Raw genomic sequence first — 55,647 nt, forward strand, 5'->3', positions numbered from 1 at the left:
GGCGAGACGATGTCGATGCTGTGCTCGTCGGCGACGCCGACGACATGCTCGACAAGCGCGCGGGCCGCCGCGCCGCCCCAGTCGAGCATGTCGATATCGCTATGCCAGCCGAGCTGATTCGAGCGGGTGACGCCGGCGGGATGGCTGGCGCGGCGGGCGCGGATCGCCGAGAGCAACCCGGCATTCAGCGCCGCAGCGTCGGGCAGCGAATCGACGATGACCGGCGTCTCGAACAGGGCTTCGATCACCGGGCCCATCAGGCGACCAATCCGGTCACAAGGTTGATCGCGATCGATATCCGCGTGCCGGGCCCCTCGAACGGGCGCACGCTATGCGACAGCCAGGAGGGAAAGATCACGATCCGCCCCTCGGCGGGCCGCATCCAGACCTCGTGATGATCGCCGCTGCCGTCGGGACGTCGGTAGCGCAGGTCGGGCGTGCGCATCCGCACCATCGGAAAGCGCGGGTCGAGGAAGACGAGCTGGCCGCCGAGCGCGGGATCGTCGGACCCTCCATAGCCGTCGTCGACATAATAGACCGCCGACCAATAGGCGCCCGGATGGCTGTGGGTCTGGTTCGACGCGCCCCGCTCGGAGACGTTGGCCCACATCTCGGCTGACCAGGCGAAGCGGCGCGCGGGGCCGGTCTGCCCCTTGTCGAAGGTGATCCCGTCGGCGCGGCGGGTGACATAGTCGCTCAGCGCACGGGCCGCATCGCCGCCCCAGCGGGTCATATCGTTGCCAGACTGCCACCCCAATATGTTCGACAGCGATACGCCAGGATCGCTGGCGCGGCGCTCGACGATGGCGGCGCGCAGCGCCTGGTTGAAGCGGGCGGCCTCCGGCCATGACTCGGCGATCACCGGCGTCGCGAACAGCCCGACGGCTCGCGATGTCGAGGCCGCCGGCATCTGTTTCAGGCCTCCAGCGCCTTGACCCCTGGCAGCTCGCGGCCCTCCATCCATTCCAGGAAGGCGCCGCCCGCGGTCGAGACGAAGCTGAAGTCGGCGGCGGCGGCGGCATGGTTGAGCGCCGCGACGGTATCGCCTCCGCCCGCGACCGAGACCAGCGAACCGCCCTTGGTGAGCGCCGCGGCGGTCCGCGCGAGCGCGACGGTGGCGGTGTCGAAGGGCGGTATCTCGAACGCGCCCATCGGACCGTTCCAGACCAGCGTCTTGCAGGTCTTCAGCGCATCGCCAAGTGCCTCGACCGCGGCCGGCCCGACATCGAGGATCATCTCGTCGGCGGCGACATCGTGGACGTTGACGGTGCGGGTTGGCGGATTGGCCTTGAACTCCTTCGCCACCACCACGTCATAGGGTAGGTGGACGGTGCAGTCGGCCTTGTCGGCGGCGTCGAGGATCTCGAGCACGGTATCCTTCAGATCATGCTCGCACAGCGACTTGCCGACATCGACGCCGCGCGCGGCGAGGAAGGTGTTGGCCATGCCGCCGCCGATGATCAGGTGATCGACGCGCGCGACGAGATGCTTGAGCACGTCGAGCTTGGTCGACACCTTGGCGCCGCCGACCACCGCTGCGACCGGGTGCTCGGGCTTGCCGAGTGCCTTTTCGAGCGCCTCCAGCTCGGCCTGCATCGAACGGCCGGCATAAGCGGGCAGCAGATGGGCGAGGGCCTCGGTCGAGACATGGGCGCGGTGCGCCGCCGAGAAGGCGTCGTTCACATAGAGGTCGCCGAGCTTCGCCATCGCCGTGGCGAGTGCGGGGTCATTCTTCTCCTCGCCCTTGTGGAACCGGGTGTTCTCGAGCAGCGCGATGGTGCCGGGTTCGAGCTGCGCGACCGCCGCCTCGGCCTGTTCGCCGCAGCAGTCGCCGATGAAGCGCACGTCGCGGCCGAGCACGGCGCGGAAGGCGTTGGTGACGAGCGCAAGGCTCATATCCGGATTGCGCTCGCCCTTCGGCCGGCCGAAATGCGCGAGCACCAGCACGATCGCGCCCTTGTCCGCGAGTTCCGCCACGGTCGGTGCCGCCGAGCGGAGCCGGGTGTCGTCGGTGACCCGGCCATCCTCCATCGGCACGTTCAGATCCTCGCGGACCAGCACGCGCTTGCCGCGCACATCGCCTATGTCGTCGAGCGTCCTGAAAGCCATGTTACCGTCCCATCATCTGTTTGTTCGGTCGCATCGAAGCACGAAACCAAGTCGCCGAGCGCGATATCGCCGCCCTCGATCACCCGCGCCGTCCGGCCTCCGCGCCAGTCCGGCATCAGCGCCAGCAACAGGCCGTCCGCCACCGCATCCATCCGCCGGCACGGATCACATTCGCCGGTGATTTCCACCAGCACCTTCCCCACCTTCAGGCGCGTGCCGGGTTCGCGCGGCAGGATGATGCCCTCGATCAGAAGATTGGCGCGCCGCTGTTCCCACGACACCGGCTCGCCCAGTTCCGCCAGCGCCGCCATCCAGTCCTCGGCGGCCATGATCGTGATCTGCCGCCGGTTGATCTTGCCGGGCCGCATCGCGCCGCGATAGTCGCCGGCTATGCCGGTCTCGATCCCGACCATGGCATGATCGAGCGTCTCCATCTCCCCGCGCGGACGCCCCTTGCGAGCGATACCGATCAGGCGGCCCGGCATCAGCGCGCGGCGCTCGTCGCGCCGGCAGAGGCCGGCGCCTCGCGAGGCGAGGATGTGTCCTTGCCTCCTGAGACCCCGGCCTCCGCCGGGGTGACGATCAGACCGGCGCGCTTCACTTACAGCAATTTGGCCATCGCGCCGGCGGTGTCGACCATGCGGTTCGAGAAGCCCCATTCATTGTCATACCAGCTCAGCACGCGGACCAGCTTGCCGTCGATCACCGCTGTCTCCAGGCTGTCGATCGTCGACGAATGCGCGTCATGGTTGAAGTCGATCGAGACCAATGGCTCGTCGGTATAGCCGAGCACACCCTTGAGCGGGCCGTCCGCCGCCGCCTTGAGCAGCGCGTTGACCTCTTCCCTGCTGGTGTCGCGCTTCGGCGTGAAGGTCAGGTCGACGACCGATACGTTCGGGGTCGGCACGCGGATCGCCGAGCCATCGAGCTTGCCCTTGAGCTCGGGCAGCACCTCGCCGACGGCGCGCGCGGCGCCGGTGGTGGTCGGTATCATCGACATCGCGGCGGCGCGGGCGCGGCGCGGATCCTCGTGGATCTGGTCGAGGATCTTCTGGTCGTTGGTGTAGGCGTGGATCGTGGTCATCAGCCCACGCTCGATGCCGATCGCATCGTTCAGCACCTTGGCGAAAGGCGCGAGGCAGTTGGTGGTGCAGGAGGCGTTCGAGACGATGATGTGATCTGCGGTCAGCTTGTCCTGATTGACGCCGAACACAACGGTCAGGTCGACCTCCTTGCCGGGCGCCGAGATCAGAACGCGCTTGGCGCCTGCATCGATATGCGCCTGGCCGCCCTTACGATTGGTGAAGAAGCCGGTGCACTCTAGCGCGATGTCGACGCCCTGCGCCGCGTGCGGCAGCTTGGCCGGGTCGCGCTCGGCGGTCACGTGGATGCGCTTGCCGTTGATGATCAGGTCATTGCCATCGACTTCGACCGAGCCGCTGAAGGCGCCATGGACCGAATCGCGCTTGAACAGCAGGGCGTTCGCTTTTGCGTCGGCGAGATCGTTGATCGAGACCAGCTCGAGATCATGATCCGTCCGTTCGAGGATGGCGCGCGCGACATTGCGCCCAATGCGCCCGAACCCGTTGATCGCAACCTTAACCGCCATGCCGAAATACTCCTTCTTAGTGTGCGAGCGCCCCGAGGATCTGCGGGGCGAGCTTGTCGGCCGTCAGGCCGAAATGATCGTAGAGTGCCTTCACCGGCGCGGACGCACCGAAGCTGTCGAGGCCGAAGCGCAGGCCCTTGCGGCCGACATAGCGCTCCCATCCGATGGTTGTTCCAGCCTCGATCGAGACCAGCAGCACGCCATCGGGCAGGATCTCGTCGCGGTAGCTTTCGGGCTGCGCGTCGAAGCGCTCCCAGCTCGGCATCGAGACGACATCGACGCCATGGCCGGCTTCCTCGATCTTCTTCGCGGTGGCGAGCGCGATCTCGACCTCCGAGCCGCTGGCGATCAGCACCGCCTTGCGCGGGGCCTCGGCCGCCTTGAGGCGATAGGCGCCCTTGGCCGAGAAATTCTGGCTGATGTCGGTGCGGAGCTGCGGCAGCCCCTCGCGCGACAGGGCGAGCAGCGACGGGCCATCGGCCTTTTCGAGGCTCAACGCCCAGCATTCGGCGGTTTCGATCACGTCGCAGGGCCGATAGACATCGAGGTTCGGCATCACCCGCAGGCTCATCAGATGCTCGATCGGCTGGTGGGTCGGGCCGTCCTCGCCGAGGCCGATCGAATCATGGGTCATCACATAGACGACGCGCTGCTGCTGGAGCGCCGACAGCCGGATCGCGCCGCGGCAATAATCGGAGAAGACCAGGAAGGTGCCGCCATAAGGGATGACGCCGCCATGCAGCGCCATGCCGTTCATGGCACAGGCCATGCCGAATTCGCGGATGCCGTAATAGACATAGCGGCCGGCATAGTCGCCGGCGGTCAGCGGCGCCTGATCCTTGGTCTTGGTGTTGTTCGATCCGGTCAGGTCGGCCGAGCCGCCGATCGTCTCGGACAGCTGCTGGTTGATCGGCGCCAGCACCATCTCGGACGCCTTGCGGGTCGCCACCTTCTGCGGGTTGGCGATCAGGTCCTGGAGATAGGGCTGGAGCGAGAAATTCTCCGGCAGCTTGCCGGCCATGCGGCGCTCGAATTCGGCGCGGTTGTTCGAGGCGACGAGCCGGGCTTCCCAGCCGCTGCGCGCCGCCGCGCCGCGATGGCCGGCTTCGAGCCAGGCGGCCTTGATATCCTCCGGGATGACGAAGGGCTCGGCGGTCCAGCCGAGCTCAGCGCGCGTCGCGGCGACTTCGTCGGTGCCGAGCGCTGCGCCGTGGGTCGCCGAGGTGCCCTGCTTGTTGGGTGCGCCATAGCCAATGATCGTCGTGCAGCGGACGATCGATGGGCGCGGATCGAACTTCGCGGCCTCGAGCGCGGCGTTGATGCTGTCCGGATCATGGCCGTCGCAGCTGACGGTATGCCAGCCGGTCGCGGCATAGCGGGCGAGAACGTCTTCCGACGAGCTGAGCGAGACCGCGCCGTCGATGGTGATTCGGTTGTCGTCCCACAACACGATCATCCGGCCGAGCTGCAGATGCCCGGCGAGTCCGATCGCCTCATGGTTGATGCCTTCCATCAGGCAGCCGTCGCCGGCCAGCACCCAGGTGCGGTGATCGACAAGCTCGTCGCCGAACACGGCGTTCAGGTGCCGCTCGGCGATCGCCATGCCGACCGCTGTGGCCAGGCCCGAGCCGAGCGGACCCGTGGTCGCCTCGACGCCAGCCAGCTCGAAATTCTCGGGGTGGCCGGCGCACGGGCTGTGCAACTGGCGGAAATTGGCGATATCCTCGATGGTCGGGCGCGCATAACCTGTGAGGTGAAGCAGCGAGTAGATCAGCATCGAGCCATGGCCGGCCGACAGCACGAAGCGATCGCGGTCGGCCCATTTGGGTTGCGACGGATCGAACTTCAGGTGCTTGGTGAACAACTCGGTGGCGACGTCGGCCATGCCCATCGGCATGCCGGGATGCCCCGAGTTCGCAGCCTGCACGGCATCCATCGACAGCGCGCGAATGGCATTGGCGAGCTGCTTCGATGCAATCGTCATGGAATAACCTTCTGCAGACCGGCGGGATCGGCGAACAGGCGGATTTGCTGCTCGCGCGGACCCTTTGTCGTGCTGAGGCGCTATCGTCAACTCCAGGGTCGGTTTCAGCAAAGCATCCGTGCGAGCTGGCCGATCGCAACGCTGCGCTTGCGGGCCGTAACGAGGCTGCTATTCCTTTGAATCCATGACCGACCGTCGTCTCATATTGGCCCTTGGCCGCCTCGAACGCGCACTTGCCCGCATTGAGGCGGGAATCGAGGCGGGTCCGCAATCGCTCTCGTCAGCGCCGCCCTTCGGGCATGACGAAAGCGAGGCGCTGTTCCGCCTTGCCGAGCGCCACCGTACGCTGCGCGAGGCTACCGAATCGGCGATCGAGCGGATCGACCGGCTGCTGGGAGCGAACTGATGGCCGATGTCGAGGTTGCTGTCGCCGGGCGCCGCTACAAGCTGAGCTGCCGCGACGGCGAGGAGGATCATCTTCGCGCGCTCGTCCGGATGGTCGATCTCAAGGCCGAGGAGATCACCGGCACGCTCGGTGAGATGACCGAAACCAGGACGCTGCTGCTTTCCGCCTTGCTGATCGCCGACGAACTCAACGACCTGCGCGGCGCGGCGGCGGTCGCGCGCAACGAGTCGCCGGCCGATGTCGAACCCGATCCCGCCTATGCTGTGGCGATCGAGCGCATCGCCGAGCGGGTCGAACGGCTGGCGTCGCAGTTCGAGCGGCCGAGGGAGTAGATTGCCAGTCGCCCCTCGTTTCACGAGGGAAGCTCCCCTGTCGTCACCATCCTCTTGAGCTCAGCCGCCCCGCGCCCTACATATGGCCATGGCGGGTACTGCCCGGCACGAGCTGCGCGAACATCCCTGAGGCGATTCAATTCCTATGGGGGCTGTCTCTGTCCGGACCCTGGTCCGATGCATATGGCTCCCACCTGATGCTTTCGGCGTCAGAGGATATTCCAGAAACGACCATGGCGGTCCCGCCACCCCATGAAGCGAGCCGGCCCCGATGATTGAGCCATCCAAGCCGGCGCTGCGCGCCGGGCTGCGCGCCGCCCGCGACGGATTCGTGCTGGATCTCGCGGAGGGGCAGCGTGCGCGGCTCGAGGCGCGCGCCGCGGCGAATCTGATGCCGCTCATCACGGGCGCGAAATGCGTCGCCTTCTATCATGGGCTGGGCAGCGAGCTCGGCTGCGGCCCCGCGATCGCCGCGGCGGCGATCCAGGGCGTCAGCATCGCACTGCCGCATGTGGCAGGCCGCGCCCAGCCCATGCGCTTTCTCGCATGGGCACCAGGCGATCCGCTCGAGCCCGGCTGGCGCGGACTGCAGCAGCCGCTTGGCGATGCGCCCGAGCTTGTCCCGGACATCATCGTCACCCCGCTGCTGGGTTTCGACTCGACCCTGGCGCGACTCGGCCAGGGCGCCGGCTTTTACGATCGCGTCTTTGCCGAACGGCCGGGGGGGGCGAAGATCGGTTTCGGCTGGTCGGTACAGCGCGTTCCGGTCATAGCGTGCGATCCTTGGGATGTGCGGCTCGATGCCGTCGTCACGGAAGCGGGCATGATCGGGAAAAGCGAGCAGCAATGACACAACCCAGCTGGCGCAAGCCGTTCGGCATCTTTTTGATCTTGCTCATCATATTTGTGTGGGCCGTGATCGTGGCGAGCGCTTCGCCCTGGATCGGGCAGCAGCATATGCTCGTGCAGGCGGCGATCTACATCGTCGCGGGCATCATATGGATATTGCCGCTCAAGCCGCTGCTGGCATGGATGGAAACCGGCCGCTGGCGACCCTGACTGCGTAGAAACACGTGGTCGCATTAACCGGATGTATCGAATCTCGCGCTATCTCCCTGCACTGAGATTAGGGGTGTGACGGTGCGCGAAGAAAGAATAGCCGCGAAATCAGCAGAGCGTGACGAATGGCGCAGGCTGTACGACATGATCGGCAAGCTGCTGTTCGATCACGGACTCGAGCCATCCCCGGCTAATTTCGACCTGTGCCACCGCTATCTGTCGGGCCGCGACGGCGAGCTCACCGCGATGGTCGATCGCGCCATCGCCAAGGACGGCAATCTCAGCGAAGCCGTGACTGCGGCAATCTCGGCCAAGCTCGACTCGGGGCTGTCGACCGACGAACTGTCGCGCATCGCCGTCGACGCGCAGGGCTATCTGGAGCAGATGTCCGCCATTCTCGCCCGCTCGGGCGACGATGCCCGCGACTATGGCGTCGCCCTCGAGAATGAGGCGGCGGGGCTCGTGAAGAGCAAGTCCCCGGTCGTGTCGGTAGAGACATTGGTCGAACTGACCCGCTCGATGATCGACAAGGCGCAGGCCGCCGAAGAGGATCTGCGCCGCACCGAGATGCAGATGAGCGCGATGCGCAAGGACCTGGCCGTCGCACACCACAAGGCCAACAGCGATCCGCTTACCGGCCTGCCGAATCGTCGTGCGCTCGACAATCACCTGCGCACCGCCTTCGAAAATGCCCGCCGCGCCGATTCGCCGCTGGCGCTGGCGATCTGCGACATCGATCATTTCAAGATCTTCAACGACACCCATGGCCACCAGATCGGCGACGAGGTGATCAAGTTCGTGGGATCGTCGCTCGGCCGCTCGGCCAATGGCGACATCTTCGTCGCGCGCTATGGCGGCGAGGAGTTCGTGATGGTGTTCGAGCGCGGTGCCGCCGCTCAGTCGATGGGGATCCTCGACAAGGTCCGCGCCGCGATTGCCGCGCGCGAACTCAAGGTCACCCACACCGGCCAGTCGCTGGGGCGGCTGAGCTTCTCCGGCGGTGTCGCGACGCTCGATGCCAAGGATTCGCCGGGTTCGCTGCTGAAGCGCGCCGACGCCGCGCTGTACAAGGCCAAGCAGGACGGCCGCAACCGGATCAACGCAGCGGAGTAATTGGCTCAGGCCAAGGCCCTCTCCTTGTCATGCTGAACTTGTTTCAGCATCCACCTCGCCGCTCGGGGATGGTCAGCTGGACATGGGCGATTCCAATCCGTGCTGATAGATGCGGGCCATCGGGTTCGACATCACGCCGACATGATTGCGGCCGCTCGCAAGCCTATAAACGCCTGGTCGACGGGTCGACTACGCCCCCATGGCATCCCTGCGTCTCGGGGTGGATGCTGAAACAAGTTCAGCATGACGCGGTTTATCCGTATGCGATTAGCCCAATCGCCCTTCATCCTTTACTGGGCGGAACGACAGCAGTTTGCGAGAGCCTCAATGCCCGGTGCCGTTCCCTTCCGTTCGATACATGGCCATGGCCTGGTGCGCCTTGGTGCCGGCACGCCCCTGGCGAGCGCGGGCGATGTCGCGGCCAATGCCGCCGGGATCGTCGCGCTGGCGCGGCAGGCCGATGGCGAAGGGGTCGACCTGCTCGTCCTGCCGGAGCTCGCCTTGTCGTCCTACGCGATCGACGATCTCCATCTCCAGGATGCGCTGCTCGACCGGGTCGAGGCCGAACTTGCCGGGATCGTTGCTGCCAGTGCCGACCTGGCGCCAGTGCTGCTGGTCGGCGCCCCGATCCGGCGCAATGGCCGGCTGTATAACTGCGCGGTGGTCGTCTCGCGCGGGCAAATCCTGGGGGTGGTGCCCAAGAGCTTCCTGCCGAATTACCGCGAATATTATGAGAAGCGCTGGTTTGCGCCGGGCTATGGGCTGCGCGGCCTCGACATCGCCCTGTGCGGCCAGGCCGCGCCGTTCGGCCCGGACCTGATCTTTGCCGCCGACGATCTCGCCGACTTCATCTTCCATGTCGAGATCTGCGAGGATTATTGGGCGCCGCTGCCGCCGTCCACGCTCGGCGCGATGGCCGGGGCGCTGATCCTGTGCAACCTGTCGGCATCGAACATCATCATAGGCAAGGCCCGCGACCGGGCGGTGCTCGCCGCGTCGCAATCGATGCGCGCCATCGCCGCTTATTGCTATTCGGCCAGTGGGCCGGGCGAGAGCACCACCGACCTTGCCTGGGACGGCCAGGCGATGATCCACGAACTCGGCGTGATGATGGCGGAGTCGAGCCGCTTCGGGGACGATCCGGAGCTGATCATGGCCGATGTCGACGTCTCCCGCCTGCGCCTCGAGCGGCTGCGGATGGGGACGTTCAACGACTGCGCCGCCGCCAGCGGCCACCCGGAGAAGGCTTTCCGGCGCATTGCCTTCGCCCACAAGCCCAGCTTCGCCGATGTCGGCCTCAAGCGGCAGGTGGCGCGCTTTCCGTTCGTGCCGGCCGATCCGCTGCAGCTCGATGCCGACTGCTACGAGGCATTCAACATCCAGGTCGAAGGCCTGGCCAAGCGCTTCACCTCAACCTCGGGCCGCACGATGGTGATTGGCGTCTCGGGCGGGCTCGACTCGACCCATGCGCTGATCGTCGCCGCCAAGGCGTGCGATCGCCTCGGCCTGCCGCGCAAGGCGATCCTCGGCTATACCATGCCCGGCTTCGCGACGGGCGACGCCACCAAGTCCAACGCCTGGGCGCTGATGCGGGCGCTCGGCATCACCGCGGCCGAGATCGACATCCGTCCCGCCGCCCGGCAGATGCTGGCCGACATGGACCATCCCTTCGCCAAGGGCGAACCGGTCTACGACATCGCGTTCGAGAATGTTCAGGCCGGCTTGAGGACCGATTATCTGTTCCGCCTCGCCAACCAGCATGGCGGCTTCGTGATCGGCACCGGCGACCTGAGCGAGCTGGCGCTCGGCTGGTGCACCTATGGCGTCGGCGACCAGATGAGCCATTATGGCGTCAATTCCGGCGTTCCCAAGACCCTGATCCAATATCTGATCCGCTGGTGCGTGCGCACCGGCCAGTTCGACGCTGCGACCGATGCGATCCTGACATCGATCCTGGGCACCGAGATTTCACCCGAACTTGTCCCCGCCGATGCCAGCGGCGCGATCCAGAGCACCGAGTCCAAGGTCGGGCCCTATGAGCTGAACGACTTCTTCCTCCACCATGTCATCCGGCTCGGGCTCAAGCCGTCGAAGATCGCCTTCCTCGCCTGGCATGCCTGGAAGGACGCCGATGCGGGGCTGTGGCCGGCGGGCTTCCCGGACGAATTGCGCAACAGCTACGATCTCGCGACGATCCGCCGCTGGCTCGAGAATTTCCTGTTCCGCTTCTTCACGATCAGCCAGTTCAAGCGCTCGGCGATGCCCAACGGCCCCAAGGTGTCGGGTGGCGGCGCGCTGTCCCCCCGCGGCGACTGGCGCGCGCCTTCGGACGGTAATGCCAAGCTCTGGCTCGACGAGTTGGCGGCGGCGCTCGACGGCGTCGAGGACTGACCTCAGCGCGCCTCTTTCCTTCGTACCAGCGCCGCGATGCACGACGCGCGGTCGATGTCCTCGCCGGTCGGCAGGCGCGCGTCGACATGGGTGACCAGCGGTTCGCGGCCCGGGCCCGGCGGGTAGAGATAGGCGTCGAGCACGCAGACGCCGCTGGCATATTGGAGCTTGCGGGCGGGCTCCTCGCGGACATCCTGGTTGGGCGTGCCGAACAGCGCGATCAGTGCACGGGCGTCCTGGCCCAGCACCCGGTCCAGTCCGGCTTCGACCCGCACCGGCGGGGGCGGCGCGACCACCAGCGGCGGCTGGGTGGGGCCGCAGCCGGCGAGGATCGCGAGCGGCGCGAGCGGGGTCAGGCGCAGGATATTCATGCTGTCCCGAGAGCATCATCCTCGGCGTGATGCAAGCCGGCGTCGTCGAGCGGCTTTGCGGCCACGGCGGATTTCGCTACGCCTGCTATGACCAAATCGATCCGCTCATCCTGAGGAGCCACTGAGCCTGGCGAAGTGGCGTCTCGAAGGATCGTCCTTCGATGCGGTCTTCGCCAAGCTCAGCCCTTACTCAGGATGTGCGGAAGAGTGACCGAATCCAATAGCCGGGCACCCGAAGGGGTGGCGATGGCTTCCCTCCGCTATGATGTCCTCGCGATCGGCAATGCGCTGGTCGACGTGCTTACCCATAAGGATGATGCGTTCGTCGCGGCGCAGGGGCTCGATCGCGGGATGATGCAGCCGATCGCGCCCGATCGCGCGGTGTTGCTGCACCAGGCGATGGGCGACTGCCAGGAAGTGTGCGGCGGTTCGGCGGCCAACACGATGGCGGCGCTGGCGCGGCTCGGCCTGCGGCTCGCCTTTGTCGGGCAGGTCGGCGACGACCGGCTGGGGCGGATGTTCGCCGGCGACATGGCGGCGAGCGGCATCGACTTCCCGCTGCCGCCTATCGCGGCCCCGACCGGGCGCTGCCTGATCATCGTCGGCCCTGACGGCCATCGCACGATGAACACGGCGATCGGCGCGTCCGAATATCTGCCCGCCGCCGCCTTCGATGCGGCAATCGCGGCGGAAGCGGCGATCCTCTATGTCGAAGGCTATATGTGGCGCACCGCGGAGCCGCGCGCGGCATCGCGTGCTGCGCTGGCAGTTGCCCGCGCGCATGGCCGTCGCACCGCCTTCACGCTCTCCTCGGAGTTTTGCGTGCGACAGCATCATGATGAGTTCGTCGGGCTGCTCGACGAGGGGCTGGTCGACATGCTGTTCGCCAACGAGGGCGAACTTGCCGCCTTGAGCGGGCTGGCCGATGTCGAGGCCGCCGTCGCCTGGGCGGCGGAGCGGGTGCCGCTGCTGATCGCGACCCGCGGCGCCGATGGGGCGATCGGCATCGAGAAGGGACAGCGCACCGAAATAGCGGCGGAGCCGTGCGGGCCGATCGTGGATACGACCGGTGCGGGCGATCTGTTCGCGGCCGGCGTTCTGGCCGGGCTGGCGCAGGGCCGCGATTTGGCTGTCGCCTTGCGGATGGGATCGATCGCGGCGGGCCGGATCATCGGCATTATCGGCCCTCGCCTGCCCGAGGGCGAGGATCTTGGCGCCCTGATCGAAGCGCGGCTGGGCGGTTAGCGCCGAACATATTTCCGTCATGCTGAACTTGTTTCAGCATCCACCGTGCAACAGGAGAACGGCCCCCAGCGGGAGAGTGGATCCTGAAACAAGTTCAGGATGACGGTGCGCCCAAGCAGTCGATTTGCGCCGTCAGCTGATCGGCGGCACTGGCATCGGCGGCACGTCCTCGTCCATCTCGTGGGTCTCGACGATGCCGCGGCCGAGGTTGCTCTTGCGGTAGCCGTAGAGGAAATAAACCACCAGGCCGATCGCCGCCCAGCTGAAGAACAGCGTGATCGTGTAGGTCGACAGGCTGGAAAATAGATAGATGCAGCCGAAGACCGAGATCGGCGCGACGATCGCCACCGCCGGGGTACGGAACGGACGATTACGGCTCGGATCGGTCCAGCGCAGCACGAGCACGGCGATCGACACCGCGGCGAAGGCGAACAGCGTGCCGGAGTTGGAGATGTCGGCGAGCGCGCCGACCGGGAAGAGCGCCGCGAAGATGGCGACAAACACCCCGGTCATCATCGTCACGACATGTGGCGTGTGAAAGCGGGGATGGACCTTCGAAAACACGGCCGGCAGCAGGCCGTCGCGGCTCATCACGAAGAAGATGCGGGTCTGGCCGAACATCATCATCAGGATGACCGACGGCAGCGCGAGGCCGGCGGCGAGGCCGAGCAGGTTGCCGATCTGCGGCCAGCCGATCTCGCGCAGCGTCCAGGCCAGCGCCTCCTTCGAGCAGACAACCTTGGCGTCGCCGATCGCCGAGCAGGCGGCGGTCAGTTCGGCCGAGCCGGTCGGCAAGGCGGTGCCCGCGGCGTTCAGCATCGGCTGCGCGCCGACGCCGCCGATCACACCGGCCGCGACCAGCATGTAGAAGATGGTGCAGATGCCCAGCGAGCCGATCAGGCCGATCGGCATGTTGCGCTGTGGGTTCTTGGTTTCCTCGGCTGCGGTCGAGACGGCATCGAAGCCGACATAGGCGAAGAAGATCGAGGCCGCCGCCGCGGAAATGCCGCCGAAGCCGGTCGGCGAGAAGGGGTGGAAATTCTCCATGTTCATCACCGGCAGGGCAAGGATCACGAACAGTGACAGCGCTGCGATCTTGATGCCGACGAGCACCGCGTTGACCGTGGCGCTCTCCTTGGTACCGAGCACCAGCAACCAGGTGACCAGGCCGGCGATGATCGCGGCGGGGAGGTTGATGATGCCTCCGTCGATCGGGCCCAGCACCAGCGTCTTGGGCAGGACTATGCCCGTCAGGTTCTGGAACAGGCCGACGACATAGCCCGACCATCCGACAGACACGGCTCCCGCGGCGATCGCATATTCGAGGACCAGCGCCCAGCCGACCATCCAGGCGACCAGCTCGCCCATCACGGCATAGCTATAGGTGTAGGCCGAGCCCGAAACCGGCACCATCGCCGCCATCTCGGCATAGCAGAGCGCGGCGACCGCGCAGACGAAGCCGGCGATGATGAAGGCGAGGATCATGCCCGGGCCCGCCTTCTGGGCGGCCTCGGCGGTGAGGACGAAAATACCGGTACCGATGATGCCGCCGATGCCCAGCATGGTCAGCTGGAAGGGGCCGAGGGATCGATGCAGCGACTTTCGGGCTGCGGTGGCGAGAATGGCGTCGAGTGGCTTTACGCGCCCAAATATCATGCGGAGTTCCCTCGTCGGGCCGGGCTGTTCGCGCGCGGCCGGTCATGGGAAGAGGAGCCTAACCGGTAATTCCGAGCGCGCAATAGGATTGCGCGGATGTGACGGTTACGATCTCGGCAGCATTTCGTAGAACTGGCGGCCGCCGAAAACATGGACATGGAGATGCGGCACCTCCTGGTGGCCATGGCCGCCGGTGTTGGCCAGCAGGCGATAGCCGGGCTCGGCCAGCCCCGCCGCGCGGGCGACATGGCCGACCGCCCGGATGAAGCCGGTGATCTCGGCGTCGCTGCCCTTCGCGGTGAAATCGTCCCACGAGACGTAGCGGCCCTTGGGAATGACCAGGAGATGGACCGGCGCCTGCGGTCTGGCATCGTGGAAGGCGAGCGCGAACTCATCCTCATAGACGGTCTTCGACGGCAGCTCGCCACGTAGGATGCGGGCGAAGACGTTGCTGTCGTCATAGGGCAGGGTGGCGTCGATCGGCATGTTTGTTTCCCTTGATGACGCGGATCAGGATGAGGTCCGCCCGGCTTTCTCGGTCAATCCGGAAACCCCCTCGCGCCGGTCGAGTTCGGCGAGCACGTCGCCAAGCGGCACGCCTGCGGCAGCGAGCAGCACGGTAAGGTGGAAAAGCAGGTCGGCGGCCTCGCTGGCAACCGCCTTCGGATCGCCGGCCATCGCGGCGATGACCGTTTCTACGGCCTCTTCGCCGAGCTTCTGGGCAATCTTGGGCATGCCCCGCGCGAACAGCGAGGCGACGTAGGACGTTGATGGGTCGGCGCCCCGCCGCGCATTGATCGTCGATTCGAGCTGTTCGAGGGTGGTCGTCATAGCTGCCGCTTCAAGCGCGCCCGCACGATCAGGTCAACGCAGAAAGAACGCGGCCCCCGCCCGCCCTCCACCGATCGCATCGGTGAGGGGTGGGCGGGGGCCGGATACGCATCGCAACGCTACAGGGGAAAGGATAAATCTCTAAGCAAACCGAACAGAAGCAAAACTACGGGTCCCGACGTTTCTGGCTGGCGATGCGGCCGACGAACACGCCGGCGATCGCGATCAGGAACATGCCCAGCGCGCTCGGCTGCGGCACGTTGCGCAGCCATGCCGATACAAGGCCGAGCTGCGCCCAGGCGGGAGAGGCAACCGCGAGGGCAGCAATCAACGCAATTACCCCCCGTAATGCGGCACTTACCATCGGATCGCCTCCCCCCGCCTTCGCCCCCGGCGAGCTGGAAAATCGGGTACGCCGAATAGTAAGCGAGAATCGTGCCAGATCCAGGAATCGGCGGATTTCCGGCTTTTGTGCACATTATCGGTCATGATCATTCCTGATCTGTGTAAGGAATCCCGACGCTTGTCGGGTCCGGCCTCGGGACGTGGTGCGCGGCAAACAAAAACCGCGGCGACTCCCGGCAAGGGCGTCGTCGCGGTTCCGTAGTTCGATGATCCGTCACCCCGCCTGGCGGCGGGGCGCAGGATCAGGCGCCGAGGTCGGCGGTGTCGATCTTGACGCCCGGGCCCATGGTCGAGCTGACCGCGGCCTTCTGGAGGTACTTGCCCTTGGCGCCGGTCGGCTTGGCCTTGACGATCGCATCGACGAACGCGTCGAAATTGGCGCGCAGGTCTTCCGCCGGGAAGCTCGCCTTGCCGATTCCCGAATGGATGATGCCGGCCTTTTCGACGCGGAACTCGACCTGCCCACCCTTGGCAGCCTTGACGGCTTCGCCGACGTTCATCGTGACGGTGCCCAGCTTGGGGTTCGGCATCAGGCCCTTCGGGCCCAGGATCTTGCCGAGCCGGCCGACCAGACCCATCATGTCCGGGGTCGCGATGCAGCGGTCGAAGTCGACCGTGCCGCCCTGGATCGTCTCGAGCAGGTCTTCGGCGCCGACGACTTCGGCACCCGCTGCCAGGGCTTCTTCAGCCTTGGCGCCGCGCGCGAACACGCCGACGCGGACGTCCTTGCCGGTGCCCTTGGGCAGCGTCACCACGCCGCGGACCATCTGGTCGGCGTGACGCGGATCGACGCCCAGGTTGAGCGCGACCTCGATGGTCTCGTCGAACTTGGAGGTGGCGTTGGTCTTGGCGAGCTTGATCGCCGCATCGACGTCGTAAAGCTTGTCGCGGTCGACCGAAGCGGCCTGGTTCTTCTGCTTCTTGCTGAGCTTGGCCATGTTATCAGCCCTCCACCACTTCGAGGCCCATTGCGCGGGCGCTGCCTTCGATGATGCGGGTCGCCGCGTCGATATCGTTGGCGTTGAGATCCTTCATCTTCGCTTCGGCGATCGCGGTGAGCTGCGAACGCTTGATCTTGGCGGCGACGATCTTGCCCGGCTCCTTCGAGCCCGACTTCAGGCCGGCGGCCTTCTTGATCAGGAAGCTGGCGGGTGGCGTCTTGGTGATGAAGCTGAAGCTGCGGTCGGCATAGACGGTGATGACGGTCGGCAGCGGCGTGCCGACTTCCTGGTCACCGGTCTGCGCGTTGAACGCCTTGCAGAACTCCATGATGTTGACGCCGCGCTGGCCCAGCGCGGGACCGATCGGCGGCGATGGGTTCGCCTTTCCAGCGGGCACCTGGAGCTTGATATAGCCCGTGATCTTCTTTGCCATGTTCACTCACTCTGTAGTTGGTCGGATCGCAGGCGATCCTCCCGGTTCAAGTTTAGCGGTCCATGCGGAGATCGAAATCTCCTCCCGCAGCTTGTGCCTGGAAGGCACTATCCGGTTTGAGCCGGAATCTCCAAATTCGTCATGCTGAACTTGTTTCAGCATCCACCCATCAACCGGGAACGCTCTCCCGTGGCTCGGTGGATCCTGAAACAAGTTCAGGATGACGGCCTTGATCAGGCCGTCACTTAACCCGTTCGACCTGCTCGAACTCGAGCTCGACCGGGGTCGCGCGGCCGAAGATCGAGACCGACACCTTGACGCGGCTGCGATCGAAATCGAGCTCCTCGACGATGCCGTTGAAGCTCGCGAACGGGCCGTCGAGCACCTTGACCTGATCGCCGATCTCGTAATCGACCTTGAGCTTGGCCTTGGGGGCGGCCGCGGCGGCCTCCTCCTTGGTGTTCAGGATGCGTGCGGCCTCGGCTTCGCTGATCGGCTGGGGCTTGCCCATCGAGCCGAGGAAGCCGGTCACCTTCGGCGTGTTCTTCACCAGGTGATAGACGTCGTCGTTCATGCTGAGCTTGGCCAGCACATAGCCGGGAAAGAATTTCCGGTCCGACGTGATCTTCTTGCCGCGGCGAACCTCGGTGATCTTCTCGGTTGGAACTTCGACCGATTCTACCAGCTGCTCGAGCCCCATGCGCGCAGCATCGGCCAGGATCGATTCCTTGACCTTGTTCTCGAAGCCCGAATAGGCGTGAATGATGTACCAGCGCGACATGAACGCCAACGTCTCCGTATTCGGAGCGATTTCCAGTCAGATCAGATCCGACACCCGGAAATCGCGACCACCAAAAAATCTAGCCCAAGAGCGACAGCAGGAACTTCACGATCGCTGCGAACAGCTGATCGAGCCCGAAGAAGAATATACCCAGCAGCAGCGTCATGATGCCCACCATGATGGTGGTCGTCACGGTCTCCTTGCGGCTCGGCCAGGCGACCTTCGCCGTCTCGGCCTTTACCTGCCGGATGAACTCGCCGGGTGAAGTCTTCGCCACGTCCTCGCCTACCCAAATCGACAGGCAAATGCCTGCCAGTGCTTCCACAACAACGACACGAGGCCTCAGTCCGCTATTTAGCCTTGCGGCTGCGGACCTTGACCTCGTTATTCTCGACCCCGTCGGCCTTACCCTACCATTTCGAAATGGCAGGAGTGGAGGGACTCGAACCCACGGCCCTCGGTTTTGGAGACCGATGCTCTACCAACTGAGCTACACTCCTCCGGGTCCGAGACGCGGGCACATAGCGGTGGGACCGTTGGAGTGCAAGGGGTTGGCGACGTGCCAAGCGGTCAGCGCGTATATCTGACGCCCGCATCGTCGATGTCCCAATAGGCGCCGCCATTGCCGTTGGTGCGAAAGGCGATCGGCACTTCGATGCGGTGGCCGCAGGGCTCGAACGTCCAGATCTCGTTCCACGAGCCCTTCAGCCTGATTCCATAGACATCGGGACCGAGATCGGCGCTGCTGCCGGCGATGCGCATGCCCGTTGGTGTGATGTCGCGTGGGCTACAGGCCGAGTCGGCGGTGCGAAGCTGCTTGAGCGCGGTATTCACGGCACCCCGCAGCGCCTCGCGCGACAATGATGGCCAGGCATAGCTCGTGCCCTGTCCGGCGAAGATCCCCTGCAGCGTCCGGCCATCGGCGGCGCGCAACAGCAGCACGCGGATCGGATCGGCCGGCGGGCAATCGTCGAGCGTAACCCGCACCAGCCAGCCATTCTCGATCTGGCCCTTGGCGATCATGGTGGTGATCATGCCGTCGAGGCTGACGGGCGCGAGCTTGCCGAGCCTGATTTTTTTCGGCGCGCATCGACCGCGCTGGCGGGCGTCGACGGCGACGGCCGTGCCGACTGCCCGGGCCAGCGCGGCATCGTCGGGCAGAGGATTGCGATTGAGCTCCTCGAGGTCGCGCTTGAAGACGGCGGGATCGCCGAGCGGGTCGAGCGGGGCTGCGGCCAGCGGCGTGGCGACGATCAGCAAAGAGATGAGTGCCGCTGAGCAAAGAGCCCCGATAACCACGCCGCCGTCATGCTGAACTTGTTTCAGCATCCACTCCTCCACAGGTGGCCGTTCCCGCGTTCGCAAGTGGATGCTGAAACAAGTTCAGCATGACGAGCGGTAATGGACAGGGCTTATGCCGCGATGTCGTAGCCTTGGATCTCGCCCGCCAGATAGAGGTTGCGGGCCTTGGCGCGGCTCAGCTTGCCCGAGCTGGTCTTGGGCAGGGTGCGCGGCGGCACGAGCTCGACGACGCAGTGCATGCCGGTGATCGCGCGTACTTTCTCGCGGATCTGGTCGCGCAGCCGGGCGCGCTCGCTGGGGTCCGAGGTGCGGCACTGGACCAGCACGGCAGGGGTCTCCTCGCCGCCCGGCGTAGTGATCGCGAAGGCGGCGATGTCGCCGGCCTTGAAACCCGGCAGCTGCTCGACGGCCCACTCGATGTCCTGCGGCCAGTGATTCTTGCCGTTGATGATGATCATGTCCTTGGCGCGGCCGACGATGAAGATATAGCCGTCCGAGATATAGGCCATGTCGCCGGTGTCGAGCCAGCCGTCGACCATGCAGGCGTCGGTCGCCTCCTGGTCGCGGAAATAGCCCTGCATGATCGACGGGCCCTTGGCCCACAGCTTGCCGATCATCTTCTCGGGCAGCACCGAACCGTCGTCGTCGCGGATCTCGACCCGCATGTCGCGCACCGGCTTGCCGCAATTGACGATGGCACGGAAGCGGCGCGGCCGGTCCTGGCTGTGGTCGCCGCCCGACAGCTGGGTCTCCTCGACCAGCTCGACGACGATGCCCTCGCCCGGCGGCATGATCGATACCGCGAGCGTCGCCTCGGCCAGGCCATAACTCGGCAGGAAGGCGTTGGCCCGGAAGCCGGCTTCGGCGAAGGCATCGACGAAGGCCTGCATCACGTCCGGGCGGATCATGTCGGCGCCGTTGCCGGCGAGCCGCCAGCGCGACAGGTCGAAACGGTCGGAGGCCTTGGTCTGGCTCGACATGCGGCGCGCGCAGATGTCGTAGCCGAAGGTCGGCGAATAGCTGATCGTCGTGCCTTCGTTGCGGCTGATCATGTCGAGCCACGCGAGCGGGCGGCGCGCGAAATCCTCGGTCTTGAGGTAGTCGGTCGAAACCTGGTTGGCGACCGGCGACAGGAAGCAGCCCACCAGCCCCATGTCGTGATACCAGGGCAGCCAGCTGATGCAGCGATCCTGCGGCTCGACCAGCATGCCATGCGAATGCGCCGCGAGATTGTTGAGCAGCGCGCGGTGGGTAACCGCCACGCCATGCGGAAAGCGTGTCGAACCGCTCGAATATTGCAGATAGGCGATATCGTCCGGCGAAGCCTGCGGCAGGATCGCATCGACTGCCTCGCGCGCCTCGAACGCTTCGTAGCTCAGCCCCTCGACGCCGCGCTGCCGGGCCGCGGCCGACGCCATGTCCTCGAGCTCGGCCGGATAGAAGAAGAGTTTCGGATCGGAACTCGAAAGCTGGACGATCAGCTGGTCTATATAGCTGTCCTTGCCGCCGAACGAGGTCGGCAGCGGCAGCGGCACCGGCCAGGCGCCGGCATAGACCGCGCCGAAGAACAGCGCTGCGAACAGCGGCCCGGTTTCAGCGACCAGCGCGATGCGATCGCCGGGGCGGATCCCTGCGGCGATCAGCCGGCCGGCATTGGCCATGCTGTCGGCGCGCAGCTCTGCGTAGGTGTAGGGCTGGACAAGCGTCCCGCGCGCGTCGTGGAAATTCAGGCCGCGAACCCCGGCGGCAGCGTAGTCGAGCGCCGCTCCCAGAGTGTCGAAATCGGCGAAACGGCGCGGCAGGGCGTCCATCGTGGGCGTCGGCACCAATGCCATTATAATATCGTTCCTCTGCATCGTCGAAGCGCTATCCACCCGGTCCAGCATCAGCGCGCCTCCCCTGGGGCCACTGCGGCCGCCGGGCAGCCCTGTTCATGTTGCCTGCCTTCGCCGAAGCCCGCGTTCAAAATCCGGCCCGACTGTGGCACAATCATGGCGCATGCCCCGATCGACCCCCAAAATCCTGTCGCCATATGACATTGCGACACTTGAACGCGCTGCGCTCGATTATGCGGCGCGCTATGCCACGACCCGCGCCAAACTGGCCGCCTATCTGCGCCGCAAGCTGCGCGAGCGCGGCTGGGAGGGCGACAGCCCACCGCCGGTCGAGGAGCTCGTCGAGCGCTTTGCCGAGCGCGGCTATGTCGACGACCGTGCTTTTGCCGCGGCGCGCGCCGATTCGCTGCTGCGCCGCGGCTATGGCGTGCGCCGCATCGCCATGGCGCTGCGCACCGCCGGCATCGATGCCGAGACGAGCGGCGCGCTATGCGGGCGGATCGACGCCGGCGCGGAACAGGCTGCCATGCTCTATGCACGGCGCAAGCGGATCGGGCCGTTTGCCGGCCACCGCCCCGACGCGACGGAAAAGCGCCGCTGGATCGCCTCGATGGCACGGGCGGGCCATCCCCTCGATCTGGTTTTGCGCGTGCTCGGGGGCGAACCCGAGGAAGAAGAGGTTGATAATCCGCATTTTCCGGGCAATGGCGGATATCCGGTGTCGGAATAGCTTCGTTTCAAAGCCGGTCTGTGATAAAAAGGTCATCTAGGCAGCGGGTGTCTCAACGATGAATGAACAGTCTGTTGCGTCTGTGACGTTGCGCGACGTGAGCCTGGATAGCGATCAGGAACGCGTATCGATGACTGCTGGCGAAGCCGCCGAAACTGTTGTGGGCGCGGTCAAGTGGTTCGACGCCACCCGCGGCTTCGGCTTCATCGCGACCGACAATGATCGTGGCGATGTGCTCGTCCATTTCTCCGTGCTGCGCGACCATGGCCGGCGCACCCTGCCCGAAGGCGCCCGGATCGCCTGCGAAGTAGTGGCGCGTGATCGCGGCCTGCAGGCCCGCCGCATCCTCGCCATCGACCTGTCGACCGCGACCGGCCCGGATCCCGATCTCATCGCCAAGCGCAATGCCGATCGGGTCGATCCGACCCAGCTGATCGACAATGCCGGCGAACCCGAGGCGGTCGTGGTCAAATGGTTCAACCGGCTCAAGGGCTATGGCTTCGTGGTCCGCGAGGGCGACACCCAGGACATTTTCATCCATATGGAAACCGTGCGCAGGGCCGGTTTCGCCGATCTCATGCCAGAGATGCGGATGAAGGCGCGCATCGCAGAGGGCCGCAAGGGTCCGCTCGCGGTGGAACTTATCCCCAACTGACGGTGGCGTTCCCGGCGCGGCCTCTCTGCGTGCTCGCGCTCGCTGCGCTGGCAGGCTGCACGCCCGGCGCGGCGCGCTCCGCCGATACCGCGGCTGCCGCCTCCGCGACGGGCGTGCCGCTGGCGCCGCTGGAGATCAGGACGGCCAGGGGTGTCGTCAAATTCCACGTCGAGGTCGCGTCGACGCCGGAGGAGCAATCGCGCGGGCTGATGTACCGGACCAGCCTGCCCGCTCATGGCGGGATGATCTTCCCGATGACGCCTGCCCGCTTCGCAGCCTTCTGGATGAAGAACACCTATATCCCGCTGGATATGATCTTCATCCGCCCCGACGGCACGATCGCCAGGATCGCCGCAAACACCGTTCCCGAAAGTCTCGATACGGTCGAATCGGGTGAACCGGTGTCGGCCGTCCTCGAGATTACAGGAGGCGGCGCGGCCGCGGATGGCATCGTCGAAGGCGACAAGGTGAGCTGGAAGAGGCCGTAACGGGCGGTCGAGATGCGCGGGACCGCTCGTCCGGCTGAGCGGCCAAGGAGAGAGGCGCATCGAAGGACGTCCTCGATGCGGTGTTTCACCGAGCCCAGTGGCTCCTCGTGACGGGCCGGCCGGCAATCTGGCGACGGGCTGGCCTTCGCCTCTAAACGGTTGCACGGCATGGCCGGCAAGCGCTAAGCGAGGTGCCATGCTCAAGAAGATCTTCACTTGGTGGAACGGTGCCACAATCGGCACGCTGCTGTTCAGCAAGCTCAACGGCAGCCGCGTGGGCGAGGATTCGCTCGGCAATGTCTATTTCGAGGGCGGCCGGACCACCGATGGCCGCGCTCGCCGCTGGGTGATCTATTCGGGAGCCAACGACGCCAGCCGGGTGCCCCCCGAATGGCATGGCTGGCTGCATCACAGCACCGATCTTACCCCGGACCAGCTGCCGCCACCGCGCAGCTGGCAGAAGACGCCACAGCCCAATCTCACGGGAACCGATGCGGCCTACCGGCCGGCGGGCGCTCTCGAGAAGGGCGGCGTCCGTGCCGCCGCGACCGGCGATTATGAGGCATGGAGCCCGAGCTGAACCATGAAGTCGTTGTTTCGTGAAAATATCGGCGAGGCGCTGGTTGGCCTGTTCGTCATCGTCTTCGCAGCCTGGTTCATATGGTTTGCGTGGTCGGCCACGGGCGGCGGCACCAAGTCCGGCGCGATCCATGTCCACGCGCTGTTCCCGAACTCGACCGGCGTGAACGTCGGCAGCGACGTTCGGGTCGCGGGCATGAAGGTCGGCACCGTCACCGCGCAGAAGCTCGATCCGCAAAGCTTCCAGGTCAACATGACCCTGGCGCTCGATCCGGCCGTGAAGCTTCCTGCCGACAGCAGCGCCGCGATCACCTCCGAGGGCTTCCTCGGCGCAACCTTCATCTCGCTGATCCCGGGTGGCGATCCCGCCCCGCTCAAAAATGGCGATACGATCGCCGATACCCAGGGCGCAATGGACCTGATGAGCATGGTCGGCCAGTTCATCAACAAGTCCGGCAGCAGCGCGCCGGCCGAACCTGCGCCTGCTGGACCCGCCAAGCCGTGAAGCGTGTCCTGCTGGGCGCCGTCGCGCTCGGCGGCATTGCGGGCGCTGCGACCTGGGCGGTGAGCCAGGAGCAGGCGCCGATCGAGGCGGTGACCTCGGAAGAGCAGGTCGCGTCGCCGATTCTGGCGCCGGCCGCCGGCGACAGCGAGCCAGGCAACAGCAGCGCCCAGGCCGCGGCGCCCGGCGCGGTGGTCGAGAAGATTCCCGACAAGCCGCTGATCACCGAAGGCACGCCGCTCGATCAACGGGTTGCGGTGCTCGGCCTGCTCAACAAACGCAACGGCGAGTCACGCGAAGTGACGCTCAGGCCGGGCCAGGCGATCCGGGTCGGCGACGTCGTCATCCGCCTGCGCGCCTGCGAGACCACCGCGCCGTGGGAGGACCAGAAGCTGACCGGCGCCTTCGTCCAGACCGACGTCCGCAATCGCGACGGCAGCTGGCGGCGGGTGTTCTCCGGCTGGCTGTTCAAGGAATCCCCGTCGCTGAACGCGGTCGAGGATGCGGTTTACGACGTGTGGCCCAAAAGCTGCACGATGGTGCATCCTGATATCGGGCCCGACACCGTGCGCCTTTCCGGATCGGTCGCGCCGTCCAAGGCGAAGAAGTCGGGCGGCGACCAGCCCGCCGCCGCGCCGACGGCGCCGCCTGCCACGCCCATCGCGGAATCCAACAGCGCCACATAGGCGTCACGGCTCACCTCGATCGCGCCGAGCGACTGGAGGTGATCGGTGATGAACTGGCAATCGAGCAGGGTGAACTTCCCCGCCCTCAGCCGTGCGACGAGGTGCGCAAGGGCGACTTTCGACGCATTGCTCTGGCGGCTGAACATGCTTTCGCCGAAAAAGGCGCCGCCCAGCTTGACGCCATAGAGGCCACCCACCAAGCGGCCATCATGCCAGGTTTCGATCGAATGGGCGTGGCCGCGCCGGTGCAGATCGGCATAGGCGATTTCGATGGCGGGATTTATCCAGGTATCGGGCCGATCCGACGTGCTTGCCGCGCATTCCGACACGACCTGCGAGAACGCCTTGTCGGCGGTCACGGTGAAGCGCTCGGAGCGGATCGTCTTCGCCAGCGAGTGTGACAGCCGGAAGCCATCGAGCGGCATTATTCCGCGCTTTTTGGGTTCGACCCAGTAGACATCATCCGCGGCGCGGCTGTCCGCCATCGGAAAGACGCCGATGGAATAGGCTCTCAGCAACAGGTCCGGATCGATCGCCTTCATCGATTCACCCCTCGATCGATGGAATTATAGCGGATTCAGACCAAATCGGAAGAGTGCTGGACATCCGGACGGTGCCGGCCGACGCGATGGATCGGAAAACGTCATTCCCCGTTCTTCATCGCCTCGCGCTCGGCACGGGCGGCCTCGAGGAACTGGCGCATGCAGCCGGTCTGGCCATTCGACCCCTGCGGCGAGCAGCTGTTGGGCAGGCCCCTGCGGCTGACCATGTCCAGCGTTCGGGCGCGATCGACCCAGCTCTGGGTGACCGCCTCGCGCTTCTGCTTCCGGAACTGCTTGGGGATGCGAAAGCGCTCGCTCTCCGGCTGGCGCGCACAGACGATGATCTCCTCGTCGCTGCTGCGCGGGCACGGATCGTTGCCGAACACGACGAGCGTGCTGACTCGCGACGGTGAGTCCTCCGCCTTTTGGGCGGCAGCGAGCGGGGTCGCGGTCAGGAACAGTGGGAGCAGGATCAGCGATTTCATAGCTTCAGCTAGACGCGCTGGCGGCTTTCGGACTGCTGAATGACGTGCGTCCGGTGGCCAAAGGCGTCAGAACTTGATGCCGCACTTCTTGCCGTCGGCCTTGTCCTCTTCGCAGGCCTTGCGGGCGAGTTCGCGGAAGCAGCCGGAGGCGCCGCCCGAGCCGCTGGTGGAGCAGCTGTTGACGCCGCTACGGCCGACATATTCGAGGCTGGCGGCGCGATCGCCCCAATTTTCGTTGCCGCGGTCGCCGGACTTGCGCAGCTGCTCGGGGATGCGATAGCGCTCCGCCTCGGGCATGCGCCGGCAGACGACGATTTCCTCGCCGTTGCTGGTGGGGCAGGGATCGGTGCCGAAGATGGTGAGCACCCGTTCGGTGCGCTGCGCCTCGACCGGTGCCGCCAGCGGCAGGGCCATAGACAGGGCGGCGACCGCCAGAGCCGGAGAAAGCAAGCGGAGGGTCTTCATCGGCTCGGATCCTGTCCTATGGGTGCTTCTTATATGTTGCGCGACAGGCGAATGGCAATGCGGCAACCGAGCCGGATCGCGCCCGACAGCAGCGCATAAGCGGGCGCCTGCTCGGCGCCTGCCGCCAGTGCGGTCTCGCGATGCTCGACCTCTTCGGCGCGGAATTCCTCGATCGTGGCGCTCAGCTCGGGATCGCCATCGCCCAGCTGGTCGAGCTGTTCGCCATAATGACGGTCGATCTCGGTCTCGATCGCGACGGTGCAGGCCATCGCCGCCTTCGGACCGATCAGCGCGGTGGCCGCGCCCAGTGCGAATCCCGCCACGTTCCACAGTGGTTGCAGCGCTGTCGGGCGGACGCCGCGCTGCGTCATCATCCGGTCGAAGATCGCCCGATGCCGAGCCTCCTGCTCGGCCATGCGCGTGATCGCCCGCGCCTCGTCCGAACGCTGCCCCATCACCGCCAGCTGGCCGGCATAGATACGGGTCGCACCAAATTCCCCGGCCTGATCGACCCGCAGCATCGCCGCGCGCTGTTGCGCGTTGGCGGCTGGCAAAGGCGCCGCGCGCTGTTGCGCGTTGGCGGCTGGGGAAGGTGCCCCAGGCTGTTTTTCGTCGGTGTTCATCCGCGGCGTCTCCACAACCCAATGATGGCGAGGCCGCCCAGTATCGAGAAGATCGCGTTGAAGCCGGCCAGCGATATGCCGAACAGCGTCCATTGCGGCACGTCGCACTGGATCATCGGCGTCGCCATGATCTGCGAGAGCAGGTCGGCGCTCGATCCGCCCACGATCGGGGCGGAGCAGCGAGTGATACCCGTCCACCAGTGATATTCGACGCCGGCATGGAATAGGCCGATCGCGCCGCTTGTGAGTATCGCCGCGACCGCCAGCGCCACCAGCATCCGGCCGAGCGGTTTTTCAGGAACCCCGAAGGCGAGCAGGGCCAGCGCGATCGCCGCATAATGCGGCCAGCGCTGCCAGTGGCACATCTCGCAGGGGAAAAGCCCGCCAACATATTGGGAGCCGAGCGCGCCGGCCATCAATGCTGCAGGAAGCAGGAGCGCGGCGAGCCTGGCCTGGGCGAAGCGGGTCATCATCCCGGTATAGCGGGTGACGCGCAAGAAATAAGCCCCCGCGTCCGCATTCCTCCTCCCGCCGGGAGGAGGAATCGGCGTTACCGCGCGCCGCGCTTCGCGCCGGCCAGCGCCGTGCGCAGGGCCGGCTGCGACATGCGGGCGATCGTCTTGACCGCATAGTCGAGCTGGAAGTCGTCGACGCCCTGCTTCTTGAGCGCCTCGGCGGTCAGGATGAAGCGGGGATCGGCCTTGCCGTCATCCTCGAGCACCTTGTCGTCGATCTTCGCTTCGTTGATCAGGTGGCGGCGCAGGTCGGCCTCGCGCAGGCGCGGCCGATCCTTGTAATCGGGGTCGCTGAGCTGTGGCACGAGAATGTCGGGATTGATCCCGCCTTCCTGCACCGACCGGCCCGACGGCGTGAAATAGCGCGCCGTGGTGAGCTTCAGCGCCGTGTCGTCGGACAGCTCCATCACCGTCTGGACCGAACCCTTGCCGAAGCTGCGTTCGCCCATGACGAGCGCGCGCTTCTGGTCCTGCAACGCGCCTGCGACAATCTCGGCGGCCGAGGCCGAGCCGGCATCGACGAGCACGATCACCGGCAGGCCGTGCGCCAGGTCGCCCGCGGTCGCGAAGCGGCGCTCGATGTCGGTCTTCTCGCGCCCGCGCTGCGAGACGATCTCGCCGCGCTCCAGGAAAATGTCCGACACGTCGATCGCCTGGTCGAGCAGCCCGCCCGGATTGGAGCGTAGATCGACGATATAGCCGAGTGGATCATGGCCGATCGACTTCTGGATGCCCGCGATCGCCGCGCGCACCGAATCGCCCGTGTTCGAATTGACGAAGGTGTTGATGTTGATGATGCCGACCTGGTCCTTGACCTCCCACTTGACCGGCTTGAGCTGGATCAGCTCACGGGTCAGCGAAACGTCGAACGGCTTGTCGCGGCCGGGGCGGACGACGGTCAGCGAAATCTTGCTGCCGGGCTTGCCGCGCATCTGGTCGACGGCCTCGTCGAGCGTGCCGCCATAGAGCAGCTTGCCGTCGAGATGGGTGATATAGTCCCCGGTCTTGAGGCCGGCCTTCTGCGCCGGGGTATCCTCCTGCGCGGTCATGATCTTGACGGCGCCGTCCTCCATCGTGACCGACAGGCCGAGGCCGCCATAGGCGCCCTGGGTCTGGGTCCGCATATTCTGGCGGTCGCGGGCGTCGAGATAGGCGCTGTGCGGATCGAGGCTGGCGAGCATGCCGTCGATCGCGCCCTTCATCAGCGTGCGGTCATCGACCTTGTCGACATAGTCGGCGCGGACGCGCTCGAACACGCTCATGAACTGGTCGAGTTCCTTGTAGGTGCTCATGTCGACCGCGCTGATCGCGGGCGTCAACGTGGCAACAAGCGCTCCGGCGCCGAACAGCCCAACCGAACGCAACAGGGTCTTGGTCTTCATCAGTCGCTACATCCCAGAGAAGGGTGCCATCCTACAGGCATTTCGCCTTGCGGCAAATAGGCCGGATCGACCCGGCCCTTAGCAGCAAGGTGGTTAGCGAAGCGTGTTCGGTCAATGCGACGTGGCGCCTTCGCGGCGATTCCGTCACCCTGAACTTGTTTCAGGGTCCACTTGTCGGGCTGGAGCGCTTCCTCGTGGAAGAGTGGATGCTGAAACGAGTTCAGCATGACGGTGTCAGGGCGCGAAGGCGCGGTGCGCGCGAGCCCCCGGCTGCCCGGCTCCACTCAGATCAGCAGGCGTTCGATCGCCTGGGCCAGGGCCACATAGAGCTTGCCCATGTCGGACGAGATCATCGTCACCGCGAGGGCGCCGCCGTCGCGGCTGGCGAGGACGCGGCGGAGCAGCGCCTCGAAGTCGTGGATGTAGCGGTTCACATGCTCGCGGAACTCGACATTGCCGTCGTACAGCTGGCTGATCAGCCCGGCTTCCTCCTTGCGCAGCAGCCGCACCGCGGCGCGGGTGAAGGCGCCGTGATCGCCGTGGAGATAGGCTTTCCACGCGCCATCGGGCACGTCGTGCGACAGCAGCTTGGTCACGTCGATTGCGGCCGAGTTGAGATGCTCGACCAGGATCGCGACCTCGCGGCTGACCTCCTCCTGCTCGACATGCTCCTGGCGCGCCTGCGCCTCGGCGACGCGCTTCTCCATATTTGCGCTCGCCTCGGCGATCGACAGCATCTGGGTCAGCAGTCGCTCGCTGGCCAGGTTGGCGGCGGTAACGGCGGCCTCGGCGGTGTCCGAGATCAGGTGGATGCGCTGCGTGATCTGGGTACCGAAGGTGCGTTCGATCGCCTCGGCACCGCTCTTCGCCAGCATCTCGCTGGCATCGGGGATGATCGATTCGAGCGCCGCCCGTGCGCCCCGCGCGGCTTCGCCTGCGGTTTCGCGAACCTTGAGGATCGCGTCGACGAGCTGCCCTCCCGACAGTTCGGACAGCGAGCGCATGTTCGATTCGCTTTCGGCGATGAGCCGGCCGAGTTCGTTCGAATGGTCGCGCAGCGCCTCGAGCCGGGCGTTGGCTTCCTCGGCGAAGGCATCGGACAGCTCGCGCTGGCGTTCGAGCATCGTGTCGCCCTCGGCGGCGATGCTGGCCATGCGGCGGGCGGCCTGGTCGCCCAGGCCGGCGATCGCCTCGCGCTGGCGGTCGATCATGGTGTCGGCGGAGTCGAGCCGGTCGGTGGCGCGCTCGACCGTCGCGGCGAGTTGCTCGGCCTGGGCGGTGATCGCGCGCATCGTCGCGTCGCCGCGCGCCGCTTCGCTCTCGACCCGCTGCATCGTCTGCGGCAGATCGCGCTCGACATTGCCGATGATCGAATCGAAGGCGATGCGCAGCCCGTTGGCGCGGTCGGTCAGGGTCCGCGCGCCGGCCATGCTGCTGGTCACCGCCTGGCCGAGATGGTCGACATGTTCGCTGAGCGTCACGATCAGTTCGGCGAGGTCGGCGGTCTGCTCCGTGCCGGTCGCGCCCAGCGCCTCGAAGCGGCTTTCGATGGCGCCCAGCGCCTGTTCGAGATTGGCGACGAGCCGGCGGGCATCCTCATCCTGGCGGGCGAGCTGCGCCGAGAGCGCCTCGGCGTGCGCGCTCATCTCGCCGAGCCGTTCGGCGATCGAAGCGGCGGCGACCGTGCCGGCTTCGTCCAGGGCGGCGCGGCCATGGTCGATAATCGCCGCCATCGCCTCGCGCTGCAGATCCATGCCCGCCCGGGTCTGTTCGATGGCCATGGTCGCGCGGTCGAGGGTGGTGTCGATCGCGTGGCCAAGGCCGGCCGTCGTCTCCTCGATCGTGCGCGCGGTGCGCTCGGTACGCGTTTCGATCCGGCCGATCTGGGTGGCGAAGCGGCCGGTGGCGGCGCCGATCAGCTCGTCGGCTTCATGGCTGCGGGCGATAATGGTGGTCAGCGCTTCCGACAGGCCCTCGGCATGCTCGCGCGCGGTGCCGCCGATGCCGCGGATCAGTTCGGCGACCTCGTTGACGATGCCGAGCGAGCGGGGAAGGTCCTGCATCAGGCCGGTCATGTCTGAGCGGGCGACGCCGGTGGCATCATGGAGCAGGCTGGTCTGACGGGCGAGAAGATCGGTTTCGTCGCGCATGTCCATGCTGATCTGCTGCAGCCTGCGGGCGGCACGGTCGCCCTCTTCGAACAGCGAGTCGGTATGGGCAGCAAGTTCGGTGCGGCGGCTGTCGAGCGCGGTGAGGACACGGCCCACCGCATCCTCGAGCCGGCGGCTCTCGACGCGCATCGACAGGGCCGTCTCGCCGAAGCGGCCGGCTTCGCGGCGAGTGCTGCGCTGGATCAGTATGTAGATGATGCCGAGCAGCGCGAGCGGCCCGCTGGCCAGCGCGACAGTGTTGGCGATGGCCGATGGATCGAGCGGGACAGGACCGGTGCCGACGATCCACAGCGCGATCCAGCCGGCCGCGGCCAGGCCGAACAGCGCGCCGATCGCCATGTCCGCGGCGCGGCGCGACGATCGCGGCGCGGCGGGCTCGGCACCGGCGGGGACATCGTCATCCGCCGTGTCGACGAGCAGCAGTTCGCCATGTTCATTGTCGCTTTGGGCAGCTGTTTCAGGCAGTTGCCCTGCCGCCGCCGCTGCGCGCACGGCATCCGCCTCGGCCGCATTCGCGGCGCGCCAGCTATCCAGTGGATGCGGTGCCTTCCCCATGCGCCGGGATTCTATAGGAATCGCGAATCGAGCGATAGCCTCAGCCTAACGAAATCTTAACCCGATTGGCCGCTTATCGGGGCATGTCCTTCGAACCCGGCACCCTCGATCATCTGCTCGCCGAAGCCGTCGGCGGCGACAGCGCCGTCGCGGGTGAATTGCGCGCGCTGTTCCTGGCGTCGGCAACCATGCACCTCGCGGCGATGTCGCAGGCCGGCGGTGCCGCCTCATGGCGCGACGAGGCACTCAAGCTGCAGGGTCTCGCCGCCAGCTTTGGCATGACCGGCCTGATGCAGGCCGCAGCGCGCGCGGCATGCGCTGCGCAGGATCCGCTGCTGCTCGAGTCGCTGGCGGAAGCCCTGGCCGGGTGCCGCTGACAGTCGCCTAAAATGATGGGCTTTGCCGAATCGGCTTGCAGCGCCTATCCCGCTCCGCTTGCCGAAGGGGGATCGAGACTTGCCGCTCGCAGCGCTTATCGCCGCGCAGGACCAGACGGATAGCGGAGACGGGCTGCGGGCGACACTGCCGCTCGCCGGCCGGACGCTCGTCGAATATCAGGCCGGTCTGGCGCTGGCGGCGGGAGCGGGCCATGTCGTCATCCTGGTCGAGCGGGTTCCGGCGGCGCTGGCGCAGGCCGTGGATCGGCTGCGTCGGCAGGGCGCCCGGATCGAGATCGCGCGCAGCGTCGCCGATGCGATCGACCGCATGCATCCCGACGAGCGGATCCTGCTGATCGCCGATGGCGCGATCGTGGCGCAGGGGGCGGTCGATGCCCTCGTGGCCGGACATGCACCGGCACTGCTCGCCCTGCCCGATACCCAGGATCATGCCGAGTTCGAACGGATCGACGCGGCGCAGCGCTGGGCGGGTTTCGCGCTGCTCGCCAAGCCCGCGCTCGAGGCGACGGCGCAGATGCTCGGCGACTGGGACCTGGGCTCCACGCTGCTGCGCCGCCTCGTCCAGGCCGACGCCGTGCGCATCGAGGCGCTGAACCCCACCGGTGATCGGCCGTTGCCGCCACCGGTGCTGGCGATCGGCCCATCGGCGATCGCCACGATCGAGGCAAATCTGTTGCGCCGCGCCGATCCCGGCGACGGCCATTGGACCGAACGCTATGTCCACCGCTTCGTCGCGGCGCCGCTGATCAGGCAGCTTGTCGCGCGGCAGATCGATCAGATGCATGTCGCCATCGCAGCAATAGCGCTTGCCTGGATCGGGGCGCTGCTTGCGGCATTCGGTCTGTTCTGGGCGACGATATTGCTGCTGCCGCTTGGCGCGGCCATCGCGTCCGCGGCGCGACGGATGGCGCGGATCTGGATCGGCGTCGCCGCGCCCGCGGTGCTGCCGGCGCTAGCGCGCCATGCCGCTGGCCTGGCCGCGCTGATCCTGCTCACCAAGGTCCTCGCGGCGCAGGGCGGCTGGGGCTGGTGGATGGTGGCGGCGCTGCTTCCGGTGGCTCTCGCTGGGCTGCTGGCGCTGGAGCCGATCGTCGAGGCGATCCGGCCGCTGGCGCCGTCGCCCTGGCTGGCAAGCGCGGACGCACTGCTGTGGGTGGCGCCGTTCATGGCGGTCCTTGGCGGCTGGCGCTGGATGGTCGTGGCACTGGCCGGCTATGCGGTGATCTCCTTCCTGCAAAGGTTCATTGCGGCATGGAAGGGCGCACGGATTTGTGACAAATGAGGGTTTAGCTTCGATTTAACGACATTCCTATATGACCGAAGCATGATGGGGCTGGACGACGAACGGCTGGAGGGCGAACGGCCCGCGGGAACGCGATGGCTGACCGACGCCGTGCGCGCGCTCGACGGTCTCGAAAATCGCGTCGGCCGCGCCGCCAGCGAGCTGTTCCACAACGACGCCTTCAACCTTTCGGACCAGCATCGTGCGCAGATCACCCAGCTGATGCGAGCGCTGATCGGCGCGATCGAGGACGAGCTCAGGATTCGCGTCGGCAATGCTCTTCCAGCCGATTTGCCTGCCGGGCTGGCGGCCGCGCTCGGTGCCGCGCATGTTGCGATCGCGCTGCCGCTGCTGGAGCGCACCCAGCTGCTGCGCGAGCCCGACCTCATCGCGGCGATGCTGCGCCGCGTCGACGAGCACCGCCTCGCGCTGCGGCTGGGCCGTGATTCGCCCTATCATTCCGCCGATCTGGCGCAACGGCTGCTCGACCTCGGCGACGAAGCCATCGCCGAGGCGGTGATGGCGCTGCTGATTGCCGAGAGCCGCCGCTACGATCAGTTCGGGGATCCGGCGCTGGCCCGTACCGACCTGCCGCCGGGGCCGCATCGCCGGCTGCTGTGGGCGGTTGCGGCGGCGCTGCGGCATTACCTGATCCGGCAGCACGCGGTGCCCGACGCGCAGGCGGACCTGCTGCTTGCCGGCGCCGTCCGCGATCTGCTCGACGATCATGACGATGACGACACGCTGGAGGGGCGGGCCGATGCGCTGGCGGCGCTGCTCGGCGGCGCCGGCCTGCTCGACGATGCCTTGTTGTTGGCTGCGCTCGAGGAGGGCTGGCTTGCGCTTTTCACCGCCGCGATCGCGCAGCGGGCTGGAATAGATTCGGCGGGCGTCTGGTCGATGGTCGCCGATCCGTCGGGCATGATGCTGGGTACGGTCCTGCGGGCGATCGATTGCGGCCGCGACGCGGCCGTGACGATGATCTGGCGGATCGGATCGGCCGAGGGCGCGGACGAAGAGGTGCTCGTGGAGCGCGCCGACGGGTTCGATCGGCTCGCAGTGCGCGATGCCGCCGAGGCGGTACTGATCTGGCGACTCGACCCCAATTACCGCCGTGCCGTGATCGAGATCGGCGGCGGCCGCAGCGCCGGAGACGGGCGGTGAACGCCCATATCGCGGTTCGGCCTGTCCATGGAAGGATCGACGGTCAAGGCCGGCTGGTGGAGGCGGATCCGCCGCTGCTGCACCTGCAGGAACAGGCGGGCGGGGTGCATGGCGGCGGGCTGGCGGTGCCGCAGCTGGCCTCGCTGGCGCGGTTGGCCCGGCGGCTCAGGATTACAATCTCGCGGCGAGTAGTGGCCGCCCATGGCGATCAGGATGTCGATCTATGGGTGCGGGTGAAGCCCGATGGCGACGGCGTCGAACTCGCCATCACCGGCTGGCAGGACGTGGCCCCGAGCCAGCCGCAGCCGGGGCTGGAGGCGGTGCGTTGGCGCGACTTCAGCCGAGCGGGCGCGGACTGGATCTTCGAGACGGACACGATGCTCCGGGTCACCCAGCCGCCGGTCGGAATGCCGGGCGCTCTCGGCCAGCCGATCGACCTGCTGTTCGCATTGAGTCGCGACGAAGCCGGCGGCAGCCGCATCGCCGGTGCGGCGCGAGTTCATGAACGGTTCGAGGACGATGGCGCCGTCCTGCTGGTTGGCGCGGGCATCCCGGTGTGCGTCGCAGGGGTGCCGCTGGTCGACGGGCTAGGCGGGCTGGCCGGCTATCAACTGCTGGTCAGCCGCCGGTCGCCCGATCCCTCCGGCGCGGGCCATGGTGCCGACTTCATCCTGTTCGACGAGGCATTCGGTACTCAGCTGGGCCGGGCCATGCGCGAGCCGCTCGACCGGATCATCGCCAACGCCGACGCCATCCAGGATCGCGGCGACGGGCCGGTGCGGCACGATTATACCGCCTATGCGGAGGATATCGCCGGCGCCGGCCGCCACCTGCTGGCGCTGGTCGAGGACCTGGTCGACCTGCAGACCATCGAGCGGCCGGACTTCCGCCCGGAGGCGGACGTCGTCGACCTGGCCGACACGGCGCTGCGCGCCGCCGGCCTGCTCGGCGTGCGCGCAGCCAATCACCATGTCCGGATCGACGCCGCCGCGCCGGCGCAGCCCGTGATGGCCAGCGGCGACTTCCGGCGTATTCTGCAGGTGCTGATCAACCTGCTCAGCAATGCGATCCGGCATTCGCCCGCCGACGGGACGGTGTGGATACGCTGCGAGCGCGAAGGCGACATCGCCGCCGTTGTGGTGGCGGACGACGGCCGCGGCATCGCCGAGCAGGACCAGGGAAAGATTTTCGATCGCTTCGAGCGGCTGGGACTGCGCGACGGCAGCGGCAGCGGCCTGGGCCTGTACATCTCGCGTCGCCTGGCGCGCGCGATGGGCGGGGATCTCGGCGTCGACAGCGCGCCGGGGCGGGGCGCGCGATTCGTCCTCACGCTACCGGTGGCAGCTGCCTTCGACCGGCCGGGCGTCTAGAGCATGATCGTTTGAGGTGGAAGCGCGTGGCGCTTCCGCCGAAACCGTGAATCATGTTCTGTCAATGGTTTAGCGCAAAAAGGCGGGACTTTCGTCCCGCCCTCGATGCTTGCGGCTATCGCCTCGTCAGCGCTGGCTGACCGGCACATAATCCCGCTGGTCCGGGCCCATATAGAGCTGGCGGGGGCGGCCGATCTTCTGTTCCGGATCGGAGATCATCTCGTTCCACTGCGCCACCCAGCCGACTGTGCGGGCAAGAGCGAACAGGACGGTGAACATCGTCGTCGGGAAGCCGATCGCCGACAGGATCACGCCCGAATAGAAGTCGACATTGGGATAGAGCTTCTTGTCGATGAAATATTGGTCGGAGAGCGCGATCCGCTCGAGTTCGCGCGCGGTATCGAGCACCGGATCGCTGATCCCGAGCTTGTCGAGCACTTCGGTGGCGGCCTTGCCGAGCACCTTCGCGCGTGGATCGAAATTCTTGTAGACGCGGTGGCCGAAGCCCATCAGCCGGAACGGATCGTCCTTGTTCTTGGCGCGGGCGATATATTCCGGAATGCGATCGGGCGTGCCGATCTCGCGCAGCATGTTGAGCGCCGCTTCGTTGGCGCCTCCATGCGCCGGACCCCACAGGCAGGCGATGCCGGCGGCGATGCAGGCGAACGGGTTGGCGCCCGACGATCCCGCGAGGCGGACGGTCGAGGTCGACGCATTCTGCTCGTGATCGGCATGGAGAATGAAGATCTTGTCCATCGCCGACTCGATCACCGGATCGATCTCATATTCCTCGGCGGGAACGCCGAAGGTCATGCGCAGGAAGTTCCCGGTGTAGCTCAGATCGTTGCGCGGATAGAGGAAGGGCTGCCCGACCGCATATTTATACGCCATGGCCGCGATTGTCGGCATCTTGGCGATCAGGCGGTGCGAAGCGATCATCCGCTGTTTCGGGTCGGTGATGTCGGTCGAGTCGTGATAGAAGGCGGACAATGCGCCGACCACGCCGCACATGATCGACATCGGATGCGCATCGCGCCGGAAGCCGCGATAGAAGGTCGCGAGCTGCTCGTGCAGCATGGTGTGGCGGCTGATAGTGTAGGTGAACTTGTCCAGCTCTTCGCGGCTCGGCAACTCACCGTTGAGCAGCAGGTAGGACACTTCCATGAAGCTCGACTGCTCGGCGAGCTGGTCGATCGGATAGCCACGGTGGAGCAATATGCCAGCGTCGCCGTCGATATAGGTCAGCGCCGACTGGCAGGAGGCGGTCGAAGTGAAGCCGGGATCGTAGGTGAAGGCGCCGGTCGCCGCATAAAGCTTGCGGATGTCGATGACGTCGGGGCCGACCGTGCCCGACATGACGGGATATTCCGACGCCTTGCCGTCGAACTCCACCTTAACTTTGTCCGCCATCTTCACTCCTCCTGGTTCGCCCCTTCACCGGCAGGCCGGCTCGGTCCTCGTCCTGTATGCTTTCACCCGCTCTAACCCAGTCGATCGTCCAGCCGCCCCAGGCTCTCGTCGCGGCCGAGCAGCGCCAGCACATCGAAAATACCCGGAGAGGTGGTGCGGCCGGTCAGCGCCGCCCGCAGCGGTTGCGCAACCTTGCCGAGGCCGATCCCCCCGTTTTCCGCCACCGTCCGGACCGCCGCCTCGAGCGCGGGCGCCGACCAGTCGGCAGTGGCTGCAAGGGCGTCGCGGGCCTGCGCCAGCAGCGCCTTGCCCGGTTCGTCTAGCAGCGATGCGGCCTTCTCGTCCATATCGAGCGGGCGGGTGCGAAACAGAAAGGTTGCTCCCTCCTTCAACTCATTGAGATCCTTAGCCCTTACCTTCAGGAAAGGAATGCTGCGAAGCAGTAGTTCATGGTCTTCCGGGCCGAAATCGCGGCCCAGTTGCGCCGCGACTCCGGGCGCGATCAGGTCGGCCAGGCGGGCATCGGCGGCTTCGCGGATATAATGGCCGTTGAGGTTCTCCAGCTTCTTGAAATCGAACCGGGACGGTGAGCGTCCGACGCCATCCAGGCTGAACCAGCGTATCGCCTGCTCGCGGTCGATGATCTCGTCGTCGCCATGGCCCCAGCCCAGCCGGAGCAGATAATTGTTCACCGCTTCCGGCAGCATTCCCATCTCGTCGCGATAGGCATCGACCCCGAGCGCACCATGGCGCTTGGACAGCTTCGCGCCATCCGCGCCGTGGATCAGCGGGATATGGGCGTAGATGGGATCGGGCCAGCCGCCCGAGATTTCATTCAGTGCGCGAATCATCGCCAGCTGCCGGAAGGCGTTGTTGAGGTGATCGTCGCCACGGATGACATGGGTGACACCCATGTCATGATCGTCGACGACGACGGCGAGCATATAGGTCGGGCTGCCGTCGGAGCGGAGCAGGATCATGTCGTCGAGCTCGGCATTCTGGACGGTCACCGGTCCCTGCACGAGATCCTCGATCGTCACCTCGCCTTCGCGCGGCGCCTTGAGGCGGACGACGAAGGGCGTGCCGGCTGGCGCTTCTGCAGGGTCGCGATCGCGCCAGCGGCCATCATAGCGCAGTGGCTGCCTGGCGGCACGCTGCTGTTCACGCAGCTCGGCCAGTTCCTCGGAGGTCGCATAGCAGCGATAGGCGTGCCCCTTTTCGAGCAGCTGCTGCGCCACCGCGGCGTGGCGATCGGCGCGCGCGAACTGGTAGACGGCATCCCCGTCCCAGCCGAGGTCGAGCCAGTTCATGCCGTCGAGGATGGCGTCGATCGCGGGCTGCGTCGACCGGGCCCGATCGGTATCCTCGATGCGAAGCAGGAACTTGCCGCCATGATGGCGGGCGAACAGCCAGTTGAACAACGCGGTTCGCGCACCGCCGATATGTAGATATCCGGTCGGAGATGGCGCGAAGCGGGTGACGACCTCGGCTTTGGGGGTCTGATTTTCGGTGCTTGCGCCCACGCGCGCTTTCTCCAAGATCGGCACGATGGCCAGCGAAGTCGAGGCGCCCCGTATAGCATTTTCGGCTCCGGTCAAATTGGCCGGCGAGTCGGGAGCGGCCGGCCATGATCAGAGCGGGGTGGTCGATGCTCGATCGCGCACCTAGCGTAGCGGCTCCGCCTCTTCCAACGGGCGGCCGGGCGGCCATGGCGCGGATGCTAGATCGGGTCGAGCGTGCGCTCGAAATGGAGCGCGACCAGCTTGGCTTGTGGGTGCCGGTCATGCTCGCCGGCGGGATCGCGCTGTGGCTGGTGCTGCCTGACCGCTTGGCCTGGCTGGCTGGCATGGCGGCGCTCGCGGGCGTGGCGCTGGCCGGCGTCGCGACCGGCGTCGAGCGCAGGATCGGCCGTGCCGTGCTGGTAACCGGATTGGCGGCGCTCATCGGCATGGTGGTGATATGGTCGCGGGCCGACTGGGTGGCGGCGCCGCGGATCGATCGACCGCTGGTGGCGATGGTCACGGGACGGATCGAGACGGTCGAGCGGCTTCCGGCGCGCGAGCTGGTCCGGCTGACGATAGCGACCGATCCGGGCCTGCTGCCGCCGCGCATCAGGCTGAATGTTGATCAGGCCGACCTGCCCGCCCTGGTACCCGGCGGCGCGCATATCGCAGTGCGCGCGCGGCTGATGCCGCCTGCACCCGCGGCGGTGCCCGGCGGCTATGACTATGCCCGCACCGCCTGGTTCCTCGGCATCGGCGCCGGGGGAAAGGCGCTCGATCCGCCGAAGATCGATGCCGGCGCGGGCGGCGGCGGCTTTTCAACCTGGCTTGCCGACCGCCGGGCGCGGCTATCGGCGCATATCGAACAGCGGGTCACCGGCGCCAGCGCAGGTGGCATCGCCGCATCCTTCGCCACCGGGGACCAGGGGGCGATCGGCGAGGAAGACGCGGAGGCGATCCGGCGATCCGGGCTGGCCCATCTGCTGTCGGTGTCGGGGCTGCACGTCTCGGCGGTGGTCGGCGGCGTGATGCTGCTTACCCTGCGGCTGTTCGCGCTGAGCCCCCGGCTGGCGCTGCACGCGCCGCTGTTGCTGGTCGCGGCCGGCGCCGGCGCGCTGGCGGGGATCGGCTATACCCTGTTGTCGGGCGCGCAGGTGCCGACGATCCGCTCGTGCGTCGCCGCGCTGCTCGTGCTGGCCGGCATTGCCATGGGGCGAGAGGCGATCACGCTGCGGCTGGTCGCGACGGGGGCCCTGATCGTGCTGCTGCTGTGGCCGGAAGCGCTCGCGGGGCCGAGCTTCCAACTGAGCTTCGCGGCCGTCACCGCGCTGATCGCCTTCCTGGAACATCCCAAAGTGGTATCCTTCTCGGCTGGGCGGGACGAGCACTGGGCGGCTCGGCTCGGGCGCTCGCTGGCGGTGCTGCTGCTCTCGGGGGTGGTGATCGAGGCGGCGCTGGCGCCGATCGCGCTGTTTCACTTCCACAAATCGGGTCTCTATGGCGCCGCCGCCAACATCGTCGCGATTCCACTGACCACCTTCGTCATCATGCCGCTCGAGGCGGTGGCGCTGCTGCTCGACATTGCTGGCCTGGGTGCGCCCTTCTGGTGGCTGGTGTCGAAGGCGCTCGCGCTGCTGCTCTGGATCGCCCATCGGGTCGGCGACGCGCCGGGTGCGGTGGCGATGCTGCCGAGCATGGCGTGGGGCGCCTTCGCGCTGATGATCGCGGGCGGGCTGTGGATCGCGCTGTGGCGGACGAAGATGCGGCGCTGGGGCACCGTGCCGCTGGTGATCGGTGCCGTCTGGGCGCTGCAGTCCCCGGTGCCGGACCTGCTGGTGACGGGCGACGGCCGGCATGTTGCCGTGGTGCTGGCGGACGGACGGGTGGCGTTGCTGCGGGATCGTGCCGGCGATTATATCCGTGACGTGCTCAGCGAGGCGGCCGGGGTCGATGGCGAGCCGGTGCCGATCGATGCGCTCCAGGCGGCGCGCTGCTCCGCGGACCTGTGCGAGGCGCAGCTCCGGCGCGGCAGCCGCGCGTGGACGCTGCTCGCGACCCGGAGCCCCTATCTGGTCGACATCGCCCGGATGAACCGTGCCTGCGCGCGCGCCGACATTGTCATAAGCGACCGGCGGATGCCGCGTTCGTGCCGCCCGCGCTGGATCGTCATCGACCGGCCGTTACTGGCGCGCAGCGGGGGTCTGTCGATCGATCTGGAGCGCGGCGTCGTCGAAACCGTGGCCGGGTCGGTCGGTCGCCATCCCTGGTCCGTGTTCCGGCCCGGATCGCCTGCTCGTCCTTGATGTCGCTATGCTGAATTTATTTCAGCATCCACTTCCCGACACGGGAACGATCCCGAGCCGACATGTGGATCCTGAAACAAGTGCAGGATGACGTTCGGCTTGTCAGTAGCGCCGCAGCAATCCCGCAAGCTTGCCCTGCACACGGACCTGGTCCGGCTTGTAGCGTTGCGGGTCATAAGCGCGGTTCGCCGGGTCGAGCCGGATCATCGCGCCTTCCTTGCGGAAATATTTGAGCGTCGCTTCGCTGTCGGCGATCAGGGCCACGATGATGTCGCCGTCGCGCGCCGTCTCGGCCTTGCGGATCAGGGCATAGTCGCCGTCGAGAATACCGGCTTCGACCATCGAATCGCCGGAGACTTCGAGCGCATAATGTTCGCCTGGGCCGAGCAGCGCCGCAGGCACCGACAAGGTGCTTTGGCCCTCGAGCGCCTCGATCGGCAAACCGGCGGCGATGCGGCCGTGCAGCGGGATTTCCAGCACATTCTCGTTCGCTGCCTGCGGCACGACCGGCGGAGCCTTCGATGGTGCGGCCGGAGCCTTGGCGATCATGTCGGGCATACGCAGCACTTCGAGCGCGCGCGCGCGGTTCGGCAGCCGGCGTATGAAGTTGCGCTCCTCGAGCGCGCTGATCAGCCGGTGGACGCCCGATTTGGACTTGAGGTCCAGCGCATCCTTCATCTCCTCGAACGAGGGCGACACGCCGGTCTCGATCAGCCGGTCGTGGATGAATAGGAGAAGTTCATGTTGCTTGCGCGTCAGCATGGCAATGCCCTCGTCTAGAACGGACGGAGAACATTTAGGCAACCGGCGCGAATCTGTCAAGCGAGTGGAATGATCTCGATATCCGCGCCCGGCTCGAGCGCCGCGGACTTGGGCGGCCGCACGATCAGCATTTCCGCTTGCACCAGGGCCACGAGGCCGGCGCTGTCCTGGCTGATGACCGGAACCGCCCGACCTTCGCTCCAGCGGCCGCGCAGATATTCGGCGCGGTTGCCGGTCGCCGGGAGCGCCGCTCCGAGCCGGGCGAGCATAGGCGCCGGGACAGGACTGCGCGCGCCCAGCAGGTGGGCGACGAGGGGCTTCAGGAACAGGGTGGCGGTGACGAAGGCCGAGACCGGATTGCCGGGCAGCCCCAGCACGATCGCTTCGCCGAGCGTGCCGATCATCACCGGCTTGCCGGGCTTCAGCGCGACCTTCCAGAAATCGATGCGCGCGCCGGCCTTCTGCAGGGCGGGCAGGACGAGATCATGATCGCCGACCGACGCACCGCCCGTGGTGACGATGATATTGGCCTGGTCGGCCAAAGCGGAGAAGGCCGCAGCGATTGCGTCGAGATCGTCGCGGACGATGCCGTGATCGGTGACGATGCAGGTCGGCCCCGCCAGCATGGCCGCCAGCATCGGTCCGTTGGAAGCGGGCAGCAGCGCGCCGCTGGTCGGCACGCCCGGCCGCACCAGTTCGTTGCCGGTCGAGAGAATGGAGATGCGCGGGCGCCGGCGAATTGCGAGCGCGCCATGGCCACCGCTGACGGCAAGCGCGATCGCCGCCGCGCCGATGGCCGTGCCAGCAGCGATGAGCGTGTCCCCCTGCGCGAAATCGCTGCCGGCGCGGCGGATATGCGCGCCGGGCCCGCGCGGTCCTTCGCCCGCCATCATCAGGCGGTCGCCGTCGCGCGCCGCTTCTTCCTGGACGAGGATCGCGTCGGCCCCTTCGGGCACTGGCGCTCCGGTGAAGATCCGCGCGGCCTCGCCAGCTGCGAGCGCACGATCCAGGCCGCCGCCCGCCGCGCTTTCGCCAATGACGGTCCAGGGCCCGGGCCGCTCGGCGAAGCGGATCGCATAGCCGTCCATCGCCGACAGATCGAGCGCGGGCTGGGTGCGGGCGGCGACGACATCGACGGCGGCATGGCGTCCGTTCGCCTGGACCAGCGGCACCGTTTCGATCGGCAGCGGCGGCCTGAGCGCCATCATCCGCGCCTGCGCCTCGGCAACGGGAATCAGCGTCATCAGGCCGTCCAGTCGCCCGACTTACCGCCGGTCTTGGACAACAGGCGGACGCCTTCGATCCGCATGCCGCGATCGAGCGCCTTGGCCATGTCGTAGACGGTGAGGAGCGCGACCGAGACAGCGGTCATCGCCTCCATCTCGATGCCGGTGGTGTAGGTGGTGACCACCGCGGCGGTGGCACGGATGCCGTCGGCCTCGATCGCGAGGTCCAGCGTCACGCCCGAGATCGGCAGCGGATGGCACAGCGGGATGAGGTCGGCGGTCTTCTTGGCGGCCATGATCCCGGCGACCCGCGCCGCCGCGAGGACGTCACCCTTCTTGACCGATCCGGCGCGGATCGCATCGAGCGCGGGCGCCGCTATCAGGATCCGCCCCTCGGCGATCGCCTCCCGCTTTGTCTCGGCCTTCGCCGAGACGTCGACCATCCGGGCCGCGCCCTCATCGTCGATATGGGTGAGCTTGCCGGTCATGCGCCGGTCAGCAGCCTGCGCGTCGCCGCGGCGACATCGGCTTCGCGCATCAGCGACTCCCCGACCAGGAAACAGCGCACGCCATGCCCGGCCATCGCGTCGAGATCGGCCTTCGAGCCGAGCCCGCTCTCCGCGACGAACGTGCAGCCCGCGGGCGCATTGGCCACCAGTTCATAGGTGCGCGACAGATCAATGGAGAAGTCGCGCAGGTCGCGATTGTTGACCCCGATCAGCCGGGATGTGAGCCGTGTCGCGCGCTCCAGCTCGCCGGCGTCGTGGACCTCGACCAGAACGTCCATGCCATGCTCGATCGCTGCGGCCTCGATCTCGGCCATCGCGCCGTTGTCGAGCGCAGCGACGATGATCAGGATCGCATCGGCGCCCAGCGCGCGCGCCTCGGTCACCTGCCACGGATCAATCATGAAATCCTTGCGCAGGCACGGCAACGAGCAGGCCGCCCGCGCCGCCACCAGATAATCGTCATGACCCTGGAAATAGGGCGTGTCGGTTAACACCGATAGGCAGGCGGCGCCGGCCTGCTCATAGGCGCGCGCGTGCGTCGGCGGATCGAAATCGGCGCGGATCAGGCCCTTGGAGGGCGACGCCTTCTTGATCTCCGCGATGAGGCCATAGCCGTCGGCAGCCTTGCGATCGAGTGCGGCCCGGAACCCGCGAGGAGGGCTGGCGGCCCGGGCACGGGCGGTGAGGTCGGCGAAGGATGTCGCCGCCTTGGCGCGCGCCACATGATCGCGTTTGACGTCGCAGATTTCGGTCAGCTTGTTGCTCATCGCCGCGCGCCATAGCGCGAGATGCATCGGCAGGCTAGGCCGGCGGTGGCTCGAGCCCAGGCCTTGATCGGTTCAGGCTCTAATAGTTGAACAGCTGCGCGACACCCTGGAGCAAGACCGCGGCCGAGCCCAGGTAGATCGCCCCCGACCGTGCCGCGCGCGCGCGCGCATGCCTTGCCCGGCGCTCCGTCCAATGCTCACTGGTCCGCCGGGCAGTCGCGACGCGAGTCGTGCCCAGAGCCTCGCGCCATGCGTAGAGCCGCAGCGCGGCCAGCAAAGCGAGGAACAGGCTGAGGCAGACAAGCAGCGACATCGGGCATCTATCTCCGACATTCGATTACCGAAGGGTTAGGATCGGCAGTTCGAACGATATGTCCCGTGTCGTCGTTATACGGGCGTAGCGCTATGATCTCGATCACTCGGCGCTACGATGCCGCCATTCAGCGAAGATTTGCCACCCTGGTCAAGTAAACTATCGCAACGCCGCGTTGATCTTGGCCAGCGCCGATGCCGGCGGGGTCAGCTCGCGATCGGACAGCGCGTTGAGCGGGCGCTTCACCGTGCCCAGCGCGTCGTGCAGGTCCTCGGCATGGGGATCGACATAGAGCAGGCCAGTGACGATCTCGCCCACCGCCTCCCGCTGGTGGAGATAGCTCATGGCGGCAACCCGATCGGTGGGATCATAGTCGGCGGCAACCTTGCGCAGCACCAGCACCGAACCGTCATGCTGCGCCACCTCGACCAGCGAGCCGGGTTCATAGGATGCCGTTACCGGGGCGCGGCCGAGCAGCACGTCAAGCCGGTTGACCGCCTCGTTATGCTCGCGAACCCAGTCGAAACTCTTGGTCGACCCCTTGTGATTGTTGAACGCGATGCACGGGCTCAGCACGTCGATGAACGCCGCGCCCTTGTGCCGCAGCGCCGCCTTGATCAGCGGCACCAGCTGCTCCTTGTCGCCGGAGAAGCTGCGGCCCACGAAGGTCGCGCCAAGCTGCAGCGCGAGTGCCACCAGATCGATGCCGCTGTCGGAGTTGACCACGCCCTTCTTGGACTTGCTGCCCTTGTCGGCGGTCGCCGAGAACTGCCCCTTGGTGAGTCCGTAGACGCCGTTATTCTCGACAATATAGGCCATGTTGACGCCGCGACGGATGGCATGGGCGAACTGGCCGAGCCCGATCGAGGCGCTGTCGCCATCGCCCGACACGCCGAGATAGATCAGCTCGCGATTGGCGAGATTGGCGCCGGTGAGGACCGATGGCATGCGGCCGTGCACGGTATTGAAGCCGTGGCTCGCCCCCAGGAAATAATCGGGCGTCTTCGAAGAGCAGCCGATCCCCGACATCTTGGCGAGCCGGTGCGGCTCGAGGTCGATCTCGAAACAGGCCTGGACGATCGACGCGCTGATCGAGTCGTGTCCGCAGCCGGCGCAGAGGGTCGAGACCTTGCCCTCATAGTCGCGCCGGGTGAAGCCGAGAGCGTTGGTCTGCAGCGACGGGTGATGGAATTTCGGCTTGGCGATAAAWGTCACTTCACCATCTCCCCGACGGTAGTGCCCATGCCCGCGGCCATTCCCCGGGCGAGTTCGCGCTCGATGAAGCGCGCGGTGATCGGCGAGCCATCGTAGTTCAGGACCTTGACGAGCCGGGCCGGATCGACCCCGCCCTCATTGATCAGCAGCGCGCGCAGCTGGGCATCGCGGTTCTGCTCGACCACGAACACCAGATCGTGCGCCGCGATGAAATCGAACACTTCGCCCGAAAAAGGAAAGGCGCGGACGCGCAGCGCATCGATGGCGATACCCTCGCCGTCCAGCCACGCCAGCGCCTCGTCCATCGCCGGCGAGGTCGATCCGTAATAGATCACGCCATAGGAGGTCGGACGGACCGCCTTGTGCAGGACAGGCGCGGGCACCAGCGCCTTGGCGCTGTCGAACTTGCGCAGCAGCCGCTCCATATTGTCGACATAGACCGCGCCCTCCTCGCTGTACCGCGCATAGGGATCGCGCGAGGTGCCGCGGGTGAAATAGGCGCCCTTCGACGGATGGGTGGCGGGCAGGGTGCGGTAGGGGATGCCGTCGCCATCGACATCCTTGTATCGTCCGAAATCGGCGCCGGCCTCGAGCATCTCGGCGGTCATCACCTTGCCCCGGTCGAGCGGCCGGCTCTCGTCCCACGCGAAGGGTTCGATCAGCCACTCGTTCATGCCCATGTCGAGATCGAGCATGACGAACACCATAGTCTGCAGCCGATCTGCGAGATCGAAGGCGAGCGCGCCGAATTCGAAGCATTCGCCCGGACCCTCCGGCAGCAGCAACACATGCTTGGTGTCGCCATGGCTGGCATAGGCGGCGGACAGGATGTCCGACTGCTGGGTGCGGGTCGGCATGCCGGTCGACGGGCCGCCGCGCTGGACGTCGAAGATCACTGCCGGAATCTCGGCGAAATAGCTCAGGCCGATGAACTCCTGCATCAGCGATATGCCGGGTCCAGAGGTGCAGGTGAAGGCGCGGGCGCCGTTCCAGCCGGCGCCGGTGACCATGCCGATCGAGGCGATCTCGTCCTCGGCCTGGACGATGGCGTAGCGCGCGTCTCCGGTGTCGGGATCGTGGCGCAGCTTCCTGCAATAGTCGATGAACGCCTCGGCCAGCGAAGTCGAGGGCGTGATCGGATACCAGGCACAGACGGTGGCGCCGCCATAGACCGCGCCGAGCCCGGCCGCGGTGTTCCCGTCGACGAAGATCCGCTCGCCGACCGCATCGGCACGCTGCAGCTGCAGGCCCAGCGGCTTCAGCGTGGCGCGCGCGTGATCGAAGCCGATGCCCAGCGCCTCGATATTGGCCGGGATCAGCGCGGGCTTGGAGGCATATTCCTCGGCCAGCAGCGCCTCGACCACCTCACGCTCGATCCCGAGAAGATAGGCAAGGGCGCCAAGATAGATGATGTTTTTCAATACCTTGCGCTTCGCTGGCTCGACATAGGCTTCGTTGCACAGCGCAGTCAGGGGAATGCCGACGATGTTGATGTCCTTGCGGAAGCGGTCGGCCGGCATCGGCTTGGTCGAGTCGTAGAACAGATAGCCGCCGCTCTCGATCTCGGCGATGTCGCGGTCCCAGGTCTGCGGGTTCATCGCCACCATCAGGTCGACTCCGCCGCGCCGGCCGAGCCAGCCTTCGCCGCTGACGCGAATCTCGTACCAGGTCGGCAGCCCCTGGATGTTCGACGGGAAGATGTTGCGCGCGCCGACCGGCACGCCCATTCGCAGGATCGCCTTGACGAACAGGCCGTTCGCTGAGGCCGAGCCCGAGCCGTTCACATTGGCGAACTTGACCACGAAATCGTTCACCGCGCTCAGGGCCTTGGTCATTTCGAGCACCCTCCAGCATGGGTCATCTCGATCAGCGTCTTCTGCATGTCCCACGCGCCGGTCGGGCAGCGCTCGGCGCATAGCCCGCAATGCAGGCAGACATCCTCGTCCTTCACCATCACCCGGCCGGTCGGCAGCGTCGAGGAAACATAGAGCTCCTGCGCCAGGTTCAGCGCGGGCGCCTTCAGCCGGGGCCGGAGTTCATCTTGGTCGCCGTTGACCGTGAAGGTGATGCAGTCGGTGGGGCAGATGTCCGCGCAGGCGTCGCACTCGATGCACAGCGGCTTGGCGAACACGGTCTGCACGTCGCAGTTCAGGCAGCGCTGCGTCTCCGCCCAGGTCCGCGGATCGTCGAAGCCGAGCTCGACCTCGGCCTTCACGTCGGCGAGCGCGGCGGCGATCGGCAGCAACGGCACCTTCTGGCGATCCTGCGCGGAGATGTCGTTGTCGTAGCTCCATTCGTGGATGCCCATCTTCTGCGAAGAGACATGCACGCCCGGCGGCGGTCGCAGCCGCAAATTGGTGCCACGGCAGAAATGGTCGATCGACACCGCCGCGTCATGGCCATGCGCGACCGCCCAGATGATGTTCTTCGGCCCGAACGCGGCGTCGCCGCCGAAGAAGACTTTCGGCAAGGTCGACTGGAAAGTGACCTCGTCGACGGCGGGCATGCCCCACTGGTCGAACTCGAGGCCGATGTCGCGCTCGATCCAGGGGAAGCTGTTCTCCTGGCCGACCGCGATCAGGACATCGTCACACTCGAAATGCTGGTCGGGTTCGCCGGTCGGCTGCAGCGTCCGGCGGCCCTTCTCGTCGATCAGCGGGGCGACCTTCTCGAAGGTCACACCCGTCAGCCGGCCGTCTTCATGGGTGAACGCCTTGGGCACCAGATAATTGTGGATCGGAATGCCTTCATGCTGGGCATCCTCCTTCTCCCACGGCGACGCCTTCATCTCCTCATAGCCGGAGCGCACGATCACCTTCACGTCCTCGCCACCGAGCCGGCGCGAAGTACGGCAGCAATCCATCGCGGTGTTGCCGCCGCCGAGCACGATCACGCGCTTGCCGATGCTGTCGACATGCCCGAACGACACGTTCGCCAGCCAGTCGATGCCGATATGAATGTTCGCCGCCGCCTCACGCCGGCCGGGCAGATCGAGATCGCGGCCGCGCGGCGCGCCGGTGCCGACGAAGATCGCGTCATAGTCCTGCCGCAGCAGTGCCGCCATGCTGTCGACCCGCTGGCCCAGCCGCATGTCGAGGCCCAGATTGACGATGAAGCCCATCTCCTCGTCGATCACGCTCTCGGGCAGGCGGAAGCGCGGGATCTGGCTGCGGATCATGCCGCCCGCCCTTGCGTCGGCGTCGTAGACGGTGATGTCGTAGCCGAGCGGCGCGAGATCGCGCGCCACGGTCATCGCTGCGGGGCCGGCGCCGATGCAGGCGACCTTCTTGCCGATCTTCTTCTTGGGCGGCACCGGCATCCGCGCGGCGACGTCGCCCTTGTTGTCGGCGGCGACGCGCTTCAGGCGGCAGATCGCTACCGGCTCCTCGTCGACCCGGCCGCGGCGGCAGGCGGGTTCGCACGGACGATCGCAGGTCCTGCCCAATATCCCCGGGAAGACGTTGGATTTCCAGTTCACCATATAAGCGTCGGCGTGGCGCCCCTGGGCGATCAGCCGAATATACTCGGGAACGGGCGTGTGGGCCGGACAGGCCCATTGGCAATCGACGACCTTATGGAAATATTCCGGCGCCTCGATGTTGGTAGGCTCCAACGCGACGAACTCCTCTCACCAGCTCCCATGTCTGAGGACGGGACGGCCCGGGCTCGCGCTCGGTCCATTCTGTATCCGCACAGGATGCTCTTGCTTATTGCTTAACGCGCGAGATCGCGCCTCGCCACCCTGCAATCGAGATTTTCGCTGTTTTGTAACAAGTCCCTGCCCCATCGACAGCGATACCGCATGCGCGGTATCGAAGGCCGGCGGTGGGGGAGGCGAACAGGTCGTGAAATATGAACGCCGCAAGCACGCCGCCCGCAGCACCGACAGCTTCATCTTCAACCAGCTCATTCCCTATATCGGCAACAAGCGTAAGCTTCTGCCGCTGATCCAGCGGGCGATCGCGGCGAGCGGCATCGCGCCCGGTGACAGCTTCGTCGATCTGTTCTCGGGCAGCGGCGTGGTAGCGCGCTTCGCCAAGGCGCAGGGCCTGCGGGTCATCGCCAACGACTGGGAGCCCTATTCGGAGCAGATCAACCGCTGCTATATCGGCTGCAACAGCCCGCCATCGTTCGGCGCCGACGGCTATGCCGCGATGATCGGGCAGCTCAACGCCCTGCCGTCGGTTGCAGGCTGGATAACCGATCACCTCTGCCCCGACGATGATGAGCATTATGTGATCGGGCGCGACCGGCTGTTCTTCATGCGCAAGAACGGCATGCGCATCGACGCGATCCGGCAGGAGATCGAGCGGCTGAAGGATGCCGCCGGCTTCGCCGATGCGCAGCTTGCCTGCCTGATGGCGCCCTTGCTCTACCAGGCATGCTACGCCAGCAACACGTCCGGCCTGTTCAAGGGCTTTCATGCCGGCTGGGGCGGCAGCAACGGCACGGCGCTCTATCGCATCTGCGGCGACCTGCGGCTGGAGCCGGCGGCGTTCTGCGACAATGGTCAGGCCAATGAGGTAACGCGGCTCGACGCGCAACGCTTCAGCCGGGAGCATGGGCGCAGCTATGACTTCGTCTATGTCGATCCGCCCTACAACCAGCACCCTTATGGCTCGAACTATCATGTCCTGAACACGATCGCGCTGTGGGACAGCCCGCCGCTGGAACGCAAGATCACCAGCCATGGCGACAAGTCCGCGATCCGTCGCGACTGGCGGACCGAACGCCGCAGCCCCTATAACCATGCGCGTGACGCGGCGGCGGCCTTTGCCGCGCTGGTGGATGGCCTGGCGGCGCGCTGGATCGCGGTCAGCTACAGCACCGACGGCAATATCCCACTGCTCGATCTTGCCCGCGCCTGCTGCGCGCGCGGCGCGACATCGGCCTTCATCCAGCCCTACAAGCGCTACCGGGTCAGCGCTCAGCGCTTCTCGCGCAAGCCGATGAACGCCGAGTTCGTCCTGCTCGTCGATACCGCGAAAGCGGCCCCCTGTTCGGCAGAGGCGATCTGCGACGAGATCCTCGCGCAGGAGCGCCAGGCGCTGCGCAGCCACCGCGAAGCGGCGGCGATACCCGCCGCCTGAGCGACCGGATCAGCGCGGAGAGGCTGGTGATGATCGCCGCCAGGCCGATCACTGACGAAAAACCGAATTGTCTCAGTCTACCACCGGCAACAGCACCGCGCTCGCGGCAGCGCCACCCGTGAACACGCTCTGCGTCGCCTTTCGATAGTCGCCCGGCCGGGCGTGAAAGATGTTCGGCACATAGCTTTGCGGGTTGCGGTCGTAGAGCGGGAACCAGCTCGACTGGACCTGCACCATGATGCGGTGGCCTGGCAGGAAGCTGTGGTTGACCGTCGGCAGCTCGAAGCGGTAATGCTCCGCCTTGCCGGGTTTCAGCGCGCGCGGCTTGTCGAAGCCGTCGACATAGCGGCCGCGGAAAATCTCCATGCCGATGGCGAGCTGATAGCCGGCCAGCCTGGCATCCGACGTCATCTCCTCGGGATAGACGTCGATCAGCTTCACGACCCAGTCGCTGTCGGTGCCGCTGGTCGCGGCGAACAGGTCGACCATCGGCCGCCCCAATATGTGGACGGCCCTGGTCAACGGTTCGGTGACATAGGTCAGCACGTCGGGCCGGCCATCGACGAAGCGCTGGTCGGACACCAGCCACGGCTTCCAGACATCGGCATTCCCCCAGTGGACTGGGCGCGCGACGAACGGCACCGGCTTGGCGGGATCGGAGACATAGTCGTCGCGGCCGGGCTTCGCGCCCTTGTTCCAACCGAGCGCCGCACCGGGCTGCAGGTAGAGCGGGATGAGCCTGGTGTCGAAGATGCCGGCGGTCGGCTGCCAGCGGTTGCGGCCGCTGTCATAGGTCAGCACCGGAGGCGTGGAGACGCGGGGACTGCCGCTCTTGAGATATTGATCGAGGAACGGCTTCATCACGTCGCGGCGGAACTGGAGCGCGGTGTCGCCCGCGAAGCGCAGCGGCCCGAGCGACGAGCCGTCATAATTGACGCCGCTGTGCCGCCACGGTCCGACTACCAGATGGAGCGTGCCGCCGCTGTCCTTGGGCTTGAGCGCGCGGTAGACCGCGGCGGCGCCATAGCTGTCCTCCTGGTCCCACTGACCGACGACCAGCATCATCGGAACGGTGAACGGCCGCGCCGCCAGCAGCTTGTCGACCGCCTGCTCCCGCCAATAGGCGTCATAGGCGGGGTGTTCGGCCATCTTGCGCGCCGCGGGCAGCGTGTCGAGCCCATAGGCTTTCATATAGTCGCCGGCCGACCCGCTGCCGAGCCACAGCGCATATTGGTCGCCAGTGCCCGAGGCGACATCGTCGCCATCGTCCTTGGTGGCGGTCTGCTCGGTGAGATAATCATAGCTATTCTGACGGAATGCGCCGTTGTGAAACCAATCGTCGCCCATCCAGCCGTCGACCATCGGGCTCATCGGCACCACCGCTTTAAGTGCCGGATGTGGATCGATCGTCGCCATCAGCGTCGTAAAGCCCGGATAGGACGATCCGGTCATGCCGACCCGGCCATTGGTCTCGGGCACATTCTTCACCAGCCAGTCGATCGTGTCATAGGCGTCGGTGGCATGATCGATCGGCGTGCCGTTGAGCGGACCGCGCAACGGGCGGTTCATCACATAGTCGCCTTCGGATTTGTTGCGACCGCGCACGTCCTCATAGACGCGGATATAGCCGTCATCGACGAACTCGGCATCGGAGATCGGCAGGATCTCCTCGATCTTCTGGCTCTGATTGCGGCTGGTCGTGTCGCCCGCATTATAAGGGGTGCGGGTCAGCAGGATCGGTGCATTGGCGATGCCCTTGCGCATCACGATCACCGCGAACATCTTCTTGCCGTCGCGCATCGGGATCATCACCTCGCGCCGGATGTAATCGGCAGCCGGCGTGACCGTCTCGAAGCCGTCGGGAATGTCGGGGGTCATCGGCGGCGTCTGGGCGGTGCCCGCCGAGGCGAGCATGAGGAGCGCCACTGCGCTGAGAATTTTGCGCTTGATCATTTAGTCACTCCGAGATCCTGCACGACGCTATAATGTTCGCCATCCCAGCGAAAGCTGGGATCTCGGTTCAAATTTGCGCCAAGGAAAAGGAGATCCCAGCTTTCGCTGGGATGACGTAGGCGCTAAAGAGCCGCCCATGATCCTCGTCATCGACAATTATGACAGCTTCACCTGGAACCTCGTCCACTATCTGATGGAGCTGGGCGCCGAGGTCGATGTCGTGCGCAACGACGCGATTGGCGTCGGCCAGGCGATGTCGAGCGGTGCGGAGGCTTTCCTGATCTCCCCCGGCCCGTGCACGCCGAACGAGGCGGGCATCTCGCTCGATCTCGTCGCCGCCTGCGCCGCGCACCGGCGACCCCTGCTCGGCGTATGCCTGGGGCACCAGTCGATCGGCCAGCATTTCGGCGGCAAGGTCGTTCGCGCGCCGCAGCTGATGCACGGCAAGACGAGCCCGATCCTGCATGACGGCACCGGCCTCTATGAGGGCCTGCCGTCGCCCTTCACGGCCACGCGCTATCACTCGCTGATCGTGCCGGAGGAGGGGCTGCCCGCCGAACTGCTGATCAACGCGCGCACGCCCGACGGGCAGGTGATGGGCGTCCGCCACGCGTCCCTGCCGATCCACGGTGTGCAGTTCCATCCCGAGAGCATCGCCACCGAGCATGGCCATGCGATGCTCGCCAATTTCATGCGCGCGGCCGGGATGCGGGTCAAAGAGCGCGCCTGACCTTGCCGCTTCTGCCGGACCCGCACAGGCCGCTCGACCAGCAAACCGCCTATGAGACCTTTGCGGCGATATTGGACGGCGCGTTCGACGAGGAGCGCCTCGTTGCCTTCCTGACCGCCATGGCCGAGCGCGACGAGACGGATGCCGAAATCGCCGGCGCGGCACTGGCGATGCGCGAGCGGATGATCCGCGTGCGCGCGCCCGTTGGCGCCATCGACGTCTGCGGTACCGGCGGCGACGGCGCGCACAGCCTCAACGTCTCGACCGCAGTGGCGATCATTGTAGCAGCGGCCGGCGTGCCGGTCGCGAAGCACGGCAACCGGGCGGCATCGTCGAAGGCCGGCGCTGCCGATACGCTCGAGGCGCTGGGACTGGACCTCGACCGCGCCTCCGAGCGGGCGGAGGGGTCGCTTGCCGAGATCGGCCTGTGTTTCCTGTTCGCCCAGAAGCATCATCCGGCACTGAAGCCGCTCGGCCCGATCCGCAAGCGTATCGGCAGGCGGACGATCTTCAACCTGCTCGGTCCGATCGCCAATCCGGCCGGCGTGACCCGCCAGCTGATCGGTGTCGCGCGGCCCGATTTCATCCCCGTCTATGCCGCCGCGATCGAGCGGATCGGCTGCGACGCGGCCATGCTCGTGTCGGGCGACGAGCCACTCGACGAACTGTCTATCGGTGGCCCGAGCAGCCTGTTCCGGCTGGGTAGCATCGGTTGGGGACCGGAACGGTTCGAGCCGGAGACTGCCGGGCTGAGCCGTCATCCGCTCACTGCGATCCAGGGCGGCGACGCAGCCTTCAACGCCGCGGCGCTGGGCCGGCTGCTGGCGGGCGAAGCCGGCGCCTATCGTGATGCGGTGCTGCTGAACGCGGCTGCGGCATTGATCGTCGGGGGTAAGTCAACTAATTGGCAAGACGCCATTTTAGTTGCGGAAGAAGCGATCGATAGCGGAGCGGCCAGGGCGCTTCTCGCGCGGTGGATCGCTTATTGATTTGTTTTTTGGGCGGCGTAACGGCGGGAACCTCGCGATAATTTCGGGGTTGAAGACCATTACGCTTTCGAAAAGACTGGATGCAGTTTGATGTCCAACAGAATATCCTCGGGCAACCCGGGGCTCGACACGATCCTGAACGGCGGCCTGCCTCCGAGCCGGCTTTACCTGCTGGAAGGTTCACCGGGATCGGGCAAGACCACCCTCGCGCTGCAATATCTGATGGAGGGTATAAGGCAGGGCGAAAGCTGCCTGTACATCACCCTGTCCGAAACCAGCGAGGAGCTGCATGCCGTGGCCGCGTCCCATGGCTGGGATCTGGCGGGGATCGACCTGTTCGAGTTCGCCCAGGCGGAAGAGGTGCTCGGCGGCGACCGCGACCAGTCGGTGCTCTACAGCTGGGAGGTCGAGCTTGGTGAGACCGTGCGGCTGATCGAGGAGCAGGTCGAGCGCACCAATCCGCGCCGGGTGGTGTTCGACAGCCTGTCCGAGATGCGGCTGCTCGCGCAGGATGCGCTGCGCTACCGGCGGCAGGTGCTGGCGCTCAAGCAGTTCTTCGCAGGGCGGGATACGACCGTGATCCTGGTCGACGACCTGACGTCTTCGGGTGGGGAGCGTGACACGCATCTGCACAGCCTGTGCCATGGGGTCATCACGCTGGACCGGCTGACGCTCGATTTCGGCGCGGCGCGGCGGCGGCTGCAGGTCCAGAAGCTGCGCGGCGTCGAATTCGTCGCGGGCTATCACGATCTCGTCATCCGCAAGGGAGGAATCGAGGTCTTCCCGCGCCTGATCGCGTCCGACCATGCCGAGCCTTTCCAGAATTCCATGGTATCGAGCGGCATTCCCGAACTCGACGCGCTGTGGGGCGGTGGACCGATGCGCGGCACCAGCACGTTGGTGACCGGCCCGGCGGGCGCGGGCAAGACGTCGATCGCCATGCAGTTCATCGTCGCCGCCTGCGCGCGGGGCGAACCCACGACGATGTATCAGTTCGATGAACGGATCAGCACGTTGCTGGCGCGGACCGGCAAGCTCGAGACGCAGCTCCAACATTATATCGACAGCGGCTGCCTCGTGATCACGCAGGTCGATCCGGCCGAGCTTTCGCCGGGCCAGTTCGCGGCCATGGTGCGGGACGAGGTGGAGCGCCGCGGATCCCGGATGATCGTGATCGACAGCCTCAACGGCTATCTTGCGGCGATGCCGCAGGAGCAGCAGCTGATCCTGCAGATGCACGAGCTGCTGTCCTATCTGAACCACTATGGCGTGGTCACCTTCCTGATCAATCCGCAGCACGGGCTGGTCGGGTCCATGTCGACCAGCCTCAACATCTCCTATGTCGCCGATAGCGTGGCGCTTATCCGCTTCTTCGAGGCAGGCGGCCGCATCCGGAAAGCAATCTCGATCCTCAAGAATCGCGGCGGCCAGCATGAGGATGCGATCCGTGAGCTGCGGATCGACGGGGGCGGCATCCGGATCG

Annotated in this window: 56 protein-coding genes, 1 tRNA gene and 1 pseudogene (2 of these 58 running past the window's edge); 22 read left to right on the forward strand and 36 right to left on the reverse strand. The window is 66.5% G+C overall.

Features of this window, described 5'->3' with window-relative positions; translation table 11 throughout:
• The 6 genes from AC1DQK_RS05900 to tkt form a co-directional block, all read right to left on the reverse strand.
• A protein-coding gene (locus AC1DQK_RS05900) for a TIGR02466 family protein (protein ID WP_477868378.1) crosses the window boundary here: on the reverse strand, window positions 1-257 show its 5' end (the start). The gene continues 391 nt to the left of window position 1, outside the view; only the first 257 of its 648 coding nucleotides appear in the window; it begins with the start codon at window positions 255-257; its stop codon lies beyond the left edge, outside the window.
• On the reverse strand, window positions 257-910 hold the full coding sequence (locus AC1DQK_RS05905) for a 2OG-Fe(II) oxygenase family protein (RefSeq protein ID WP_477868380.1): 654 nt from the start codon (window positions 908-910) through the stop codon (window positions 257-259). The genes AC1DQK_RS05900 and AC1DQK_RS05905 overlap by 1 nt, the downstream gene beginning before the upstream one ends.
• A 5-nt stretch (window positions 911-915) precedes the next feature.
• The gene (locus AC1DQK_RS05910) at window positions 916-2,109 is read right to left on the reverse strand and encodes a phosphoglycerate kinase (RefSeq protein WP_477868382.1); all 1,194 of its coding nucleotides are present in this window, start codon (window positions 2,107-2,109) and stop codon (window positions 916-918) included.
• Window positions 2,082-2,594, reverse strand: coding sequence for an MOSC domain-containing protein (locus tag AC1DQK_RS05915; protein WP_477868384.1), 513 nt, complete (start codon window positions 2,592-2,594; stop codon window positions 2,082-2,084). The genes AC1DQK_RS05910 and AC1DQK_RS05915 overlap by 28 nt, the downstream gene beginning before the upstream one ends.
• Window positions 2,595-2,710: 116 nt before the next feature.
• A complete protein-coding gene (gene gap / locus AC1DQK_RS05920; RefSeq protein WP_477868386.1) occupies window positions 2,711-3,718 on the reverse strand; it encodes a type I glyceraldehyde-3-phosphate dehydrogenase in 1,008 nt (335 codons plus the stop codon).
• A 16-nt stretch (window positions 3,719-3,734) separates the two neighbouring features.
• A complete protein-coding gene (gene tkt / locus AC1DQK_RS05925) occupies window positions 3,735-5,702 on the reverse strand; it encodes a transketolase (RefSeq protein ID WP_477868388.1) in 1,968 nt (655 codons plus the stop codon).
• A gap of 184 nt (window positions 5,703-5,886) precedes the next feature.
• On the opposite strand from tkt, the gene AC1DQK_RS05930 reads away from it, so the two are divergent.
• From AC1DQK_RS05930 to AC1DQK_RS05955, 6 genes are all read left to right on the forward strand, one after another.
• The gene (locus AC1DQK_RS05930; protein ID WP_477868390.1) at window positions 5,887-6,108 is read left to right on the forward strand and encodes a hypothetical protein; all 222 of its coding nucleotides are present in this window, start codon (window positions 5,887-5,889) and stop codon (window positions 6,106-6,108) included.
• The gene (locus tag AC1DQK_RS05935; protein WP_477868392.1) at window positions 6,108-6,440 is read left to right on the forward strand and encodes a cell division protein ZapA; all 333 of its coding nucleotides are present in this window, start codon (window positions 6,108-6,110) and stop codon (window positions 6,438-6,440) included. Before AC1DQK_RS05930 ends, AC1DQK_RS05935 begins: the two co-directional genes overlap by 1 nt.
• A 271-nt stretch (window positions 6,441-6,711) precedes the next feature.
• Entirely contained in the window at window positions 6,712-7,290 is a 579-nt protein-coding gene (locus AC1DQK_RS05940) for a 5-formyltetrahydrofolate cyclo-ligase (RefSeq protein WP_477868393.1), read from the forward strand.
• On the forward strand, window positions 7,287-7,499 hold the full coding sequence (locus AC1DQK_RS05945) for a DUF2842 domain-containing protein (RefSeq protein ID WP_477868395.1): 213 nt from the start codon (window positions 7,287-7,289) through the stop codon (window positions 7,497-7,499). Before AC1DQK_RS05940 ends, AC1DQK_RS05945 begins: the two co-directional genes overlap by 4 nt.
• An 81-nt stretch (window positions 7,500-7,580) precedes the next feature.
• Window positions 7,581-8,612 carry a GGDEF domain-containing protein gene (locus AC1DQK_RS05950; RefSeq protein WP_477868397.1) on the forward strand — a complete coding sequence of 344 codons (1,032 nt, stop codon included), beginning with the start codon at window positions 7,581-7,583 and terminating at the stop codon, window positions 8,610-8,612.
• A gap of 327 nt (window positions 8,613-8,939) precedes the next feature.
• Window positions 8,940-11,003, forward strand: a complete 2,064-nt coding sequence (locus AC1DQK_RS05955; protein WP_477868399.1) for an NAD(+) synthase — start codon at window positions 8,940-8,942, stop codon at window positions 11,001-11,003.
• A 2-nt stretch (window positions 11,004-11,005) separates the two neighbouring features.
• Here AC1DQK_RS05955 and AC1DQK_RS05960 read toward each other — a convergent pair whose 3' ends face one another.
• Complete coding sequence (locus tag AC1DQK_RS05960) at window positions 11,006-11,374, reverse strand: hypothetical protein (RefSeq protein ID WP_477868401.1); 369 nt, start codon at window positions 11,372-11,374, stop codon at window positions 11,006-11,008.
• Window positions 11,375-11,620: 246 nt separating this feature from the next.
• On the opposite strand from AC1DQK_RS05960, the gene AC1DQK_RS05965 reads away from it, so the two are divergent.
• A complete protein-coding gene (locus AC1DQK_RS05965) occupies window positions 11,621-12,619 on the forward strand; it encodes an adenosine kinase (RefSeq protein ID WP_477869248.1) in 999 nt (332 codons plus the stop codon).
• Between the two features lie 132 nt (window positions 12,620-12,751).
• Here AC1DQK_RS05965 and AC1DQK_RS05970 read toward each other — a convergent pair whose 3' ends face one another.
• From AC1DQK_RS05970 to AC1DQK_RS06020, 11 genes are all read right to left on the reverse strand, one after another.
• Window positions 12,752-14,275 carry an amino acid permease gene (locus AC1DQK_RS05970; RefSeq protein ID WP_477868403.1) on the reverse strand — a complete coding sequence of 508 codons (1,524 nt, stop codon included), beginning with the start codon at window positions 14,273-14,275 and terminating at the stop codon, window positions 12,752-12,754.
• 105 nt (window positions 14,276-14,380) lie between these two features.
• Window positions 14,381-14,761, reverse strand: a complete 381-nt coding sequence (locus tag AC1DQK_RS05975) for a histidine triad nucleotide-binding protein (RefSeq protein ID WP_477868405.1) — start codon at window positions 14,759-14,761, stop codon at window positions 14,381-14,383.
• Between the two features lie 24 nt (window positions 14,762-14,785).
• Window positions 14,786-15,106, reverse strand: a complete 321-nt coding sequence (locus AC1DQK_RS05980; protein WP_477868407.1) for a phosphoribosyl-ATP diphosphatase — start codon at window positions 15,104-15,106, stop codon at window positions 14,786-14,788.
• Window positions 15,107-15,272: 166 nt separating this feature from the next.
• Window positions 15,273-15,470, reverse strand: coding sequence for a hypothetical protein (locus AC1DQK_RS05985; protein ID WP_477868409.1), 198 nt, complete (start codon window positions 15,468-15,470; stop codon window positions 15,273-15,275).
• Window positions 15,471-15,753: 283 nt separating this feature from the next.
• Window positions 15,754-16,449, reverse strand: coding sequence for a 50S ribosomal protein L1 (gene rplA, locus AC1DQK_RS05990; RefSeq protein WP_340314456.1), 696 nt, complete (start codon window positions 16,447-16,449; stop codon window positions 15,754-15,756).
• Window positions 16,450-16,453: 4 nt separating this feature from the next.
• The gene (gene rplK, locus AC1DQK_RS05995; protein ID WP_477868411.1) at window positions 16,454-16,885 is read right to left on the reverse strand and encodes a 50S ribosomal protein L11; all 432 of its coding nucleotides are present in this window, start codon (window positions 16,883-16,885) and stop codon (window positions 16,454-16,456) included.
• A 241-nt stretch (window positions 16,886-17,126) separates the two neighbouring features.
• Entirely contained in the window at window positions 17,127-17,666 is a 540-nt protein-coding gene (gene nusG / locus AC1DQK_RS06000) for a transcription termination/antitermination protein NusG (RefSeq protein ID WP_477868413.1), read from the reverse strand.
• Window positions 17,667-17,745: 79 nt separating this feature from the next.
• Window positions 17,746-17,943 carry a preprotein translocase subunit SecE gene (gene secE, locus AC1DQK_RS06005; RefSeq protein ID WP_477868415.1) on the reverse strand — a complete coding sequence of 66 codons (198 nt, stop codon included), beginning with the start codon at window positions 17,941-17,943 and terminating at the stop codon, window positions 17,746-17,748.
• 147 nt (window positions 17,944-18,090) lie between these two features.
• A tRNA-Trp gene (locus tag AC1DQK_RS06010) sits at window positions 18,091-18,166 on the reverse strand.
• Between the two features lie 70 nt (window positions 18,167-18,236).
• Complete coding sequence (locus AC1DQK_RS06015) at window positions 18,237-18,995, reverse strand: hypothetical protein (protein ID WP_477868417.1); 759 nt, start codon at window positions 18,993-18,995, stop codon at window positions 18,237-18,239.
• A gap of 83 nt (window positions 18,996-19,078) precedes the next feature.
• Complete coding sequence (locus tag AC1DQK_RS06020) at window positions 19,079-20,803, reverse strand: fatty acyl-AMP ligase (protein ID WP_477868419.1); 1,725 nt, start codon at window positions 20,801-20,803, stop codon at window positions 19,079-19,081.
• Between the two features lie 163 nt (window positions 20,804-20,966).
• On the opposite strand from AC1DQK_RS06020, the gene AC1DQK_RS06025 reads away from it, so the two are divergent.
• From AC1DQK_RS06025 to AC1DQK_RS06050, 6 genes and pseudogenes are all read left to right on the forward strand, one after another.
• The gene (locus tag AC1DQK_RS06025; protein ID WP_477868421.1) at window positions 20,967-21,533 is read left to right on the forward strand and encodes a regulatory protein RecX; all 567 of its coding nucleotides are present in this window, start codon (window positions 20,967-20,969) and stop codon (window positions 21,531-21,533) included.
• 58 nt (window positions 21,534-21,591) lie between these two features.
• The gene (locus tag AC1DQK_RS06030) at window positions 21,592-22,188 is read left to right on the forward strand and encodes a cold-shock protein (protein ID WP_477868423.1); all 597 of its coding nucleotides are present in this window, start codon (window positions 21,592-21,594) and stop codon (window positions 22,186-22,188) included.
• Window positions 22,189-22,217: 29 nt separating this feature from the next.
• Complete coding sequence (locus AC1DQK_RS06035; RefSeq protein ID WP_477868425.1) at window positions 22,218-22,676, forward strand: DUF192 domain-containing protein; 459 nt, start codon at window positions 22,218-22,220, stop codon at window positions 22,674-22,676.
• 196 nt (window positions 22,677-22,872) lie between these two features.
• Window positions 22,873-23,256 (forward strand): NADH:ubiquinone oxidoreductase subunit NDUFA12, encoded by a 384-nt coding sequence (locus tag AC1DQK_RS06040; RefSeq protein WP_477868427.1) that lies wholly within the window; start codon window positions 22,873-22,875, stop codon window positions 23,254-23,256.
• A 3-nt stretch (window positions 23,257-23,259) separates the two neighbouring features.
• Window positions 23,260-23,760 (forward strand): outer membrane lipid asymmetry maintenance protein MlaD, encoded by a 501-nt coding sequence (gene mlaD / locus AC1DQK_RS06045; RefSeq protein WP_477868429.1) that lies wholly within the window; start codon window positions 23,260-23,262, stop codon window positions 23,758-23,760.
• A gap of 296 nt (window positions 23,761-24,056) precedes the next feature.
• Window positions 24,057-24,230: pseudogene (locus tag AC1DQK_RS06050) on the forward strand (DUF2155 domain-containing protein); the annotation flags it as partial.
• 35 nt (window positions 24,231-24,265) lie between these two features.
• Here AC1DQK_RS06050 and aat read toward each other — a convergent pair.
• The 7 genes from aat to AC1DQK_RS06085 form a co-directional block, all read right to left on the reverse strand.
• On the reverse strand, window positions 24,266-24,985 hold the full coding sequence (gene aat, locus AC1DQK_RS06055; protein ID WP_477868431.1) for a leucyl/phenylalanyl-tRNA--protein transferase: 720 nt from the start codon (window positions 24,983-24,985) through the stop codon (window positions 24,266-24,268).
• A gap of 101 nt (window positions 24,986-25,086) precedes the next feature.
• Window positions 25,087-25,470: a hypothetical protein gene (locus AC1DQK_RS06060; RefSeq protein ID WP_477868433.1), complete on the reverse strand. Its 384-nt coding sequence runs from the start codon at window positions 25,468-25,470 to the stop codon at window positions 25,087-25,089.
• A gap of 66 nt (window positions 25,471-25,536) precedes the next feature.
• Window positions 25,537-25,935 carry a hypothetical protein gene (locus tag AC1DQK_RS06065; protein WP_477868435.1) on the reverse strand — a complete coding sequence of 133 codons (399 nt, stop codon included), beginning with the start codon at window positions 25,933-25,935 and terminating at the stop codon, window positions 25,537-25,539.
• Between the two features lie 29 nt (window positions 25,936-25,964).
• A complete protein-coding gene (locus AC1DQK_RS06070; protein WP_477869250.1) occupies window positions 25,965-26,456 on the reverse strand; it encodes a demethoxyubiquinone hydroxylase family protein in 492 nt (163 codons plus the stop codon).
• A 98-nt stretch (window positions 26,457-26,554) separates the two neighbouring features.
• On the reverse strand, window positions 26,555-27,028 hold the full coding sequence (locus AC1DQK_RS06075; RefSeq protein WP_477869252.1) for a disulfide bond formation protein B: 474 nt from the start codon (window positions 27,026-27,028) through the stop codon (window positions 26,555-26,557).
• A gap of 80 nt (window positions 27,029-27,108) precedes the next feature.
• Window positions 27,109-28,455, reverse strand: a complete 1,347-nt coding sequence (locus tag AC1DQK_RS06080) for a S41 family peptidase (RefSeq protein WP_477868437.1) — start codon at window positions 28,453-28,455, stop codon at window positions 27,109-27,111.
• Between the two features lie 284 nt (window positions 28,456-28,739).
• Window positions 28,740-31,181 carry a hypothetical protein gene (locus AC1DQK_RS06085; RefSeq protein ID WP_477868439.1) on the reverse strand — a complete coding sequence of 814 codons (2,442 nt, stop codon included), beginning with the start codon at window positions 31,179-31,181 and terminating at the stop codon, window positions 28,740-28,742.
• An 83-nt stretch (window positions 31,182-31,264) separates the two neighbouring features.
• Between AC1DQK_RS06085 and AC1DQK_RS06090 the strand changes: the two genes are divergently transcribed.
• The 4 genes from AC1DQK_RS06090 to AC1DQK_RS06105 all read left to right on the forward strand — a co-directional run bounded on the left by AC1DQK_RS06090 (window position 31,265) and on the right by AC1DQK_RS06105 (window position 35,395).
• Entirely contained in the window at window positions 31,265-31,558 is a 294-nt protein-coding gene (locus AC1DQK_RS06090) for a hypothetical protein (protein WP_477868441.1), read from the forward strand.
• A 79-nt stretch (window positions 31,559-31,637) separates the two neighbouring features.
• Complete coding sequence (locus tag AC1DQK_RS06095; protein WP_477868443.1) at window positions 31,638-32,861, forward strand: hypothetical protein; 1,224 nt, start codon at window positions 31,638-31,640, stop codon at window positions 32,859-32,861.
• Window positions 32,862-32,903: 42 nt separating this feature from the next.
• Window positions 32,904-34,025, forward strand: a complete 1,122-nt coding sequence (locus AC1DQK_RS06100; RefSeq protein WP_477868445.1) for a DUF2336 domain-containing protein — start codon at window positions 32,904-32,906, stop codon at window positions 34,023-34,025.
• A complete protein-coding gene (locus AC1DQK_RS06105) occupies window positions 34,022-35,395 on the forward strand; it encodes a sensor histidine kinase (protein ID WP_477868447.1) in 1,374 nt (457 codons plus the stop codon). The genes AC1DQK_RS06100 and AC1DQK_RS06105 overlap by 4 nt, the downstream gene beginning before the upstream one ends.
• A gap of 126 nt (window positions 35,396-35,521) precedes the next feature.
• Here the strand turns inward: AC1DQK_RS06105 and AC1DQK_RS06110 are convergent, their stop codons facing one another.
• The gene (locus tag AC1DQK_RS06110) at window positions 35,522-36,805 is read right to left on the reverse strand and encodes a citrate synthase (RefSeq protein ID WP_477868449.1); all 1,284 of its coding nucleotides are present in this window, start codon (window positions 36,803-36,805) and stop codon (window positions 35,522-35,524) included.
• A gap of 71 nt (window positions 36,806-36,876) precedes the next feature.
• Complete coding sequence (gltX, locus tag AC1DQK_RS06115; protein ID WP_477868451.1) at window positions 36,877-38,328, reverse strand: glutamate--tRNA ligase; 1,452 nt, start codon at window positions 38,326-38,328, stop codon at window positions 36,877-36,879.
• 185 nt (window positions 38,329-38,513) lie between these two features.
• On the opposite strand from gltX, the gene AC1DQK_RS06120 reads away from it, so the two are divergent.
• On the forward strand, window positions 38,514-40,610 hold the full coding sequence (locus tag AC1DQK_RS06120; RefSeq protein ID WP_477868453.1) for a ComEC/Rec2 family competence protein: 2,097 nt from the start codon (window positions 38,514-38,516) through the stop codon (window positions 40,608-40,610).
• Window positions 40,611-40,712: 102 nt separating this feature from the next.
• Here the strand turns inward: AC1DQK_RS06120 and lexA are convergent, their stop codons facing one another.
• The 8 genes from lexA to AC1DQK_RS06160 all read right to left on the reverse strand — a co-directional run bounded on the left by lexA (window position 40,713) and on the right by AC1DQK_RS06160 (window position 49,015).
• The gene (gene lexA, locus AC1DQK_RS06125; RefSeq protein WP_477868455.1) at window positions 40,713-41,372 is read right to left on the reverse strand and encodes a transcriptional repressor LexA; all 660 of its coding nucleotides are present in this window, start codon (window positions 41,370-41,372) and stop codon (window positions 40,713-40,715) included.
• A 56-nt stretch (window positions 41,373-41,428) separates the two neighbouring features.
• The gene (locus AC1DQK_RS06130) at window positions 41,429-42,616 is read right to left on the reverse strand and encodes a molybdopterin molybdotransferase MoeA (protein WP_477868457.1); all 1,188 of its coding nucleotides are present in this window, start codon (window positions 42,614-42,616) and stop codon (window positions 41,429-41,431) included.
• Entirely contained in the window at window positions 42,616-43,086 is a 471-nt protein-coding gene (moaC, locus tag AC1DQK_RS06135) for a cyclic pyranopterin monophosphate synthase MoaC (RefSeq protein ID WP_477868458.1), read from the reverse strand. Before moaC ends, AC1DQK_RS06130 begins: the two co-directional genes overlap by 1 nt.
• On the reverse strand, window positions 43,083-43,874 hold the full coding sequence (gene trpC, locus AC1DQK_RS06140; protein WP_477868460.1) for an indole-3-glycerol phosphate synthase TrpC: 792 nt from the start codon (window positions 43,872-43,874) through the stop codon (window positions 43,083-43,085). Before trpC ends, moaC begins: the two co-directional genes overlap by 4 nt.
• A 79-nt stretch (window positions 43,875-43,953) precedes the next feature.
• Complete coding sequence (locus tag AC1DQK_RS06145; protein WP_477868462.1) at window positions 43,954-44,187, reverse strand: hypothetical protein; 234 nt, start codon at window positions 44,185-44,187, stop codon at window positions 43,954-43,956.
• A gap of 159 nt (window positions 44,188-44,346) precedes the next feature.
• Complete coding sequence (locus AC1DQK_RS06150) at window positions 44,347-45,402, reverse strand: 2-oxoacid:ferredoxin oxidoreductase subunit beta (protein ID WP_477868464.1); 1,056 nt, start codon at window positions 45,400-45,402, stop codon at window positions 44,347-44,349.
• A complete protein-coding gene (locus AC1DQK_RS06155; RefSeq protein ID WP_477868466.1) occupies window positions 45,399-47,237 on the reverse strand; it encodes a 2-oxoacid:acceptor oxidoreductase subunit alpha in 1,839 nt (612 codons plus the stop codon). Before AC1DQK_RS06155 ends, AC1DQK_RS06150 begins: the two co-directional genes overlap by 4 nt.
• On the reverse strand, window positions 47,234-49,015 hold the full coding sequence (locus tag AC1DQK_RS06160; RefSeq protein ID WP_477868468.1) for an FAD-dependent oxidoreductase: 1,782 nt from the start codon (window positions 49,013-49,015) through the stop codon (window positions 47,234-47,236). The genes AC1DQK_RS06155 and AC1DQK_RS06160 overlap by 4 nt, the downstream gene beginning before the upstream one ends.
• 232 nt (window positions 49,016-49,247) lie before the next feature.
• On the opposite strand from AC1DQK_RS06160, the gene AC1DQK_RS06165 reads away from it, so the two are divergent.
• A complete protein-coding gene (locus AC1DQK_RS06165) occupies window positions 49,248-50,492 on the forward strand; it encodes a DNA adenine methylase (protein ID WP_477868470.1) in 1,245 nt (414 codons plus the stop codon).
• Between the two features lie 72 nt (window positions 50,493-50,564).
• Here AC1DQK_RS06165 and AC1DQK_RS06170 read toward each other — a convergent pair whose 3' ends face one another.
• Window positions 50,565-52,445, reverse strand: coding sequence for a CocE/NonD family hydrolase (locus AC1DQK_RS06170; RefSeq protein WP_477868472.1), 1,881 nt, complete (start codon window positions 52,443-52,445; stop codon window positions 50,565-50,567).
• Between the two features lie 136 nt (window positions 52,446-52,581).
• Between AC1DQK_RS06170 and AC1DQK_RS06175 the strand changes: the two genes are divergently transcribed.
• From AC1DQK_RS06175 to AC1DQK_RS06185, 3 genes are all read left to right on the forward strand, one after another.
• On the forward strand, window positions 52,582-53,175 hold the full coding sequence (locus tag AC1DQK_RS06175) for an anthranilate synthase component II (protein ID WP_477868474.1): 594 nt from the start codon (window positions 52,582-52,584) through the stop codon (window positions 53,173-53,175).
• Between the two features lie 2 nt (window positions 53,176-53,177).
• The gene (trpD, locus tag AC1DQK_RS06180; protein WP_477868476.1) at window positions 53,178-54,164 is read left to right on the forward strand and encodes an anthranilate phosphoribosyltransferase; all 987 of its coding nucleotides are present in this window, start codon (window positions 53,178-53,180) and stop codon (window positions 54,162-54,164) included.
• A 90-nt stretch (window positions 54,165-54,254) separates the two neighbouring features.
• Window positions 54,255-55,647: the 5' portion of an ATPase domain-containing protein gene (locus AC1DQK_RS06185; RefSeq protein ID WP_477868478.1), read on the forward strand. The gene runs 95 nt beyond the window's last position; the window shows 1,393 of its 1,488 coding nt (coding positions 1-1,393); it begins with the start codon at window positions 54,255-54,257; the stop codon falls past the right edge of the window.

Source organism: Rhizorhabdus sp. P4_G5 (assembly GCF_056401065.1).

Bases quoted from the DNA above. Each gene is read 5' to 3' on its own strand.
- AC1DQK_RS05955 (WP_477868399.1), top strand. From the start codon at position 8,940: ATGCCCGGTGCCGTTCCCTTCCGTTCGATACATGGCCATGGCCTGGTG.
- rplK (WP_477868411.1), bottom strand. From the start codon at position 16,885: ATGGCAAAGAAGATCACGGGCTATATCAAGCTCCAGGTGCCCGCTGGA.
- AC1DQK_RS05980 (WP_477868407.1), bottom strand. From the start codon at position 15,106: ATGACGACCACCCTCGAACAGCTCGAATCGACGATCAATGCGCGGCGG.
- AC1DQK_RS05975 (WP_477868405.1), bottom strand. From the start codon at position 14,761: ATGCCGATCGACGCCACCCTGCCCTATGACGACAGCAACGTCTTCGCC.
- AC1DQK_RS06030 (WP_477868423.1), top strand. From the start codon at position 21,592: ATGAATGAACAGTCTGTTGCGTCTGTGACGTTGCGCGACGTGAGCCTG.
- aat (WP_477868431.1), bottom strand. From the start codon at position 24,985: ATGAAGGCGATCGATCCGGACCTGTTGCTGAGAGCCTATTCCATCGGC.
- AC1DQK_RS06065 (WP_477868435.1), bottom strand. From the start codon at position 25,935: ATGAAGACCCTCCGCTTGCTTTCTCCGGCTCTGGCGGTCGCCGCCCTG.
- AC1DQK_RS06080 (WP_477868437.1), bottom strand. From the start codon at position 28,455: ATGAAGACCAAGACCCTGTTGCGTTCGGTTGGGCTGTTCGGCGCCGGA.
- AC1DQK_RS06130 (WP_477868457.1), bottom strand. From the start codon at position 42,616: ATGACGCTGATTCCCGTTGCCGAGGCGCAGGCGCGGATGATGGCGCTC.
- AC1DQK_RS06015 (WP_477868417.1), bottom strand. From the start codon at position 18,995: ATGCTGAAACAAGTTCAGCATGACGGCGGCGTGGTTATCGGGGCTCTT.
- AC1DQK_RS06020 (WP_477868419.1), bottom strand. From the start codon at position 20,803: ATGGCATTGGTGCCGACGCCCACGATGGACGCCCTGCCGCGCCGTTTC.
- AC1DQK_RS06040 (WP_477868427.1), top strand. From the start codon at position 22,873: ATGCTCAAGAAGATCTTCACTTGGTGGAACGGTGCCACAATCGGCACG.
- AC1DQK_RS06170 (WP_477868472.1), bottom strand. From the start codon at position 52,445: ATGATCAAGCGCAAAATTCTCAGCGCAGTGGCGCTCCTCATGCTCGCC.
- rplA (WP_340314456.1), bottom strand. From the start codon at position 16,449: ATGGCCAAGCTCAGCAAGAAGCAGAAGAACCAGGCCGCTTCGGTCGAC.
- AC1DQK_RS06085 (WP_477868439.1), bottom strand. From the start codon at position 31,181: ATGGGGAAGGCACCGCATCCACTGGATAGCTGGCGCGCCGCGAATGCG.
- AC1DQK_RS06145 (WP_477868462.1), bottom strand. From the start codon at position 44,187: ATGTCGCTGCTTGTCTGCCTCAGCCTGTTCCTCGCTTTGCTGGCCGCG.
- AC1DQK_RS06060 (WP_477868433.1), bottom strand. From the start codon at position 25,470: ATGAAATCGCTGATCCTGCTCCCACTGTTCCTGACCGCGACCCCGCTC.
- AC1DQK_RS06070 (WP_477869250.1), bottom strand. From the start codon at position 26,456: ATGCTGCGGGTCGATCAGGCCGGGGAATTTGGTGCGACCCGTATCTAT.
- AC1DQK_RS06090 (WP_477868441.1), top strand. From the start codon at position 31,265: ATGTCCTTCGAACCCGGCACCCTCGATCATCTGCTCGCCGAAGCCGTC.
- AC1DQK_RS06155 (WP_477868466.1), bottom strand. From the start codon at position 47,237: ATGACCAAGGCCCTGAGCGCGGTGAACGATTTCGTGGTCAAGTTCGCC.
- AC1DQK_RS05930 (WP_477868390.1), top strand. From the start codon at position 5,887: ATGACCGACCGTCGTCTCATATTGGCCCTTGGCCGCCTCGAACGCGCA.
- trpC (WP_477868460.1), bottom strand. From the start codon at position 43,874: ATGAGCAACAAGCTGACCGAAATCTGCGACGTCAAACGCGATCATGTG.
- AC1DQK_RS06025 (WP_477868421.1), top strand. From the start codon at position 20,967: ATGCCCCGATCGACCCCCAAAATCCTGTCGCCATATGACATTGCGACA.
- AC1DQK_RS05935 (WP_477868392.1), top strand. From the start codon at position 6,108: ATGGCCGATGTCGAGGTTGCTGTCGCCGGGCGCCGCTACAAGCTGAGC.
- AC1DQK_RS06175 (WP_477868474.1), top strand. From the start codon at position 52,582: ATGATCCTCGTCATCGACAATTATGACAGCTTCACCTGGAACCTCGTC.
- gap (WP_477868386.1), bottom strand. From the start codon at position 3,718: ATGGCGGTTAAGGTTGCGATCAACGGGTTCGGGCGCATTGGGCGCAAT.
- AC1DQK_RS05915 (WP_477868384.1), bottom strand. From the start codon at position 2,594: ATGCCGGGCCGCCTGATCGGTATCGCTCGCAAGGGGCGTCCGCGCGGG.
- tkt (WP_477868388.1), bottom strand. From the start codon at position 5,702: ATGACGATTGCATCGAAGCAGCTCGCCAATGCCATTCGCGCGCTGTCG.
- AC1DQK_RS06110 (WP_477868449.1), bottom strand. From the start codon at position 36,805: ATGGCGGACAAAGTTAAGGTGGAGTTCGACGGCAAGGCGTCGGAATAT.
- AC1DQK_RS05940 (WP_477868393.1), top strand. From the start codon at position 6,712: ATGATTGAGCCATCCAAGCCGGCGCTGCGCGCCGGGCTGCGCGCCGCC.
- moaC (WP_477868458.1), bottom strand. From the start codon at position 43,086: ATGACCGGCAAGCTCACCCATATCGACGATGAGGGCGCGGCCCGGATG.
- AC1DQK_RS06100 (WP_477868445.1), top strand. From the start codon at position 32,904: ATGATGGGGCTGGACGACGAACGGCTGGAGGGCGAACGGCCCGCGGGA.
- AC1DQK_RS05985 (WP_477868409.1), bottom strand. From the start codon at position 15,470: ATGGTAAGTGCCGCATTACGGGGGGTAATTGCGTTGATTGCTGCCCTC.
- AC1DQK_RS05905 (WP_477868380.1), bottom strand. From the start codon at position 910: ATGCCGGCGGCCTCGACATCGCGAGCCGTCGGGCTGTTCGCGACGCCG.
- nusG (WP_477868413.1), bottom strand. From the start codon at position 17,666: ATGTCGCGCTGGTACATCATTCACGCCTATTCGGGCTTCGAGAACAAG.
- AC1DQK_RS05965 (WP_477869248.1), top strand. From the start codon at position 11,621: ATGGCTTCCCTCCGCTATGATGTCCTCGCGATCGGCAATGCGCTGGTC.
- AC1DQK_RS06075 (WP_477869252.1), bottom strand. From the start codon at position 27,028: ATGACCCGCTTCGCCCAGGCCAGGCTCGCCGCGCTCCTGCTTCCTGCA.
- AC1DQK_RS05960 (WP_477868401.1), bottom strand. From the start codon at position 11,374: ATGAATATCCTGCGCCTGACCCCGCTCGCGCCGCTCGCGATCCTCGCC.
- lexA (WP_477868455.1), bottom strand. From the start codon at position 41,372: ATGCTGACGCGCAAGCAACATGAACTTCTCCTATTCATCCACGACCGG.
- mlaD (WP_477868429.1), top strand. From the start codon at position 23,260: ATGAAGTCGTTGTTTCGTGAAAATATCGGCGAGGCGCTGGTTGGCCTG.
- AC1DQK_RS05970 (WP_477868403.1), bottom strand. From the start codon at position 14,275: ATGATATTTGGGCGCGTAAAGCCACTCGACGCCATTCTCGCCACCGCA.
- AC1DQK_RS05945 (WP_477868395.1), top strand. From the start codon at position 7,287: ATGACACAACCCAGCTGGCGCAAGCCGTTCGGCATCTTTTTGATCTTG.
- AC1DQK_RS06120 (WP_477868453.1), top strand. From the start codon at position 38,514: ATGGCGCGGATGCTAGATCGGGTCGAGCGTGCGCTCGAAATGGAGCGC.
- AC1DQK_RS05910 (WP_477868382.1), bottom strand. From the start codon at position 2,109: ATGGCTTTCAGGACGCTCGACGACATAGGCGATGTGCGCGGCAAGCGC.